Source organism: Flavobacterium sp. (assembly GCF_040379285.1).
Classification (GTDB): domain Bacteria; phylum Bacteroidota; class Bacteroidia; order Flavobacteriales; family Flavobacteriaceae; genus Flavobacterium.
The window spans coordinates 1-47,738 of the sequence record NZ_JBEILJ010000017.1; the positions used below are offsets into that span (position 1 = coordinate 1).

43 protein-coding genes, 1 tRNA gene and 1 pseudogene are annotated in these 47,738 nt (G+C 40.1%); 21 read left to right on the top strand and 24 right to left on the bottom strand.

The features are described from left to right. Positions 1-325: 325 nt before the first annotated feature. A pseudogene (locus ABWO12_RS05385) lies at positions 326-1,546 on the top strand (TCR/Tet family MFS transporter); the annotation flags it as partial. On the opposite strand, the gene ABWO12_RS05390 reads toward ABWO12_RS05385, so the two are convergent. Next, the gene (locus ABWO12_RS05390; RefSeq protein WP_353087752.1) at positions 1,543-1,980 is read right to left on the bottom strand and encodes a retropepsin-like aspartic protease; all 438 of its coding nucleotides are present in this window, start codon (positions 1,978-1,980) and stop codon (positions 1,543-1,545) included. The pseudogene ABWO12_RS05385 and the gene ABWO12_RS05390 sit on opposite strands and share 4 nt — an antisense overlap. A 77-nt stretch (positions 1,981-2,057) precedes the next feature. Here ABWO12_RS05390 and ABWO12_RS05395 point away from each other — a divergent pair, with 77 nt between their 5' ends. The 5 genes from ABWO12_RS05395 to ABWO12_RS05415 all read left to right on the top strand — a co-directional run bounded on the left by ABWO12_RS05395 (position 2,058) and on the right by ABWO12_RS05415 (position 6,290). Further along, on the top strand, positions 2,058-2,828 hold the full coding sequence (locus tag ABWO12_RS05395) for a TatD family hydrolase (protein ID WP_353087753.1): 771 nt from the start codon (positions 2,058-2,060) through the stop codon (positions 2,826-2,828). Between the two features lie 64 nt (positions 2,829-2,892). Beyond that, positions 2,893-4,035: a 1-acyl-sn-glycerol-3-phosphate acyltransferase gene (locus ABWO12_RS05400; RefSeq protein ID WP_353087754.1), complete on the top strand. Its 1,143-nt coding sequence runs from the start codon at positions 2,893-2,895 to the stop codon at positions 4,033-4,035. Beyond that, positions 4,019-5,047, top strand: coding sequence for an asparaginase (locus ABWO12_RS05405; RefSeq protein ID WP_353087755.1), 1,029 nt, complete (start codon positions 4,019-4,021; stop codon positions 5,045-5,047). The genes ABWO12_RS05400 and ABWO12_RS05405 overlap by 17 nt, the downstream gene beginning before the upstream one ends. 47 nt (positions 5,048-5,094) lie before the next feature. Continuing rightward, a tRNA-Ser gene (locus ABWO12_RS05410) sits at positions 5,095-5,181 on the top strand. A gap of 386 nt (positions 5,182-5,567) precedes the next feature. Beyond that, entirely contained in the window at positions 5,568-6,290 is a 723-nt protein-coding gene (locus ABWO12_RS05415; protein WP_353087756.1) for an outer membrane beta-barrel protein, read from the top strand. Here the strand turns inward: ABWO12_RS05415 and ABWO12_RS05420 are convergent. From ABWO12_RS05420 to ABWO12_RS05440, 5 genes are all read right to left on the bottom strand, one after another. Then, a complete protein-coding gene (locus tag ABWO12_RS05420) occupies positions 6,285-6,890 on the bottom strand; it encodes a threonine/serine exporter family protein (RefSeq protein ID WP_353087757.1) in 606 nt (201 codons plus the stop codon). The genes ABWO12_RS05415 and ABWO12_RS05420 overlap by 6 nt on opposite strands. Positions 6,891-6,916: 26 nt before the next feature. Further along, positions 6,917-8,383 carry an RNA polymerase factor sigma-54 gene (rpoN, locus tag ABWO12_RS05425; RefSeq protein ID WP_353087758.1) on the bottom strand — a complete coding sequence of 489 codons (1,467 nt, stop codon included), beginning with the start codon at positions 8,381-8,383 and terminating at the stop codon, positions 6,917-6,919. 44 nt (positions 8,384-8,427) lie between these two features. Continuing rightward, positions 8,428-8,802, bottom strand: coding sequence for a GxxExxY protein (locus tag ABWO12_RS05430; RefSeq protein WP_353087759.1), 375 nt, complete (start codon positions 8,800-8,802; stop codon positions 8,428-8,430). A 92-nt stretch (positions 8,803-8,894) separates the two neighbouring features. Beyond that, positions 8,895-10,328: an asparagine--tRNA ligase gene (asnS, locus tag ABWO12_RS05435; RefSeq protein WP_353087760.1), complete on the bottom strand. Its 1,434-nt coding sequence runs from the start codon at positions 10,326-10,328 to the stop codon at positions 8,895-8,897. Between the two features lie 36 nt (positions 10,329-10,364). Further along, entirely contained in the window at positions 10,365-12,785 is a 2,421-nt protein-coding gene (locus ABWO12_RS05440; protein ID WP_353087761.1) for an efflux RND transporter permease subunit, read from the bottom strand. A 187-nt stretch (positions 12,786-12,972) separates the two neighbouring features. On the opposite strand from ABWO12_RS05440, the gene ABWO12_RS05445 reads away from it, so the two are divergent. Beyond that, complete coding sequence (locus ABWO12_RS05445) at positions 12,973-15,246, top strand: cation:proton antiporter domain-containing protein (protein WP_353087762.1); 2,274 nt, start codon at positions 12,973-12,975, stop codon at positions 15,244-15,246. On the opposite strand, the gene ABWO12_RS05450 is transcribed toward ABWO12_RS05445, so the two are convergent. The 4 genes from ABWO12_RS05450 to ABWO12_RS05465 form a co-directional block, all read right to left on the bottom strand. Beyond that, positions 15,235-17,715 (bottom strand): DUF5686 family protein, encoded by a 2,481-nt coding sequence (locus tag ABWO12_RS05450; protein WP_353087763.1) that lies wholly within the window; start codon positions 17,713-17,715, stop codon positions 15,235-15,237. The two genes, ABWO12_RS05445 and ABWO12_RS05450, sit on opposite strands and share 12 nt — an antisense overlap. A gap of 95 nt (positions 17,716-17,810) precedes the next feature. After that, complete coding sequence (gene frr / locus ABWO12_RS05455) at positions 17,811-18,374, bottom strand: ribosome recycling factor (RefSeq protein ID WP_353087790.1); 564 nt, start codon at positions 18,372-18,374, stop codon at positions 17,811-17,813. 15 nt (positions 18,375-18,389) lie between these two features. Further along, positions 18,390-19,097 carry a UMP kinase gene (pyrH, locus tag ABWO12_RS05460; protein WP_073360840.1) on the bottom strand — a complete coding sequence of 236 codons (708 nt, stop codon included), beginning with the start codon at positions 19,095-19,097 and terminating at the stop codon, positions 18,390-18,392. Between the two features lie 77 nt (positions 19,098-19,174). Then, positions 19,175-19,957: a patatin-like phospholipase family protein gene (locus tag ABWO12_RS05465; protein WP_353087764.1), complete on the bottom strand. Its 783-nt coding sequence runs from the start codon at positions 19,955-19,957 to the stop codon at positions 19,175-19,177. A gap of 71 nt (positions 19,958-20,028) precedes the next feature. Between ABWO12_RS05465 and ABWO12_RS05470 the strand changes: the two genes are divergently transcribed. Next, positions 20,029-20,631 carry a thioredoxin family protein gene (locus ABWO12_RS05470; RefSeq protein WP_353087765.1) on the top strand — a complete coding sequence of 201 codons (603 nt, stop codon included), beginning with the start codon at positions 20,029-20,031 and terminating at the stop codon, positions 20,629-20,631. An 11-nt stretch (positions 20,632-20,642) separates the two neighbouring features. On the opposite strand, the gene truB is transcribed toward ABWO12_RS05470, so the two are convergent. Genes truB through ABWO12_RS05490 form a run of 4 tightly spaced genes read right to left on the bottom strand, consistent with a single transcriptional unit; the run spans position 20,643 to position 23,324 of the window. Continuing rightward, entirely contained in the window at positions 20,643-21,353 is a 711-nt protein-coding gene (gene truB, locus ABWO12_RS05475) for a tRNA pseudouridine(55) synthase TruB (RefSeq protein WP_353087766.1), read from the bottom strand. Then, entirely contained in the window at positions 21,350-22,162 is an 813-nt protein-coding gene (locus tag ABWO12_RS05480; protein ID WP_353087767.1) for an undecaprenyl-diphosphate phosphatase, read from the bottom strand. Before ABWO12_RS05480 ends, truB begins: the two co-directional genes overlap by 4 nt. 29 nt (positions 22,163-22,191) lie before the next feature. After that, complete coding sequence (locus tag ABWO12_RS05485; protein WP_353087768.1) at positions 22,192-22,434, bottom strand: DUF3098 domain-containing protein; 243 nt, start codon at positions 22,432-22,434, stop codon at positions 22,192-22,194. 14 nt (positions 22,435-22,448) lie between these two features. After that, positions 22,449-23,324: a cell division protein FtsX gene (locus ABWO12_RS05490; protein WP_353087769.1), complete on the bottom strand. Its 876-nt coding sequence runs from the start codon at positions 23,322-23,324 to the stop codon at positions 22,449-22,451. 171 nt (positions 23,325-23,495) lie between these two features. On the opposite strand from ABWO12_RS05490, the gene leuS reads away from it, so the two are divergent. The 6 genes from leuS to ABWO12_RS05520 all read left to right on the top strand — a co-directional run bounded on the left by leuS (position 23,496) and on the right by ABWO12_RS05520 (position 31,288). After that, positions 23,496-26,381 carry a leucine--tRNA ligase gene (gene leuS / locus ABWO12_RS05495; protein WP_353087770.1) on the top strand — a complete coding sequence of 962 codons (2,886 nt, stop codon included), beginning with the start codon at positions 23,496-23,498 and terminating at the stop codon, positions 26,379-26,381. A 10-nt stretch (positions 26,382-26,391) separates the two neighbouring features. Beyond that, positions 26,392-28,110 (top strand): AIPR family protein, encoded by a 1,719-nt coding sequence (locus ABWO12_RS05500; protein WP_353087771.1) that lies wholly within the window; start codon positions 26,392-26,394, stop codon positions 28,108-28,110. Positions 28,111-28,132: 22 nt separating this feature from the next. Continuing rightward, entirely contained in the window at positions 28,133-28,285 is a 153-nt protein-coding gene (locus ABWO12_RS05505) for a hypothetical protein (protein ID WP_353087772.1), read from the top strand. Positions 28,286-28,586: 301 nt separating this feature from the next. Further along, positions 28,587-29,750 carry an ATP-binding protein gene (locus ABWO12_RS05510; protein ID WP_353087773.1) on the top strand — a complete coding sequence of 388 codons (1,164 nt, stop codon included), beginning with the start codon at positions 28,587-28,589 and terminating at the stop codon, positions 29,748-29,750. Between the two features lie 109 nt (positions 29,751-29,859). Continuing rightward, on the top strand, positions 29,860-30,531 hold the full coding sequence (locus ABWO12_RS05515) for a hypothetical protein (RefSeq protein WP_353087774.1): 672 nt from the start codon (positions 29,860-29,862) through the stop codon (positions 30,529-30,531). A gap of 67 nt (positions 30,532-30,598) precedes the next feature. Beyond that, positions 30,599-31,288: a zinc metallopeptidase gene (locus tag ABWO12_RS05520; RefSeq protein WP_353087775.1), complete on the top strand. Its 690-nt coding sequence runs from the start codon at positions 30,599-30,601 to the stop codon at positions 31,286-31,288. Positions 31,289-31,403: 115 nt separating this feature from the next. On the opposite strand, the gene ABWO12_RS05525 is transcribed toward ABWO12_RS05520, so the two are convergent. The 5 genes from ABWO12_RS05525 to ABWO12_RS05545 all read right to left on the bottom strand — a co-directional run bounded on the left by ABWO12_RS05525 (position 31,404) and on the right by ABWO12_RS05545 (position 34,787). Continuing rightward, positions 31,404-31,688 carry a hypothetical protein gene (locus tag ABWO12_RS05525; protein WP_353087776.1) on the bottom strand — a complete coding sequence of 95 codons (285 nt, stop codon included), beginning with the start codon at positions 31,686-31,688 and terminating at the stop codon, positions 31,404-31,406. After that, positions 31,688-32,158: an Lrp/AsnC family transcriptional regulator gene (locus ABWO12_RS05530; protein ID WP_073360864.1), complete on the bottom strand. Its 471-nt coding sequence runs from the start codon at positions 32,156-32,158 to the stop codon at positions 31,688-31,690. The genes ABWO12_RS05525 and ABWO12_RS05530 overlap by 1 nt, the downstream gene beginning before the upstream one ends. An 83-nt stretch (positions 32,159-32,241) precedes the next feature. Further along, positions 32,242-33,618, bottom strand: a complete 1,377-nt coding sequence (locus tag ABWO12_RS05535) for a saccharopine dehydrogenase family protein (protein ID WP_353087777.1) — start codon at positions 33,616-33,618, stop codon at positions 32,242-32,244. A 79-nt stretch (positions 33,619-33,697) separates the two neighbouring features. Continuing rightward, positions 33,698-34,024, bottom strand: coding sequence for a hypothetical protein (locus ABWO12_RS05540; RefSeq protein WP_353087778.1), 327 nt, complete (start codon positions 34,022-34,024; stop codon positions 33,698-33,700). A 1-nt stretch (position 34,025) separates the two neighbouring features. Further along, positions 34,026-34,787, bottom strand: a complete 762-nt coding sequence (locus tag ABWO12_RS05545; RefSeq protein WP_353087779.1) for a DUF3108 domain-containing protein — start codon at positions 34,785-34,787, stop codon at positions 34,026-34,028. Between the two features lie 117 nt (positions 34,788-34,904). Here ABWO12_RS05545 and ABWO12_RS05550 point away from each other — a divergent pair, with 117 nt between their 5' ends. Beyond that, entirely contained in the window at positions 34,905-35,291 is a 387-nt protein-coding gene (locus ABWO12_RS05550; protein ID WP_353087780.1) for a DUF423 domain-containing protein, read from the top strand. Positions 35,292-35,373: 82 nt separating this feature from the next. Beyond that, positions 35,374-36,999, top strand: coding sequence for a phosphoenolpyruvate carboxykinase (ATP) (gene pckA, locus ABWO12_RS05555; protein ID WP_353087781.1), 1,626 nt, complete (start codon positions 35,374-35,376; stop codon positions 36,997-36,999). 127 nt (positions 37,000-37,126) lie between these two features. Here pckA and ABWO12_RS05560 read toward each other — a convergent pair whose 3' ends face one another. Both ABWO12_RS05560 and ABWO12_RS05565 read right to left on the bottom strand, forming a co-directional pair. Next, entirely contained in the window at positions 37,127-37,885 is a 759-nt protein-coding gene (locus ABWO12_RS05560; RefSeq protein ID WP_073360880.1) for a uroporphyrinogen-III synthase, read from the bottom strand. Positions 37,886-37,893: 8 nt separating this feature from the next. Continuing rightward, the gene (locus tag ABWO12_RS05565) at positions 37,894-38,559 is read right to left on the bottom strand and encodes a DUF4271 domain-containing protein (protein WP_353087782.1); all 666 of its coding nucleotides are present in this window, start codon (positions 38,557-38,559) and stop codon (positions 37,894-37,896) included. Between the two features lie 96 nt (positions 38,560-38,655). Here ABWO12_RS05565 and ABWO12_RS05570 point away from each other — a divergent pair, with 96 nt between their 5' ends. From ABWO12_RS05570 to ABWO12_RS05580, 3 genes are read left to right on the top strand one after another with little or no spacing between them, the layout of a single operon-like run. Next, positions 38,656-39,381 (top strand): polyprenol monophosphomannose synthase, encoded by a 726-nt coding sequence (locus tag ABWO12_RS05570; RefSeq protein WP_353087783.1) that lies wholly within the window; start codon positions 38,656-38,658, stop codon positions 39,379-39,381. A gap of 2 nt (positions 39,382-39,383) precedes the next feature. Beyond that, positions 39,384-40,718 (top strand): dihydroorotase, encoded by a 1,335-nt coding sequence (locus tag ABWO12_RS05575; RefSeq protein ID WP_353087784.1) that lies wholly within the window; start codon positions 39,384-39,386, stop codon positions 40,716-40,718. 12 nt (positions 40,719-40,730) lie between these two features. Continuing rightward, on the top strand, positions 40,731-41,108 hold the full coding sequence (locus ABWO12_RS05580; protein WP_353087785.1) for a DUF4296 domain-containing protein: 378 nt from the start codon (positions 40,731-40,733) through the stop codon (positions 41,106-41,108). On the opposite strand, the gene ABWO12_RS05585 is transcribed toward ABWO12_RS05580, so the two are convergent. Then, positions 41,109-42,119, bottom strand: coding sequence for an NAD-dependent epimerase/dehydratase family protein (locus ABWO12_RS05585; protein WP_353087786.1), 1,011 nt, complete (start codon positions 42,117-42,119; stop codon positions 41,109-41,111). A 311-nt stretch (positions 42,120-42,430) separates the two neighbouring features. On the opposite strand from ABWO12_RS05585, the gene tyrS reads away from it, so the two are divergent. Next, positions 42,431-43,729 (top strand): tyrosine--tRNA ligase, encoded by a 1,299-nt coding sequence (gene tyrS, locus ABWO12_RS05590; RefSeq protein WP_353087787.1) that lies wholly within the window; start codon positions 42,431-42,433, stop codon positions 43,727-43,729. A gap of 135 nt (positions 43,730-43,864) precedes the next feature. On the opposite strand, the gene ABWO12_RS05595 is transcribed toward tyrS, so the two are convergent. After that, entirely contained in the window at positions 43,865-45,139 is a 1,275-nt protein-coding gene (locus tag ABWO12_RS05595; RefSeq protein ID WP_502902914.1) for a nucleotide sugar dehydrogenase, read from the bottom strand. 38 nt (positions 45,140-45,177) lie between these two features. Beyond that, positions 45,178-46,536, bottom strand: coding sequence for an OmpA family protein (locus tag ABWO12_RS05600; protein ID WP_353087788.1), 1,359 nt, complete (start codon positions 46,534-46,536; stop codon positions 45,178-45,180). Positions 46,537-46,787: 251 nt separating this feature from the next. Here ABWO12_RS05600 and ABWO12_RS05605 point away from each other — a divergent pair. Next, positions 46,788-47,738 (top strand): carboxypeptidase-like regulatory domain-containing protein (locus tag ABWO12_RS05605; protein WP_353087789.1); only part of this gene is annotated, 951 nt, incomplete at its 3' end.

The following is a 47,738-nucleotide window of genomic DNA, read 5'->3' on the forward strand; positions in this document are numbered from 1 at the left end:
GAAAATCCAGTAGAGATTTTGATGAATAATAACCCTAAGAAGGCTTTAGAGCTATAGGGTTTCTACCGTCCTCGGATGAGGCGCCTCTATATGTAAAAATCCCAAACCCAAAAGGTTTGGGATTTTTTTTGGTGTTGATTCTTTGGGGAAAGCAACTTACAGGCAACGGCAATTTATCGCAGAGAATTTCTTTTCTTTGCAGCTACGTGAGCGATAGGAGCAAGTATCCTGCCGGACAAAAGGAAGGCTGATACTGCGGATAGCGCGACCCCGCCCCGTGGATTGATAAGAAAAAAATAGTCAATGGCGGGGACACGCCCAAACCAACAGAATGATGCAAAAAAGCAAGTCAGCAGCCATCGGATTCATTTTTATCACGATGCTTATCGATATTACGGGGTGGGGAATAATTATTCCGGTGATCCCGAAACTCATTCAAGAATTGATTCATGGCGATGTGAGTGAAGCTTCTAAAATTGGGGGTTGGCTAACGTTTGCCTATGCCATTACCCAGTTTGTGTGCGCGCCATTGGTAGGAAATTTAAGCGACAAATTTGGACGACGCCCGATTATTTTGCTCTCGCTTTTGGCGTTTTCGATGGATTACCTGTTGTTGGCTTTTGCGCCTACGATTACGTGGTTGTTTATTGGGCGCATCATTGCGGGTTTAACGGGTGCGAGTATTACCACGGCCTCGGCCTATATTGCCGATGTGAGTACGCCTGAGAATCGCGCGAAAAATTTTGGTATGATTGGGGCGGCTTTTGGATTGGGCTTTATCATCGGTCCCGTATTGGGCGGTTTGTTGGGTCAATATGGTGCGCGGGTGCCGTTTTATGCCGCAGCGGTGTTGTGTTTGTTGAACTTTTTATACGGCTTCTTTATATTGCCCGAATCGCTAGCGCCAGAGAACCGACGAAATTTTAGTTTGAAACGCGCGAATCCGATTGGCGCTTTTCTGAATTTACGCAAGTATCCCGTATTGATTCCGTTGGTGGTTTCCATTTTTCTATTGTATGTTGCCTCCCATGCGGTGCACAGCAATTGGAGCTTTTTTACCATGTATAAGTTTGGGTGGCAAGAGCGGATGATTGGAATTTCGTTGGGGGTTATCGGACTCTTAGTGGGTTTGGTGCAAGGCGGATTGATTCGCTGGATTAACCCTAAGCTTGGCAATGAGAAAAGTATTTATGTAGGCAACGCGTTGTATACGATTGGGATGTTTTTGTTTGCTTTTGCCACGGAAGGCTGGATGCTATTTGTCTTTTTGATTCCCTATTGTTTGGGCGGAATTTCAGGTCCGGCGATGCAGTCGGTGATTTCGGGAAAAGTACCTGCCAATGAACAAGGGGAAATTCAAGGCACCCTTTCGAGTTTGATGAGCGCTTCGGCTATTGTAGGGCCGCCGTTAATGACGTCTTTATTTTACTTTTTTACCCACGACCAAGCCCCGTTTCAATTTGCGGGAGCTCCTTTTGTGTTAGGAGGCGTTTTGATGTTGGTGAGTACCATTATCTCGTTTATGACTTTACGCAAAAAGGCTTAACGTAAGAACAATTGCTTCAGGTTGTAATCGATGAGGGCTTGACCTTCCAGCAATACATCGGCACCAATAATGCCATCAACGGGTTTGACCTTATAGTGTTGCAGGGCGGTGTTTACATGTGTTAAGTCCAAAACAATGAGCGGAAAATAACGGTTTTTCCATCGGCCAAGTTGCAGCACGTTGCGCACTGATTGTTCGGTATGAAGCCCTGTTGCTCCAGCCCCTGCGGCTTTGGTTGAGGAGTGTTGGGTTTGTATATGAAATTTTTCGACGCCTTCAAAACCCAGGCAACTGTTGCTGGCGCCGGTATCTAAAATGAACCGTCCACGAACGCCATTGATTTTTGCATGGAGGACCAAATGTTGCGTTTTGGTGACGCGAAAGGGAATGGATTTGTAGCCATGTTGGTGTAAAATGTCGGGAATTTGATTCATAGGTCAAAGGTAGGAATATCTCGGAATACTCGCTTAGGATTCGCTTTCCTTTGTACCTTTGCCGCAAAATTTTGGCCATGCTATTCACTGATACCCATACCCATTTGTATTCGGAAGAATTTGGAAACGACCGAGACGCCATGATGCATCGTGCCTTGGAGTCGGGAGTGCGTCGTTTGTTTGTGCCCTCTATCGATGCTTCCTATACCCAAAAAATGTGGGATTTACAGGCGCAATACCCCGACCATGTTTTTTTGATGATGGGCTTGCACCCTTGTTATGTTAAACCGGAAACGTATGAGCGGGAATTGGCGTGGGTGTTGCAACAGCTTGAAACCCAAAAGTACTGTGCGGTGGGGGAAATCGGTATTGACTTGTATTGGGATAAAACGACCTTGGCCATTCAACAGGAGGCTTTTCGGCAGCAAATTCGATGGGCGAAAGCGATGAAATTGCCCATAAACATTCATTGTCGCGAGGCTTTTGAGGAAGTGTTTGCGGTGTTAGAAAGCGAACGGTCTCCAGAATTATTTGGAATTTTTCATTGTTTCACAGGCGATTTTGAACAGGCCCAACGCGCGATTGGGTTGGGCATGAAGTTGGGCATTGGTGGTGTGGTGACGTTTAAAAATGGCAAGATCGATCAGTTTTTGAATCAAATAGACCTCGAACATCTTGTATTGGAAACCGATGCCCCGTATTTGGCTCCTGTGCCGTATCGAGGCAAACGGAATGAGAGTAGTTATACCGTGTTGGTGGCTCAAAAATTAGCCGAGATTTATGGCGTTACCCTAACAGAAATCGCAGAAATAACGACCAAAAACGCACAAAACGTGTTCGGAATATAACACTCATTTGACCGAAAAGTCATTATTTTTTTGTTCTTTTGTTATCCTAATCAAACAAAAACCCATGCAAAAGTTCGATGCCATTCGTCCGTTTTACGATGCGGAAGTCAATGCGGCGCTTCAGGCGGTGGCCAACCATCCGATGATGAAAGCGTTGATGAATTTTGCCTATCCGCACGTGGATGAAGAGGTTTGGAAAGCCCAATTGATGCGCACCCATTCCATTCGTGATTTCCAAATCAATTTTGCCTATCAAGCGGTTCAAAAAGTGTTGGAGAAAAGTTCAGACGGCTTGTCAACTTCTGGGTTTGAAGCATTGGAGCCCAATACTTCGTATTTGTTTATTTCCAATCACCGTGATATTATTTTGGACACCTCTATTTTAAACGTGTGCCTTTTTGATCACGGGTTGGTGATGACGGCATCCGCCATTGGGGATAATTTGGTCAAGAAAGATTTTTTAAAAACTTTGTCCAAGTTAAACCGAAATTTTATGGTACAACGTGGATTACCACCAAGAGAGTTGTTGGAAAGTTCCAAACTGATGTCCGAGTACATTGCACAATTGTTACTCCGCGAAAATCGTTCGGTGTGGATAGCCCAACGCGAAGGTCGCACCAAAGATGGCAATGATGCTACCCACAGTGGCGTATTGAAGATGTTGGCGATGGGGTCGGATGAGAAGAATGTCTTGGATTATTTTAAAAAGATAAAGATTGTTCCCGTTTCCATTTCTTACGAATACGATCCTACCGATGCGTTGAAGATGCCTCAATTGATGGCGGAAGCGCGTGAAGAGATTTATATCAAAGAAAAAAATGAAGATTTTATCACGTTATTGAGTGGCATCATTGGTCAAAAGAAGCGTATTCATTTGCATGTGGGAAAAATTTTAGACACCGAATTGGTTCAGATTCAAGCGGAAAACGACAATACCAACAAACAAATTCAAGCCTTGGCGCAAGTGATTGACGATTCCATTTTACAATCGTATAAGCTGTGGCCAACGAATTATATTGCTTACGATTTATTGCACCACACCAATACTTATGCCGCTGAGTATACCGAAGCTGAGAAATCGCTTTTTGAACGGCGTTTGGAAATGCGTATTGATGGCAACAATGAAGTAATGCGTGAAGGATTTTTGGCAATGTATGCCAATCCGGTAATCAATCAATTGAAATACCGTCATGCAAGTCAAGCCTAATATACTATTGGTCTACACGGGGGGCACCATTGGAATGATGAAAGATTTCAAAACCGGTGCCCTCAAAGCCTTCAATTTTGCCAAGTTGCTGCAAAAAATCCCCGAGATCAAGCAATTGGATTGCCATATCGATACGGTTTCATTTTCTCGTCCGATAGACTCCTCCAATATGAACCCCCAACGTTGGGAAGAAATTGCAACGCTTATTGAATCCCATTACGATGCTTACGATGGATTTGTCGTTTTACACGGCTCTGATACCATGTCGTATTCGGCTTCGGCCTTGAGTTTTATGCTCGAAAATTTAGCTAAGCCCGTGGTATTTACAGGGTCGCAGTTACCGATTGGCGACTTGCGTACCGATGCAAAGGAAAATTTAATTACTGCCATACAAATTGCTTCGTTACAGCAAAAGGGGAAGCCCGTAATTCAGGAGGTTTGTTTGTATTTTGAATACAAGTTATACCGTGGAAATCGCACGACCAAAATCAATGCCGAACATTTTAATGCTTTTACATCGCCCAATTATCCAGCTCTAGCGGAATCGGGAGTGCATTTGAATGTGAATACTGCTGCATTGTTACCGCCCAACAATAAAGGATTGGCTGTTCATAAAATGATGGATGTTCATGTAGTGGTTTTAAAAATGTTTCCAGGCATTACTGCGGAGGTTTTAGAAGCTGTTGTGGCCATCCCCAACTTGCATGGGCTGATTCTAGAAACCTACGGATCGGGGAATGCTCCTACTGAGGAGTGGTTTATTTCCATTTTAGAGAAAGCGATTCAACAAGGACTCCCGATTGTGAATGTGACGCAATGTTCGGGGGGAAGTGTAAACATGGGACAGTATGAAACAAGTACGCAGTTGAAGCAAATTGGGGTCATTTCAGGAAAAGATATAACCACCGAGGCAGCCGTTACTAAACTTATGTATTTACTAGGACAACAGGTAGCTCTCAAGGTCTTTAAGACCATATTTGAAACCCCTTTGCGGGGCGAAATGATTTCGTAAAACATTTTGATTATTGCGAAAAATACATCAAATTTGCAATCCAAATTAGAGAGGTGTCCGAGTGGTTGAAGGAGCAAGCCTGGAAAGTTTGTATGTGGGTAACTGCATCGAGGGTTCGAATCCCTTCCTCTCTGCAAGACATGGGCAGGCCGGTGGCCTGCCCTTTTTGTATCCAAAAAACCCCAAAAGCTCTGCTTTTGAAGGGTTTTTTGGATACAAAAAGGGGCACAGTGCGTAGCGCTGCCCTTGGGTTGTGCCGGAATCCACATTGGGGATCACGTGAGTAATCCCGTTTTTGAAGGGTTTTTGGATACAAAAAGGGCATAGTGCGTAGCGCTGCCCTTGGGTTGTTGAGTGGAAGGGATTCAATCTGTAAATTTAGTCTAAGTAGATTGGGTTTTTAATTGTATGCATTTCAATTTACATTAGTATAAAGTTATTTCACATCGTTTAATTACACACAATCCATCGTGGGCTTGCTAATTTTTTGTGTAGTTTTGTACATACTAATGGCAACGCCTTGAAAAAGTTTTGGACGTATTTATGTTGGGGGATTTTCGGATTCCTATTGCCCTTTTCGCTAGAAGCGCAAGAGGAGCAACCGCTTGAACCTGAAATCAAGGTGGTAGATTCGTTGTATCGCGAAGATCAGTTTTATTTTACCTTTACCTACAACACCGCTGGAAATTTGGACGGACTTTCCCAAAAAAAATTCTCCCCAGGAATCGGAATTGGGTTTTTACGGGATATGCCTATCAATAAAGCGCGAACCTATGCCGTTGCTTTGGGCTTAGGGTATAGCTTGGCCGTGTATAATCACAATTTGTACCAGTATCCAAACCCCACGGCAAATGGAACGGCCTATACTTATGAGCTGATTTCTGGGGATACTTTTTTTCAACGCAATCGCCTTACACAACATTTTATTGAAGTGCCTTTGGAATTTCGTTGGCGGGCTTCAACGTTGAGTAGTCACAAGTTTTGGCGTATTTATACCGGCTTTAAAGTGAGTTACCTCCTCGCCGACACGTATCGTTTTCAAAACGACTTACAATCGGTTACCTTTCGCAATAATCCAGACTTAAACAAACTTTTGTACGGCTGTTACTTAACTGCAGGGTGGAATACTTGGAATTTATACATTTACTATGGCCTAAATGCCTTGTATAAAAATGCGGAAGTCAATGGTGCGCCTATGAATTTGCGAAATTTGAATATCGGACTACAATTTTACATCCTATAACCACGCATACCAAAACACCACTTGTGGGATAATTCCACTGGCATATCCGACCATTAGCTCCAAACTGGTATGCGCTTTCATATACAAACGTGAGGATGCAATCAGTCCCGTGAGTAAAAATAGACTCGCAATCGTATACATGATATTGATTTGAAAATGGACACTGAGTCCGATCACAAAAAAAGTCAGCGCACTAATCGCGACCATGTGTATGCTTGCCTTGAATCGAATGTACAACAAGATAAATATAATAAAAGTACTTACAAATCCGCCCAAAAAGAAAAAGTAAAGTTCGGGGAAGCGCTCTATCGTAATGCTTTTGTGGATCAAAATATAGGTCAAAACCATTTGCATTACCAAAGGGATTTTTCGTTGCTGTACCTCCGACATCATAATAGAATCTACTTTCCCAAAGGTGCGCAATAGATAAAAGAACGATAGCGGTAAGAAAAAGGTAATAATGACTACCTGAAACAACAATAAAAAGTACTGCTCTTGCGAATAAAAACGTTCGCTAAAAGCAATATAAACTAGGCATCCCAAAAGCGGAATGAAAATGGGGTGGAAGAGGTAGGAAAAAAAAGGGAGAATTTTTTTCACAAGTTGTTTTTCATTAGGTAGTTACCCTAAATTTTTTTTCGCATACGGGCCACAGGAATATCCAATTGTTCCCGGTATTTGGCAATGGTACGACGGGCAATAGGGTAGCCTTTTTCTTTTAATATTTCAGCCAATTGATCATCGGGTAAGGGTTTGCTTTTGTCCTCATCTTCGATGACGGTTTTCAGAATTTTTTTGATTTCCAAAGTAGAAACATCTTCTCCTTGGTCGTTTTTCATGGCCTCTGAAAAGAATTCTTTGATCAATTTGGTTCCGTACGGTGTTTCTACATATTTGCTGTTGGCCACACGCGAAACGGTAGAAATATCCAAGCCCACCATATCGGCAATATCTTTCAAAATCATGGGTTTGATTTTCAATTCATCGCCTTCCAAAAAGTAATCGTATTGAAAATGCATGATCGCATTCATCGTAACAAATAAGGTTTCTTGCCGCTGTTTTATGGCATCAATAAACCATTTGGCCGAATCCAATTTTTGTTTGATGAACTGCACGGCGTCTTTTTGTGCCGCGGATTTATCTCGGGAATCCTTGTATGTTTGCAACATTTCTTGATAGTCGCGGGAAACATGAAGCGTGGGGGCATTTCGACCGTTTAAGGTCAATTCGAGTTCACCATCGACCACGCGAATCATAAAGTCGGGCACAATATTTTCAGTAACTCGGCTACCTGAAAAGCTTCCTCCTGGTTTGGGATTTAATTTCTCAATTTCGGAAATGACTTTTTTTAACTGATCCTGACTGATACTGTATTTTGTGAGTAACTTTTCGTAATGTTTTTTGGTGAATGCGTCAAACTGCTCGTCGATGATGCGTGTGGCCAAAGCAATTGATTCCGTAGGGGTTTTATGTTTCAACTGCAATAACAAACATTCTTGTAAATCACGCGCACCTACACCTGAGGGTTCCAACTCGTGAATGATAGATTTAAGGATTCGCTCTACTGTTTTTTCATCGGTGTAAATCCCTTGCGTAAAAGCCATATCGTCGACCATATCCTGAATACTTCGGCGAAGGTACCCATCGTCGTCAATCGAACCCACCACAAACTCGGCTACCTCCATTTCGGTATCATTTAAAATAAAGGTTTGCAATTGATTCAGTAAATCTTGGTGAAAACTAACCGCAGCCGCCAAGGGAGATTCGCGATCGTCATCGTCGTCACTGTAGTTATTGGCAGCCAATTTATAGTCGGGAATTTCATCGTCACTAAGGTATTCATCGATATTTATATCGTCGGCTTCAATCGACTCATTTCCGTCGTATTCATCGTAATCGTCTTGCGAATCAAACTCCTCTTTTTCATACAATTCCTCCTGATCCGTGCTCCCTTCTAGGGCCGGATTTTCTACTAACTCTTCTTTTAAACGTTGTTCAAAAGCTTGGGTCGGCAACTGAATCAGTTTCATCAACTGAATCTGCTGCGGGGACAGTTTTTGTGAGAGTTTAAATTGAAGGTTTTGTTTTAACATCTAATTTAGTTTTTGCCACAAAGTCACGAAGACAATAAGGTATTTTAATTTACAAATCGCTTAATTCCTTGTTTGATAATCGGCACATTAAAATTAATCAAAAAACCAATTTTTTTATTGGTTAATTTCAAATGACTGATGATTTGCGCATCCCAAACTGGGTTTGCAATTTCAACCGCTTTAACTTCAATTATAATCGAATCATTCACTAATAAATCTAAGCGTAAGCTTTCCGTAAATTCAATTCCTTTGTAATTGATAGAAACTTTTGTTTGTCTTTTTACATCATAACCACAGTTTTTCAATTCAAATTGAAGACATATTTCATATACTTTTTCTAATAGTCCTGGACCTAATTGTTTATGGATTTGATAGGCACAGTGAACTACATCTTTTGCGATTTTTTCTAAATCTTCCATGGCTAGTATTCATTTTCAAGGCGTTATACATTTTTCTGAATTTTTGTTGGTGTCTTTATGTCTTAGTGGCCAATATACTTCTGGCTTACGACTTAAAACTCGGCGTTTTGTGGAGTTCTTGGGAATGGAATCACGTCGCGGATGTTTGTCATCCCCGTTACAAACAAGACCAAACGCTCAAAGCCTAAGCCGAAGCCCGAGTGGATAGCGGTTCCGAATCGGCGGGTATCCAAATACCACCACAATTCTTCTTCGGGAATGCCCAACGCGTTCATTTTTTCTACCAAGACATCCAATCGTTCTTCCCGCTGTGATCCACCTACGATTTCACCAATACCTGGGAATAAAATGTCCATGGCACGCACCGTTTGTCCGTCTTCATTCAAACGCATGTAGAACGCTTTTATTTTGGCGGGATAATCAAACAAAATCACTGGCGATTTGAAGTGTTTTTCTACCAAAAAACGTTCGTGTTCACTTTGCAAATCGGATCCCCATTCTTCAATGATATATTGAAACTTCTTGTTTTTGTTGGGTTTCGAATTTTTCAAAATATCTATCGCCTCGGTATACGAAATTCGAATGAAATTATTTTCCAATACAAAGTTCAATTTCTCCAACAAAGCCATTTCACTGCGTTCTGCTTGGGGTTTGTTTTTCTCTTCATCGATCAAACGTTGCTCCAAGAATTTCAAGTCATCCGCACAGTTTTCCATCGTATATTTAATCACATAACGAATGAAATCTTCGGCCAAATCCATATTGTCGTTCAAATCGTTGAAGGCAACTTCGGGTTCGATCATCCAAAATTCTGCCAAGTGACGTGAGGTATTTGAATTCTCCGCACGGAACGTCGGACCAAAGGTATAGACCTGACCCAAAGCCATCGCATAGGTTTCCGCTTCTAATTGACCCGAAACGGTAAGGTTGGTTTCACGACCAAAGAAATCTTCTTTAAAATTCACTTTACCGTCTTCTGTTCGTGGTGTGCCATCAAAGGGTAAAGCCGATACTCGGAACATTTCACCCGCACCTTCGGCATCACTTCCCGTAATTATGGGAGCATTGAAGTAGAAAAATCCTTTTTCATTGAAATATTTGTGTACCGCATACGCCAATACCGAGCGCACACGCATTACGGCACTAAAGGTGTTGGTGCGTACGCGTAAGTGGGCATTTTCACGTAAAAACTCAAGGGAATGTTTTTTAGGTTGTATCGGATATTTCTCCGCATCCGAATCGCCTAAAACTTCCAATTTAGTAACTTGGATTTCGTATTTCTGTCCCGAGCCTTGGCTTTCTACTAATATACCTTGGATGTCCAAAGCTGCTGAGGTAGTAATGCGTTTCAAAGTAGCTTCAGGCGTATTTTCAAAATCAACCACACATTGAATATTGTGTATCGTCGAACCGTCGTTCAAAGCAATGAATTGTTTGTTGCGAAAGGTTCTCACCCAACCACGAGTGGCCACTTCTATGCCGCCTTTTTCACTTTCTAATAAGGCCTTAATCTTTGAATATTTCATGATTATTTCTTGATTTTCGAGTAGGACAAATATACTTTAATTCTTTTTTTCTTCGAGGGCATCCAATTCTTCATCGGTATGTTCCAAAATGTCAATGGTCGGTTCGATAAACTCTTGCTCGTTGGCCAAGGTTTTGTTCAACGATAACACCAAAGAGGGCAGCAGCACCAAATTGGACAACATTCCAAAACAAAGTGTAATGGCAACCAATCCACCGAGGGCTACGGTGCCTCCGAAACCTGAGAGCATGAAAACCGAAAACCCAAAAAACAGGACAATCGAGGTGTAAAACATACTGATTCCAGCATCATCAAAAGTTGCAAATACTGATTTTTTAATTTTCCAATCGTTACGTGACAGTTCCAATCGGTATTGTGCCAAAAAGCGTAAGGTGTCATCAACCGACATTCCGAAGGCTATACCAAACACCAACAACGTAGAAGGCTTCAACGGAATGCCCAAAAAGCCCATTAACCCTGCCGTCATCAATAAAGGAAGAAGATTCGGAATGATGGCTACCAACACCATTTTGAACGAACGGAACATTATCGCCACCAATCCTCCGGTGAGGAAAAAGGCAAATAATAAAGATGATAAAAGGTTGTCCAAAAGGTAGTTAGTTCCTTTTTGAAAGACTGAGGCGCGTCCTGTAATCACCACATTATAGCGCTCTTTGGGGAAAAGTTTGTCGGTTTTTTGACGAATCTGCTGTTCGATTCCAGGCATTTTTTCACCCGTTTCGTCCTTGATAAAGGTGGTTATGCGCGCAATCGATTTGTCGTCACTCAAGTAACTTTTAAAGAGATTTTCATTTTTCCCTTTGGCGGTATTTTTGATATAAGTGGCTATGAAAGGCTCCTCCTGTGCGGTGGGCAACTGAAAATAATCAGGATTTCCGTTGTAATAGGCTTGCTTAGCATATTTGGCTACACTGACAATTGAAAGCGGTTTGGACAAATCAGGGATGTCGGTGAGCGTTTTTTCCAACTCTTCCAAACGACGGAGATTGGAAGAACGCAAGGCACCGTTTTTCCGTTTGGTGTCTATCATAATTTCCAGCGGCATCACCCCGTCAAATTCTTTTTCAAAAAAACGAATATCCTCAAAGAAGGCTGTTTTCTTGGGCATGTCTTCGATGATACTTCCCGAAATTTTGATTTCATAAATCCCGATAATGCCAAAAATCAAAAGGATAATAGAAACCATGTAAACACTCAGTCGGTTGTACTTGACGGTATTGACGATCCACACAAAAAAACCGGTGAGGTATTCGCGTTCTAAGTGCCCCAAATGCCTCGGAATAGGCGCTGGGATGTAACTAAAGAAAATAGGAATCAGCAACAAACTCAGCACATACACCGCAATAATGTTGATCGTTGTAAGCACACCAAACTCTTGTAAGAGCACATTGTTGGTGGCAATAAACGTGGCAAAACCGACCGCCGTCGTAATATTGGTCATCAAAGTGGCGGTTCCCGTTTTGGTGATTACCCGTTGCAATGCCTTGGCTTTGTTGGCGTGTTTGTAATATTCTTGATGGTATTTGTTGATGAAAAAAATACAATTGGGAATCCCAATCACAATCATCAAGGTAGGTACCAGCGCTGTGAGCACCGTGATTTCGTACCCCATTGCCCCCATAATCCCAAAGGACCACATAACCCCAATAATCACTATGATCATAGAGATTAACGTTGCCCGAAATGAACGGAAGAAGAAGAAGAAAATCAATGACGTAATCAACAATGCCGCTCCAATGAACAGTCCAATTTCGTCGGTGATGGTTTTCGAATTGTACGAGCGAATGTAAGGCATTCCCGATACCCGAAGATCGACACCCGTGGCTTGTTCAAACTGATTAATTTTATCCGAAAAACGGCCGAGGATATAGTCTTTACGCGCTTTGGTGTTGACCAATTCCTTTTTCATATACACCACCGATCGCAGTGTACTTTTGTCTTTGCTGTACAATAATCCTTCGTAAAAAGGCAAACGCTGCGTCAATTCGGCACGGGCTTGTTTCAAGTACGCTTCGTCTTTTAGCTGGGCTTTATTCACAAAAGGGGCCAACTCAAATTGGGCCAAGGAATCATTTTTGCGAAGGACTTTAAGGTTCTCCAACGAAAGTACAAGTCCGATTTCGGGGTCTTTCGCCAAATTCGCCATCAAAGTCGTATAGGCTTCAAAAACCTTGGGCGTAAACAATTTAGGGTCTTTTGAACCGATGACAATTACATTTCCTTCTTCACCAAAAACCTTGAGAAATTGGTTATAGTCCAAATTAACCTGGTCGGTTGCTGGAATCAAGTTGGCCTCGGTATTGGAAAATCGAATGTATTTCCACTGCATAGCCAATCCGACCGTCAATAAGACAATCCCAAAAATAAATCCCAAACGGTTTCTCAGGATGATGCGAGCAATTATTTCCCAAAATCCAATGCCGAGTAATTTTTTCATAGCCGCAAAAAAGGTGTGCAAAGGTAGTGAAAAGCGTTGAAAACAAACGGAGAAGGACAGAATCTTTTCCTGTAAAAAAAGCGGTTCCTTTTTTTATTTTTTGAAAAAGAATCGCAACCTTAAGGAAAACAAACTTCAAGAAATTAACCTACTTTTGTTATCCAAGTGACACAACAAGTTTGCCCTTATGAAAAATCTTAAAAACGCATTGTTTTATTTAGGTGTAACAGGTGGATTTACCGCTCTAATGTTTTGGATTATTACCCAAGGGAAACAATTGGAAATTGGCCGAAGAATCATTTCCAATGCCTCTCAAGACACTTTTTTCAATCAGTTTTTGGATGCGATTATTCACAATCTAAAACACCCTCTGGCAATTTTATTGTTGCAAATCATCACCATCGTCATTGTCGCCCGTTTTTTTGGTTGGATTTTCCGAAAAATTGGACAGCCTACGGTAATTGGGGAAATCATCGCAGGAATTTTTCTTGGGCCCTCCGTTGTGGGGATGTATTTGCCCGAGTATTCAGCAATGCTCTTTCCTGTGGAATCTCTGGGAAATCTTCAGTTTTTGAGTCAAATTGGCTTGATCCTTTTCATGTTTGTTATCGGGATGGAACTCGATTTGAAAGTGTTGAAAAATAAGGCCAACGACGCCGTGGTGATTAGTCACGCCAGTATTGTGTTTCCGTTTGCGTTGGGGATCGGACTTTCCTATTTCATTTACCACCGGTTTGCGCCAGCGGGGGTGGAGTTTTTGGCGTTCAGTTTGTTTATGGGAATTGCCATGAGCATTACTGCTTTTCCGGTTTTAGCCCGTATCGTACAAGAACGCGGCATTCACAAAACCCGCCTCGGAACCATTGTGATTACTTGTGCTGCTGCCGATGATATCACGGCTTGGTGTTTGTTAGCCGCCGTAATTGCTATTGTCAAAGCGGGAACTTTTATGAGTTCGTTGTACGTGATTGGATGTGCCACACTCTATGTATTGATGATGCTATTTGTGGTGAAACCCTTTTTGAAAAAAGTCGGCGATTTGTATGCCAACCGCAATGAATTAAGCAAGCCAATTGTGGCAATTTTTCTGCTTACCCTCATCATTTCATCGTATTTGACCGAGGTGATTGGAATTCATGCGCTTTTTGGAGCTTTTATGACAGGAGCTATCATGCCCGATAGTACCAAATTTCGAAATATTTTTATTGAAAAAGTGGAGGATGTGGCTTTGATTTTACTCCTACCGCTCTTCTTTGTTTTTACGGGGTTACGAACGCAGATCGGACTCATAAGCGATCCGGAGTTGTTGAAAATAACGGGCTATATCATCTTGGTGGCCGTAGCCGGTAAGTTCGTCGGATCAGCTTTGGCGGCGCGATTTGTGGGCCAAAATTGGCGCGATAGTCTTACCATTGGTGCCCTGATGAACACGCGCGGGTTGATGGAATTGGTGGTGCTAAATATCGGTTTTGACTTGGGGGTTTTGTCGCCCGAAATCTTTACCATGATGGTGATTATGGCGTTGGTAACTACTTTTATGACAGGACCGGCCATCGATATTATCAATTTTATTTTTAAACGAAAAGCGGCTATTCTCCCTCAAGAAATTGTTTCCGAAGGGAAATTTAAAATCCTAATTTCTTTTGGGAATAATGAAAAAGGGAAATCCCTACTTCGTCTCGCGCACAGTTTTGTGAAAAAGCAAAATGACCATTCGCAAGTCACCGCCCTCCATTTATCCCTAAGTGATGAAATTCACTCCTATAACCTTGAAGAATACGAGCAAGAAACTTTCGCCCCCATTTTGGCCGAATCCAAAGCATTGAATCAAGAAGTTACACCCGTGCTCAAATCGACGGTGGACATCGAAACCGATATTGCCGAAATTGCCAACGAAGGGAATTTTGATTTGGTATTAATCGGACTTGGGAAATCCATTTTTGAAGGTTCATTGTTAGGGAAAGTGCTGGGATTTACCACTCGAATCATCAATCCCGATCGCTTGCTGGATAAGTTTACGGGAAAAGAAGGGTTGTTTGAAAATTCACCCTTTGATGACCGAACGCTTTTTATCATTTCCAAAAGTAAAAAGCCGTTAGGAATCTTGGTGGATAAAGACCTTTCAAACGTCGATGATGTATTTGTTCCCATTGTAACTCCCGAAGACGTTTTTCTTTTGGATTATACCCAAAAACTAATTTATAACAGCCAAGCCACAGTTACCTTTTTGGATGTCAACAATCATGTGAAGTCCAATTTTGTTTTAGAAAAAGCTATTGCAGCGCTGCAACAATCCTACGGTGCTGACAAAGTTACGGTCATCCGTGAAGACGAGATGAAAGCAGGATTAATGGCCAAACAAGATTTGATGATGGTGAGTTTGGAAAGTTGGAAACAGCTCGTCGATGCCCAGTCTTTGTGGTTGAGTACCGTGCCTTCGGTTTTGATTTTAAAACCCTAAATCGAGGTTGTAACTCACTTTCAACGAAAGGTTGTCTTCAAATTTAGCTAAACCATACGGGCCATACCGGGTAAAAAAGGTAATTCCAAAGCCTTTAAAGAGTTGGTTCACTTCGACACCACTTTCAAAATAACCTTCCTCCAACGTTTTGTAGGTAAATCCTAAATGGCGTTCTCGATTTTCCATGGTACCAAAAGCCATGCGGGTGACCACCGAAATTTCGGGTTTGATACGGTACGCAATTTTTACTTTGTTAAACGTGTGACGGGCTTGAAAACTAATGTATCGACTGGAGAAAAATTCATTGAAAAACATGGTTTCAAAACTGTTTTTCCCCGCAATAGTAATTCGTTTTAACAATGCATCGCGGTTGAGGTTATTGGGGGCAATACTGTACAAATGGGTTAGCGGCGCTTCGCCAAATACCAAACCACTCTGTATGATAAATCCGGTTTCTTGTCCAGATAAATACTTGATTTCGTGATTGATGCGAAAATCTATTTTTGAAAACTGAAAATCAGCACCCAACAATTGATCGAAGGCTTGGGTCAATTGCAGGGTAAATTTGGGATACCTTTTGTTGATTTCCAAACGCCCGGTTGACGTTTGCATATACGAGCTAAACGGATTCCATTGCACTGCCATTTGCAAGGTTGTTAAGGTGTACTCACTCAACAATCGATCGCCTTGTTGGTATTGGTATTCAAAACGGGGAGCGATAGCACTGCGGCTGATTCCGGCATAAAGATCGGTTTTTGGAATGTATTTGCTTTCCCAGTAGGCTGATGCAGTTTTGTGATTGTAAAAGGTGGAAATATTGATGGGACGCGGGTCGTAAATACGAAAACGTCGGCTTTCGGTGACAAATTGAATTTGACCGATTTCAGCCACATCATCGGTATACGATAGGGAGGCCCAGCTGTTGGTCTCGGCGTCCAATAACAGCGAAGGTGCGATATGGTATTTGAAAGCATCGTCTTTTAAACCGTGGGCGACATACGCTCCAATTTTATATTTTTCAGAAAAACGGGTGTTGGTAGTTCCCCCAAAACCAAGTCGGAAGCCTTCATAATTGTTGTATTTTAAAACACTACGAAGGTCCATATCAAATTTTCCCAAAGGCAAATATCCGTTAAAAATTTTACGCCCAAGAAAAATTTTATGCTCAATTTTTTCGGCGGCAGCCAAACTGTCAATATTGATATAGGTGGGCATTTTTCGTCGGTCAAGGGTGTCCCGTTGCATGATTCGCCAGTAGCCATCGGGTTTGCTCATGCTGGATTCGGGGACATCAATTCGAATCGCGGGTTGACGCGTTACCACATTTTGATTGATTTTTACATCAAACGGTTTGGATTCCAATTTCAAGTACATCCGATCGGAGGCATTTTGTTCCAATCCTTCAATGCTGGAATTGAACATGATCGTACCGCCAAACAATTTTAAATTCTCGGAGTTATTTCCCTTAACCACCAGCAATTTTCGTTTTTCTGGAAACCAAATGTTATGTTTTGGGAGCCAGTTGAAGGTATAGGTAGCATTGATATTGACCATGCCATACACCCGAAAAAAGGCTTTAGCAATCGCAAAATTTTCGGCGTCGATATACAACAATCCGCGTAACTTATTGGAATTTAATTTTTTGGGTTGAAAATAAATGCGGTAAACCGTTCGGCCTTGAATCGTGAGGGTGTCAACCATTTTAAAAACAAACATTTTACGCCCATAGGAAGATATCGGATTCTGAACGGTAACCTCCAAAATGTCCAAATACCGATCGTACAACGAATACGAAATCAAGTTCAACCCCAAGTACTCGTACAGCGGTTTTTTGAAGCCTGCCATACGCGAGGCAAGCACGGTTTCTTTTGTGCCGTAATTGTTGAACTGAATTAAATTAACTTTTTCGGTTTGGTACAAATGCTGTTTTTCGACCAATTTTTTGAACTTGTAGTTGGAAGAGTCCAAAACCATTTTGGGTTTACCAAACCAGCGGGGTTTGTAAATAGTATCAATTTTGGTAGAAATAGAATCGGGATTAGCCGTCACCAAAAGGGTTTCATAGTTTTTGTATTCGTAGGTTTGAAGAACCTTTTCCGGCTGATTTTTTGCGCGGTTTTCGATGACTTTTTTTAGGATGGCATTGGTTTCGTTGTCGGTATAAATTTCAGCCGATTTTTGCGATTGGTCGGAAATCATTTTAATCAAAATAAAGGGAGCACCCACGCTGAGGTAATGATTTTTGTCGTGGTAGCCTTTATAACTTACCTGAATCGGCTTGGTTTCTTCGTCAATGACCAATGAAAAACGACCTTCCCAATTGGTGTACACCGTTTGGTTTTGGTAGGATACCATCGCAAAAGCAATCGGGATGGTCGTATCGTAATCGATGACTTGTCCCTGCATTGTTTTTTGCGCACTCAGGATTTGGGTTAGCCAAAGCAACCCGAAAATCCAACTGTTTTTCATGGACGTTTGTTTAGTTTGATGGGTACAAAAGTAGGAATAAAAAAATCCGTTAACAGTAAGGATAACGGATTTTATAGTACGAACGTATCGGTTCGTTATACTTTCATAATTTCAGCTTCTTTCACCGCGAGATGTTCTTCAATTTTTTTGATAAAATTGTCGGTTAATTTTTGCACATCATCTTCTGCTTTTTTACACAAATCTTCCGAAACGCCGTCCTTTTCCAATTTCTTGATTTCAGTATTGGCATCTTTTCGGTGATTGCGAATCCCGATTTTTGCTTCTTCCGCTTCGTGTTTGGCTTGTTTTACCAAATCACGACGACGTTCTTCCGTAAGTGGTGGCACACTGATGATGATTACATCTCCATTGTTCATCGGATTAAAACCAAGGTTGGCACTCATGATGGCTTTTTCAATGGGCGTCAACATACTTTTTTCGTAAGGTTGAATCGTCAAGGTGCGCGCATCGGGTACATTGACATTGGAAACTTGGGAAAGCGGTGTCATCGACCCGTAATAATCCACAAATACACTACCCAACATTTGTGGGGAGGCCTTGCCGGCACGGATGTTTAAAAACGATTTTTCAAGGTGTGCTACCGAAGCATTCATCGCATCTTTTGCTTCTTCCAAAATCAATTCAATATCTTCCATAATTCAATATTAACAAAGTTAGATAGTTACAACAGTTCCTATGGTTTCGCCTTGGCAAATCTTCAATAAGTTGCCCGCTTTGTTCATGTCAAAAACTACAATCGGTAATTGGTTTTCTTGACTTAACGTAAAAGCCGTGGTATCCATTACATTGAGGCCTTTTTGAAGCACTTCTTCGAAGGAAATAAAATCAAATTTTACGGCATTTTTATCTTTTTCGGGATCGGCGGTGTATACGCCATCGACTCTAGTTCCTTTGAGAATGACATCTGCACCTACCTCCACACCGCGAAGAACGGCTGCCGTATCGGTGGTGAAATAGGGGTTTCCAGTACCCGCACCAAAAATCACAATGCGCCCTTTTTCTAAGTGACGCACAGCTCGACGTTTGATATAAGGTTCGGCAATCGATTCAATTTTCAAGGCCGTTTGCAAACGGGTTTGCATGCCTTTATCTTCCAAAGCGCCTTGCAATGCCATTCCGTTAATTACCGTAGCCAACATGCCCATATAATCGCCTTGTACACGGTCCATACCGTTGCTAGCCCCTGCCACTCCTCTGAAAATATTACCGCCACCAATCACAATAGCAATCTGTACGCCTTGGTCATGGACTTGTTTAATTTCGTCGGCATATTCGGCCAAACGTTTCGGGTCAATGCCGTATTGACGGTCACCCATCAACGCCTCACCGCTTAATTTCAAGAGAATTCGGTTATATTTCATAGGAAGGTTTTGCTTTTTTCTTTTTTGCAATGCAAATATAGCGATATTCTAATGTTGTAAAAGTGCCCTGAAAAAAATTATCCCAAGACCTCCTGATATCGTTTTTGGGCTTCATCGTACCCAATTTGGAAAATTTCCTCCATTTTATGTTTATTGGTTTCAAAGGTGCTATAATTGCACAGCGCTTCCGGTTCGATAATCAAATCGCAATTGCTAAATTTTTGCAAATGGGTGTGCGCATAGAGCAAATCAAAGGCCCTGCTGGTAACCGCTTTAATCGATCGCAATTGGTCGGCTTGAATTTTTTCAATCGGACTCACATAAATGCCAATAATATAATCACAAGCGTCGGCAATCAAGTCGGCAGGAAAATGATTTAAAATGCCGCCATCACTGTAAATATTTCCTTCAATAACATGCGGTGAAATAACCCCTGGAAATGCCGATGAGGCCAAAATAGCATCGCTGATGGGGACATCTGCCTCAAAAACGCATAGCTTTCCTTGCACCATATCGGTAGCGGTAATATACATTGGCAATGGGAAATCGCCAATGGTTGCTTTCCCAAATATTTGATCAAAATATTTTTTGAACGAATCTGAGTCGATTAGCCCCGGTTTTTTTATGGTAAAATGAGTCCAATGAAAAAAGTAAATCGATTGAAAAAACTCCAAGATTTCAACGGGACTTTTCCCCCAAGCATACAAGGAACCTACAATCGAACCCGCACTGGTACCTGAAATAATTGCGGGCTTTAGACCCTGTTTTTCCAAAAAATGAAGGGCTCCTGCATGGGCCAAACCTTTGGTGCCACCACCAGACAAAACATATCCAATACGTTGGGAAGTTAGGGTTTTCATAGGCGTGTAATTTAGGTTATTAACCAAATATACGAAATGCATTACCTTTGCCCAAACAAGTCACTAAACCCATGAATACAATTATTCAAGACAGTTTACAAAATAGTTACTCCTATGCCGCGTATCGCAACTTAATGCAAGCCTATGCTCAAGAAGGGAAAACAACGGGGGAGCAAACGGAAGCCTATGTTCATTACACCCATTTGAACGAAGCGCGTATGCACCGTTTGGATAAAACGATCACTTTAACGCCCGAGGTCAGTCATTTCTTTGACCATTTGCAAAACGAGTTACTCTGGATTGTTTTGGCGGAAACGTGGTGTGGCGATGCGGCTCAAGTACTTCCTGTTTTGGACAAAATGGCGTCTCATACTCCAAAAATTGAGATGCATGTGGTGCTTCGCGATGAACATCCTGCCTTAATGGATTTATTTTTAACCAACGGAACCCGTTCTATTCCCAAATTAATTATTGTAGATAAAGTTTCTGGTGAAGTCATTGGTGATTTTGGACCCCGACCTCAAGGAGCCAAAGAACTGATTGTAGCCTATAAAGCAGCACACGGCGTAGTCGACGATGAAGCCAAAGCAGCACTGCAAAAATGGTATCTGCAAGACAAAGGGGTTAGTATTCAAAACGAGGTGGTAGCTTTATTGCAACCCGTTAAAGTATAAGACAAAGGAGTTCATTCGGACTCCTTTTTTGATAGTAGTACAACAAAGTCCTCGGGGGTGAGAGCTTCTTCAACCGAATAATCGCCAATTTTAGTGCGGCGTAAGACCGTTAAATGCCCACCTGATTGCATTGCTTTTCCGAAATCATAAGCCAAAGAACGAATGTACGTCCCTTTGCTGCAAGTAACCCGAAAATCAATTTCGGGTAAGGTGATTCGGGTTATTTCAAATTCGTATATAGTGGTTTTTCGCGCTTCAATTTCAACTTCTTCACCTGCTCGTGCATGTTCATACAACCGTTTGCCGTCTTTTTTTATCGCCGAAAAAACAGGCGGTTTTTGCATGATTTCGCCTTCAAAGGTTTGAGCTGTTGCTCGAATCAAATCTTCTGTAATATGATCAATGGGAAAAGTAGCATCGATTTCGGTCTCTAAATCATAAGAAGGTGTGGTTGCACCTACCGTAATTGTTCCCGTGTATTCTTTGGTTTGATCTTGAATTTCTGGAATTTTTTTAGTGAATTTCCCGGTACAAATGATGAGCAAACCCGTTGCTAAAGGATCCAATGTTCCCGCATGTCCAATTTTAAAGGTTTTTGAAAATTGATAACGTCGTTTTAAGGCATACTTCAGTTTGTTGACCGCTTGAAAAGAACTCCACGTGAGCGGTTTATCAATCAGTAGTACTTGTCCATCTTTAAATGTTTCAGCCGTCCAACTCATGGTTTTACCAACGTAAAGTATAATAATAATGCGGTTCCAGCGATGATTCGGTAGTAGCCCCAGGGTTTGAAGCCATATTTTTTGATGATGCCGATGAAGAATTTAATCGCAAGAATCGCTACTACAAAAGCAACGGCATTTCCGATTAAAAACAATTTGAGATGTTCGCTATTTTGCGTCAGCAATTCATAGCCTTTCAGCCCCGTATTCTCGTAAGTTTTTAAAAAAATCGAATAGGTTGTCACGGCTAGCATCGTTGGAACAGCCAAGAAAAAAGAAAACTCAGCCGCCGCCGCTCTTGTGAGTCCTTGTTGCATTCCGCCAATGATAGAAGCGGCCGACCGACTCGTGCCTGGCATCATCGCCAAACACTGCCAGAGGCCAATAAAAAATCCTTTTTTATAAGTGATTTCTTCCTCAGAAGTAACCGTTGGATTTTGAAAACGGGTGTCTACAAAAAGCAAAACAATTCCACCAACAATCAAAACAATAGCAATGGGAATAGGATCGCCCAATACCGCTTCAATTTTATCGTCAAATAATTTTCCCAACACCAAGGCTGGAATTACAGCGACAGCCAATTTGAGGTAAAAACCGATTCTTTTGAAATCAAAAAACTTCCGCCAATACAACACAACTACGGCCAAGATGGCGCCAAATTGAATGGCTACTTGAAAGAGTTTTACAAAATCATCGTTTTGAATGCCAAAAAAAGCACTCGTAAAAATCATGTGGGCCGTAGAAGAAACCGGTAAATATTCGGTCAATCCTTCTACAATAGCAATGAGAAGCGCTTGAAGTAAGTCCATGGTGTATTGTTAAGTCTCCCCTAAGAAGTTTATTCGAATTTTCCTTTACGAAAAATGGAATAAATCACAATTCCAAAACCGGCGAGCACTATCGTTGGGGCCAAACGAATACGGCGAAAACTCATAATATCGGCATTCCATTCGGCAGGATTGTCGTTGCTGCTGCCCGACATAAGGATAAATCCCAACGCGATAACAGCTAAACCGATGATTAAAAAGGTGTAGTTTTCTTTTTTAAAAAGGAAATCCGGTTTGTTTTCAGGTGCACTCATAAGGCCGTAAGGAATTAATATAAATCGTCTGTTCGTAAATTTAAGAAACGTTGGGTTGCAAAATAAGTGCTAATCCATGTAATTAACACTCCCATGCCCAAAACGCCAACCAAAACTATAATGGTGAGCTCCAACTGATTGAAAATATCCAATCCTGGGAAGTTATTAGCAATATATAATAAGAGGGAAATTAACGCAATAATAGCCAAAACCCCACCGATGAATCCCAACAACATGCTGCGAAGGATAAACGGCTTACGGATAAACGACTTGGTTGCTCCCACCATTTGCATGGTTTTGATGATAAAACGATTGGCATGAATAGACAGCCGCATCGAACTGTTGATCAATAACACGGAAATGACCATGAACACGCCCGAAACGATTAAAACCCAGAAACTGATGTTTTTGACGTTATCATTCACCAAAGTAACCAACTGCTTATCATAGACCACATCGGCTACAAATGGATTTTTACGAAGTGTTCGCTCCATAGTCGTAAACCCTGGGTGGGTCACATATTCGGCTTTCAAGTGAATGTCGTAGGAATTTTGCAACGGATTCATCCCCAAAAACTGCATAAAGTCCTCCCCAACCACTTCTTTATGGGCTTTGGCGGCCGCTTCTTTGGAAACGAATTTGAAATCTTTGGCGTATTTTCCCGATTGAATCGTCTTTTCAAATGCTTTGAATACGGTGTCGTTGGCTTCGTTTTTGAAGAAAACGGTCATCACAATATCTTCCTTGAAATTATCGGATAATCGCTTGGAGTTCAGGATAAAAAGTCCCAAAGCGCCCAATAGAAACAACACCAAAAAAACACTCAAAACGACCGAAAAGTAAGAAGAAATTAATCTGCGTTTCTGATATTGATCAAACGATGAGGCCATAGCTTTTGTTTTATGCCGTAAAAATAAAAAAGAAAATCATTTTACTCCTTTAATAACGCTCAAAGTTTTCTCTTCTTGTGTGAAAGGTGTAAATTTGCCTCTAATTTTTACTAATGCCTGAACATCCAACCCTTGTTACGGATTCATGCAACAACCTTTTTTCGTTTACCGATGAAATATTTTCACGAACAAATAGAAGCCAAATGGCAAAAATATTGGGCCGATAACCACACGTTTGCTGCCTCCAATTCTTCCGAAAAACCCAAATACTATGTGTTGGATATGTTTCCGTATCCTTCCGGTGCCGGATTGCATGTGGGTCACCCGCTGGGGTATATCGCCTCTGATATAGTGGCGCGCTACAAACGCCACCAAGGATTCAATGTGTTGCATCCGCAAGGGTACGATTCGTTTGGATTGCCTGCCGAGCAATATGCGATTCAAACAGGACAACATCCGGAGAAAACTACCCGTGAAAATATTGCGCGCTACCGTGAACAATTGGATAAAATTGGATTCTCCTTCGATTGGGACCGCGAAGTGCGCACCTCCAATCCAGAGTATTACAAATGGACCCAATGGATTTTCATTCAGTTGTTTGAATCCTATTATTGTTACAAGGCGAATCAAGCGTTGCCTATCGCCAATTTGGTGGCAATTTTTGAAAAAGAAGGAAATGCAACAGTGAATGTCGCCTGTGATGACGATGTGCCTGGTTTTTCAGCAACCGAATGGAACGGATTTTCTGAGGATGAAAAAGCACGCTTGTTGTTGAAATACCGTCTCACCTATTTGGCAGAAACCGAAGTGAACTGGTGTCCGGCTCTAGGAACCGTTTTGGCGAATGACGAAATTGTGAATGGCGTTTCAGAACGGGGTGGCCATCCGGTGATTCGCAAAAAAATGACCCAATGGTCGATGCGTATTTCGGCTTACGCTGAGCGCTTGTTGCAAGGCTTGGAAACCATTGATTGGACCGAGTCGTTAAAAGAATCCCAACGCAATTGGATTGGAAAATCGGTGGGCGCCTCAGTTTCATTCCGACTTATACCGACAACCGAAAACCAACAACCGGCAACTATCGATGTATTTACAACACGTCCCGATACCATTTTCGGCGTTACGTTTATGACTTTGGCACCCGAACATGAATTGGTGGCACAAATTACAACGCCCGAACAAAAAGCAGCGGTAGAAGCCTATATCGAAGCTACTGCGAAACGTTCCGAGCGCGAACGTATGGCCGATGTGAAAACCATTTCAGGCGTGTTTACGGGAGCGTATGCCGAACATCCGTTTACCAAAGAACCCATTCCGGTTTGGATTGGCGATTATGTGTTGGCAGGGTATGGAACGGGAGCTGTAATGGCGGTTCCGTGTGGCGACGAACGCGATTATGCGTTTGCCAATTATTTTAAAGGAACGGTGGGCATGCCCGAAATTAAAAACATATTCAGCCCCCTAACCCCCGAAGGGGGAATAGATGCTTCTGACGAGTGTATCGCCACGGAAGCCTTTTCAAAAAAAGAAGGATTTCAATTTAAAAATTCTGATTTCCTAAACGGATTGGATTACAAAGCGGGTACCCAAAAAGCTATTGAGGAATTAGAAAAAATCGGAGCGGGTAAAGCCAAAGTGAATTACCGTTTGCGCGATGCCGTATTTTCGCGTCAGCGCTATTGGGGCGAACCTTTCCCAGTATATTATGTGAATGGCTTGCCGCAAATGATTGACGCCCAACATTTACCCATCGTATTGCCCGAAGTGGAGAAATATTTACCCACCGAAGACGGTCAGCCGCCTTTAGGAAATGCGAGCGTTTGGGCTTGGGATACTATGCAGTGTGCAGTGGTTAGTAATCAGTTCATAGATCACGTAACTGTTTTTCCGTTGGAATTGAACACCATGCCGGGTTGGGCAGGTTCGTCTTGGTACTGGATGCGCTATATGGATGCGAAAAACGAATCCGAGTTTGCTTCTGAAAACGCGTTGCAGTATTGGCAAAATGTTGATTTGTACATTGGCGGTAGCGAACATGCCACTGGTCACTTGTTGTATGCCCGTTTTTGGAACAAATTCTTGAAAGACCGCGGTTTCGCTCCTACAGAAGAGCCGTTCAAAAAGTTGATCAACCAAGGGATGATTTTGGGGATGAGTGCGTTTGTGTATCGTTCTGAAGATTCAAAAAAATTATATTCTAAAGGATTAATTTCAGGACTAAATGTTCACCCTATTCACGTCGATTTGTCAGTAATCAATGATATTACGAACGAATTGGATATTGAAAAATTTAAAGCGCACCCGTTATATTCCGATTATGTGAATGCCGAATTTATCTTAGAAGATGGCAAATACATCGTAGGTCGCGAAGTGGAAAAAATGTCCAAGTCCAAATACAATGTGGTCAACCCCGACGACATTTGCAACGAATACGGCGCCGATACCTTGCGTTTGTATGAAATGTTCTTGGGGCCGCTGGAACAAGCCAAACCTTGGAATACGGCCGGAATTACGGGAGTGTACGGGTTTTTGAAAAAATTATGGCGTTTGTATTTTGACGATAATGGTTTGGTTGTAGTAAATGACGAACCCACCGCGGATATGTACAAAACCTTACATAAAACGATCAAGAAAGTAACGGAAGATATCGAGAACTTCTCCTTCAATACGTCAGTGTCGCAGTTTATGATTTGTGTAAACGAATTAGCGCAACAAAAATGCCGTCACCGTGCGATTCTCGAGCCTTTAGCGGTGTTGATTTCGCCTTATGCACCTCATATTGCCGAAGAACTTTGGAGTCAATTGGGGCATAAGGGTTCGATAGCCACGGTCGCTTTCCCACAATTTGAAGCCAAATATTTGGTGGAAAGTGAGAAAGAATATCCGGTTTCTTTCAATGGAAAAATGCGTTTTACGATCAAGTTACCGTTGGATTTATCCGTAGCCGAAATCGAAGCGATCGTCATGGCTGATGAAAGAACACAAAATCAATTACAAGGACGAATACCAAACAAAGTAATCATCGTTCCAGGTAAAATTATTAATTTAGTGGGGTAAAATACAAATTATGAAAGATTTATTTATTCAGGGTTATTTAGAAAGAATTTCTAAACAATTTAATATCAATGTTGATGATGCTTTTGAAATATTTTCTATTGCCGTAGTTTTGGATAAATCTTTTGATGAAGTGTATAATGAAATTATAATTTTAAATCCAGAAAGCAATAAAAGCTCGAGTCAAGATGGAGGTATTGATGGTGTATATTTTGAAGAAAATGGATTACAATGTACAATGTATGTTTTTCAATGTAAAAACTCTAAAAAACTTGAACAAGGAAAATTAGATAAATTCAAAGATAATTTTGAAGAATTATTTATTAAAGGTAAGGTTTTGCCAAACTCAAAAGATCTTTCCTCTAAAATAGATGAATATAAAGATCTTACGAGAAAAGGATATATTATAAAACATCAATTATACTTTTTGTACAACGGTAGTAGAATTGACAGTCAAACTTCAAACGAACAATTAACTAATTTTTATCATCAAGAAAATGTTTTTGAAATAATTGATTCAGAAATACTATATGATAAAGTTGTAAGAATAATTGAATCAAGTAGTAGAAGAAAAGATATTGATTTTACTTTTAATCCAGAAAATTCTAATGTTGTAAAAGGTGATAATCAAGCTTTATATTCCTATGTAATTAATAATGTAAAAGCTTTAAATTTTAGAATTCAAGCAACTGAATTATGTGAGTTAATATTTAAAGAAGAAAGTATTAACGGAAGTTTAGATACTCTTTACTCTGAAAATATAAGAGGATTTTTAGGCTTTAAACCTAAAGCAAATCAAAAAATGCTAGGTACTTTAAATGATCCTAATCAAAAATATTACTTTCCTTTTTTAAACAATGGATTAACTTTAATATGTGAAAAACTTAATATTCCTGCAAATACTCAAGTTAGTAAATATATTGTTCAAGTGAAAAATCCATTAATCGTAAATGGTTTACAAACATCAAGAGTCATTTATGATTTTTATAAAAAAGATTCTGAAAAATTAAAAGATGTATTTGTTAACATAAGAATCTATGAGTCATCGGAAAAAGATTTAGTTGATTTAATTACTGATGCTACAAATACTCAAACGCCTATAAATTTTAAAGATAAAATTTCAAATGAGGATTTTAACTCTATAACAAAGGAACTTTTTAGAAATAATGATATTAATTATTTAGTTAAAAGAGGAGAAATTTTTAATCAAAGTAATATTTGGTTAAATAAATCAGTACCAAATGAGATAGTTTTAAAATTTTGGTATGCAACTTATAATGGAAAGCCTGAAATAGCAAAAAACAGTATTTCAACCGTTTTAGAAGATATATATGATGCAAGTAAAATAACGCATCATCCACTACATCAATTATTTAACGGAAATAAAGATTCTGTAATCTATATTCAATTATTACAATCATACTATATTTATGATTTTATTCAGATTAAAAAGAAATTGAATTTAAATAACCCAAAATATTCAGAATATGTTCATTTGCCTCATGCAGATGAATTAATAGCTTATGGAATATATAATGAAATTAAAAGCAAAGCAATTACTAAAGATTTTGAAACAGAATATGAATTAGTAAATAATAGAATTTTAGAAATCTTAAATGCCGAAAGAGAAAAATATAACGCACAAGGAAAGCCTTTTTCAATTGCAAGTTATTTTAAAAAGCCTTTATGTAGAATTGAATATAATGAAAAAATAAATCTTTTAGAAGACTAATGAACTATTTATTTAATTAAAAATGCGTTTTACGATCAAATTACCGTTGGATTTATCGGTTGCCGAAATCGAAGCAATCGTCATGGCTGATGAACGTACACAACAGCAATTGCAAGGGCGTACGCCAAATAAAGTGATTATTGTCCCCGGGAAAATTATCAACTTGGTGGGGTAATCAATGTGCCGATGAGCCAATGAGTCGATGAGTCAATGTGGCAACCTGCCTGCAGTTGCGTAATTGGGCAACCGGATTGCCTTACAAAAGGCTTGTCGTTGTTAAGGGGTTAATTCGCTACTGTTTTGATTCAAATTTTTACTTTCGATTTTTTTGTTCTGACAATATCAAGGTGTTAACGATGAACATATAAGCGCCATTAAATATTGTGCATTTTCAAAATACATAATAATGCATTTTCAAAGCAAAACTGTTTTATTTTCAAAATAGATTGTACATTTGCTACTCAAATTGGTGGATAATGAGTGTAATTAGAAATAGCAAAAGCGCAATAGATACCTTTCTTACAAAATATCCAATCGTAGCGGTAACAGGGCCGAGACAATCAGGAAAAACTACTTTTTTAAGAGGACAGTTCCCTTCATATCAATATGTAAATTTAGAGAACATAGACGTTCGAAAGTTTGCTCTTGAGGACCCGAATGGTTTTTTAAAGCTATACAATCGATATGTTATATTCGATGAGGTTCAGCGTGTTCCTGAGTTATTTTCCTATTTACAAACAAAAGTAGATGAGGATAAGCTAATGGGTCAGTATATTTTATCGGGTTCGCAAAATTTTCACTTACTGCAAAACATCACACAAAGCCTTGCAGGTCGTGTAGCGCTTTTCAAGTTATTGCCATTTGATTTGCAAGAAATGAGTTCGGCCAATTGGCTTAGTGAGGATTATTCAGTCAACTTGCAAAGGGGGTTTTATCCCGCTTTGTATGATCGTGATATTCCGAGTAAATCTTTTTTTTCCAATTATGTGCAAACCTACGTAGAACGCGATTTGTCGGAAGTGGTTCGGGTGAAAGATTTAAAACAATTCAGAAATTTTATCACTTTGTGCGCGGCACGGGTTGGACAATTACTTAATTTGAATTCCCTTGCCAATGAATGCGGGATATCGCAACCTACCGCAAAGTCATGGATTTCAGTACTAGAAAGCAGTTATATAGTGTATCAATTGCAACCCTTTCATGCTAATTTGAATAAACGGGTAACTAAAAGTTCAAAGCTCTATTTCTATGATACGGGTTTGTTGTGTTTTTTGCTTCGCATTAATGAGGCTTCTCAAGTAAAAACAAGCCCATTTAAAGGTAGTTTGTTTGAAAATTATGTGATTAATGAATTTTTAAAACATAATTATCATCACCATTTACTGAACGATTTTTGGTTCTGGCGGGATGCTGTGGGACATGAAGTAGATTTAATTTGGCAAAACTCAGAGGCTTTACATTTGGTTGAAATCAAGGCAACTGAGACCATTATGAATGATATGTTTAAAGGACTTAGCTATTTTGAGGCGAAACAATCAGCACCAATTGCTAGTAAAACAGTTATTCATACGGGACTTTTCACTCAAGAGCGTTCTTTGGGAACGGCAAAAAGCTGGAAGACTTTTGTGGATCAGGTATAATTGCGATAGGAGTCGGAGTTGACGCGGCTTCACAGATTTTTTTTAAACAAAACGTTAAATTCAAAATCAGGTTGGGAATTGTCGCTTAATTTTATAAAAAATCAATCATATGAAAAAAATTTTACTCGTTTTAGGGATGGTAGTTTCCCTATTTGCAAACGCGCAGGAAGTAGCTAAAGATTCTATCAAAAAGAAACCCGATATGGACTTTTACATTGGTGTTTCGTTTAATGCAAATCAGTCGTTGAATTTGAATCAAAAATTAAGAGCTGGGAATTTACCCGAGATGCGCGATGTAGCGCCAGAGCTGACGTTTGGTTTGAATATTTTGGGTGAAAAGTACTCAGGAGATATTGAGTTTGGGACGTCCTTTTTGGAAAACAAAAAAGGGAACAATACCCTCAAATACTTAGGTTTTAATACGCGTGCCCGTTTTCACTACAATTTGATTCACAAACCCAAAGTTACTTTTGCAGGGGGATTGTCTTTGGCCTATCAAACCAACCGCTACGACATTTACAACAATAACAACAGCACCGATTTAAATGTATTGGATCCCGCACTCAACAGTGGTCATGTCAATTTGGACAATAGTATGTTGTATGCCGGCCCCAATGTTATGTTGTACTTGTTTAAAAAATCCTCGTTCAAAATCCGAATCAATGCCGGCTACGAGTTGGCCTTAACCCGAGGAAAATACCGCTCTGAATACGGTAGCATTTCCAACAACATTCAAGAAAACGGAAACAACCGCTTCGTGTTTGGAATTGCCTTTCTGTAATGCCACTTTGTCAGCGTTTCAATTTTGGTCTTGAATTTGAGGTGAATAGATTAAAATTTAAGAAAAAATGGGATCAGGTTATATGATTTTGGCCCTCCTTATCATGGGAGCCAGTTGGTTGGTCAGTAGTCGTTTGAAAAGTAAGTTTGAACACTACTCCAAATTGCATTTAAACAACGGTATGAGCGGACGAGAAATCGCCGAACAAATGTTGCACGATCACGGTATTTACGATGTAAAAGTGATTTCTACGCCCGGGATGTTGACCGATCACTACAATCCCGTCGATAAAACGGTGAATTTAAGTGAAGGCGTGTACCATCAACGAAATGCTGCCGCAGCCGCCGTAGCCGCCCACGAATGTGGCCATGCGGTGCAACACGCAATCGGCTACAAATGGCTCACGATGCGTTCACAACTCGTGCCTGTAGTGTCTTTTGCCTCCAATATTGTGCAATGGATATTACTCGCAGGGATTTTGTTGATTAAAGCATTCCCCTCTTTGTTGTTAGTGGGTATTGTGTTGTTTGCTGCCACAACGCTTTTCTCCATCATTACCTTGCCTGTTGAATACGATGCTAGTCACCGTGCCTTGGCTTGGTTGCGTGACAAACGCATAGTCAATCAAGCGGAGTATGCTGGATCGGAAGATGCTTTGAAATGGGCAGCACGTACGTATTTGGTAGCGGCTATTGGATCGATTGCCACGTTATTGTATTACGTGTCTATTTTTATGGGGAGTCGGGAGCGTGAATAATGAGTCAACCTGCCTGCCGTTAGGTAGGTGTGCCAATGAGTCAATTAGCCGATATGGCGATGTGTCAATTTGAAATAAGCGAATGAAATCCGTGGGGTCAAAGCTTCACGGATTTTTATTTTTTACCTGTGGAAAACAAAAACAAAAGAATAAACAAAGCAACCCATGCAACGCCGTGAATCAACAAGCATTTAGCATAATTTTTTTTACCAAAAAATTGCCGAATAAGATGATTCATAAAATAAACCAAGCTAATAGGGATAAACAAATACATCAACGCGATGCCCATATTGGGATTTTCCGCATCGCCCGGGAAAAGTTCGTAGCAAATCCCTGCCGCTAAAAAGTAGAGGATGTAAAAACCTAAAGCAATATTTTCTTTGGAGAATTTGTTGCGCATCAGAGTTGAATTTGTCGTTCGATTTGTTGTTCCAAGGAGATAAACGTTTCCGTACGTGAAACCCCTTCAATAGGTTGGATTTTTTTATTGAGCAATTGCATCAAATGTTCGTTGTCTTTGCAAATGATTTTTACCAAAATACTCCAATTTCCTGTAGTATAGTGGCATTCCAACACTTCTGGAATTTTCCGCAGTTCCCGCACCGCTTCGGAGTTGCTCGAGGCTTTGTCCAAATAAATGCCCACGAAGGCCATGGTACGGTATCCCAAAACTTTGGTATTGAGTATGAATTTGGAACCCGAAATTACCTGCGCTTCTTCCAATTTTTTTAATCGTTGGTGAATCGCTGCCCCCGAAATTCCTATGCTGTTTGCAATTTGCAGTATCGGTTTACGCGCATCTTCCATCAAATGGCGTAAAATCTCTTTGTCGATGCCGTCAATTTCAATTTGTAACTGATTTGCCTTCATTGTAAAAAAATATACAGCAAAAATAGAAATTACAATTTTATATTTATCACGAAAACACCTTAAAGCTTATGTTTTAACATTTGTTATGATGTGCCTATAATTTTATCGGGATTGTAGCCAATGTACGGCAACTTAGTTTCTTTAAACACGACGCCATACTCCTCCAATTCGGCCAAAATCGGTTCATAGACTTCTTTTCGAATCGGTAGTTGTACGCCAGGAGTGGTTATTTTTCCATTTAAAATATGCAAAGTCGCCATAGCCACCGGTAAGCCTACTGTTTTGGCCATTGCGGTATAGGTTTGATCGTCACCGATACAGACCATCTTGGAATCAATTTGTTCTTCTTTCCCATTCAAACGGTAGCCAAATTTATGATACATCACAATCATGTCTTTATCATGGGGGGCTAACGTCCATTTTTGGGTAAGAATGTGCTCTAGAATCTGAGCCGGGGTAGCGTTTTTGAGTCCAATTTTTTTATCTCCATTAAATAAATCCAGTTCAATGAGTTTTTCCCAAATCACATCATCTTGCTCGATGCCCAATTGCAAACGCATTTTGATCTCTACCGAATCCGTAGGATGATAGGGGAGGAAGGAATTTATATAATCGCGGTAACTCATGTGTTCGGAGTTTTCCATCACATAGGTGTCATCCGTCATTCCGAGTTGCACAAACATATTCCAAGCGCGCGAATACCCCACTCGTCGGATGGTGCCGCGGTATAGCGTGAGTACATCATCCAAACCATAGACACTGCGGTATTTCAAAGAATCCCGATTGGCATAGGCTTCAAATTTGCCATAGCCTTCGACGTGTAAAAACTCCGTGCGTCGGAACAAACGATGGTAGGGAATGTACTTGTATTTTCCTTCTTGAATAAATTTTGCGGCTCCACCTTGGCCTGCCAAGACCACATTGCGAGGCGCCCAAGTGAATTTATAATTCCACAAATTCGTATCGGATTCAGGAGCCACCAGTCCGCCACAAAACGATTCAAACAGCAACATTTCACCGCCTTGTTCACGTATGACATCAATAACTTGCATCGCACTCATATGGTCAATCCCGGGATCTAAACCAATTTCATTCATAAAAACCAAATGATGTGCTTTGGCCTCTTCGTCCAACGCTTGCATCGCCTCCGATATATACGAAGCTGTTACCATGTGTTTTTTAAAATGAATACAGTCTTTGGCGACTTCTATATGCATATGAGCGGGCAACATCGAAATCACAATGTCTGCTTTGGCTACTTCCGATTGACGCTGTGCTGTATTTTGAATATCCAATTGGATGGCAGTTGCATTGGGATGGTTTCGGGTTTTGCGTTGCGCTAATTCTAAGGATAAATCGCCTATAGTGAGATGAAGTTGTTGCGATTGGGATTTCTCCAATAAATAGTTGATTAAAGACGAGGCAGAGCGCCCAGCTCCGATGATGAGTACGTTTCTCATGACGTTGGTTTGTTGTGCGACAAATGTATAAAAAGCCACACGGTTAAAACAAAAAAGTCTGCGTAAATCCAGACTTCAATTATTCAAGCTCGTTTTCTAAGTCTTCCAACTCTTTTCGGGCTTCTTGTTTGGCTTCCACTTTCTGTTGTTCAAACGCCGCATCTTTTTCAACGGTTTCCTCGATTAAAAAGGTTTTCCCCAACACGCCCAAAGCACAAATGTAGGTCACAATAAACAACCGTTTTGGCCATTTTCGTTCTGAGGGTGCCGATTTCCAAAAGGCCAAACTGATGCACAAAAGCGCGGGAAGGATAGCGACAAAGGCCAACGTATCTAGCGGCAAAATCGATAAGAGTAAACTCAATACCGTAAATACATAAGCCAATACCATGAAGACTTTTCTCATATTAAAGACCCGTTGCTGAAGTTAGTTTTAATTCGCCTGTGCCCACGGGAATACTAAATTTCATTAAAGCGGGAACTTTATGCGCATCGGCAGTTAACCAAATGAGGTTTTTATCTTTTCCGCGAAGGGCATTGGTTTTGGCGCCAATAGATAATTTGTAGCACGGTTTTGTGCCTAAATTTCCAGCGGCTATAGATTCCGTTCCCATAAACTTCAATGTAACAGGAATCTCTTTTTCATCAAAAACAATGGTAAACGATTTGGTTTGTCCCGATTTCATTTTTGAAAAATCAACCGTACGTAATTTGTACAACAGCGTAATAGCATCGACGGTATTTGCGCCTATACTAAAGGTGCGCGTAGTTTCAGGACGCTTGCGTTTTTGAACGGTACTTGTAACCTGATTTCCTTTGAATACGTATTTTTCTTTTTTGGTATATCCACCTTCATCAATACTGCGTTTGTACAAATTGGGTTTTAGACTACCAGGAGTTACATACGTTTCATAAAGATCACGTATTTTAAAGAATTTGTCCCATTTACTAAAGGTAGACAACTCACAGCTCAAATGTAAGTATTGATTTTTGGACGTATTCACGTTTTCGGTACTCATCGTCACTTGTGCGATATGCGTCATGAGTCCGCTCATATTGTACGAACCGGCATAGACCAATTTTTCACCCGCATCAATTCCATTTCCCTCATCCGCTTTAAAGGATACAAGGAACAATAAAAATAAGGGCAACAATATTATTTTTTTCATAATTAAAAATTGTTTGCAAATATAAAACTTCTTACACCGTTTTGCGTGAAAGAAAAGTCAAAATCCAATTGGTAATCGGAGAGATAACCGGTATTTTTGTAAAATATTGTTAGCGATATGGATAAAAAAATACTTTCTGCTGCGGGGTTTTTCGGAATGACGGGCATCCTATTAGGGGCTTTTGGTGCCCATGGTTTAAAAGCGGTACTTTCTGATGAGGCATTGGTGACCTTTGAAACGGGGGTAAAATACCAAATGTATCATGCTTTGTTTTTGCTTTTTGTGGGTTTGAATTCCCATTTGACTTCAACGATGCGAACCCTTTTGTTCCGATTAATTGTCTTTGGAATTATTTTGTTCTCGGGTTCTATTTATTTACTGGCTACTAAGAGTTTAACCGGTTTGGAGTTAAAGATTTTAGGTCCAATCACACCGGTTGGAGGACTTTGTTTTGCGGTGGCTTGGGGTGTGCTTATGTTTTCCTTTTTAAAGAAAAAAGCATAAAATTTCACTCAACTATAACGTTGTAATAATTAATTTTTACCTTTGTCGTCTAATTAAAGTTAACACAACAAACGCATTATCTATGGATAACTACACCCCAACTACGAAATCGATTTCGTTGGAAAGATATGGGATTACAAATGTTCAAGAAATTGTCTATAATCCTAGCTATGAACAATTGTATAACGAAGAATTAAGTTCGGAGCTTTCTGGGTACGAGCGCGGTCAAGTATCGGAGTTAGGGGCGGTTAATGTGATGACGGGAGAATTTACAGGACGCTCCCCAAAAGATAAGTATATTGTAAAGGATGCCGTCACCGAAAATACGATTTGGTGGAATTCAGATAAAGCGGCCAACGATAACAAACCGATTTCTCCAGCAACTTGGGATGCTCTGAAAGAAACTACCGTAAAACAATTGTCAGGGAAACGATTGTTTGTTGTCGATGCGTTTTGTGGTGCCAACGAAAATACCCGTTTGAAAGTTCGCTTCATTATGGAGGTGGCTTGGCAAGCGCATTTTGTCAAAAATATGTTCATTCGTCCTACGGAAAAGGAGCTCGATCAGTTTGGTGAACCTGATTTTGTGGTGATGAACGGTTCCAAGACCTCATTTAAAGATTATGCCTCTCATGGGTTGAACTCAGAGGTTTATATTGCTTTTAATCTTACCGAGAAAATGCAACTCATTGGAGGTACTTGGTATGGAGGTGAAATGAAAAAAGGCATGTTTGCCATGATGAATTATTACCTGCCTTTGCAGGGAATGGCATCGATGCATTGTTCGGCCAACAAAGGAGCTGACGGCGATGTAGCTGTATTCTTTGGGTTATCGGGCACAGGAAAAACGACCTTGTCCACCGACCCGAAGCGGGAATTAATTGGTGATGACGAGCACGGCTGGGACGACGAAGGAGTCTTCAACTTTGAAGGCGGTTGTTATGCCAAAACGATCGACTTAAGTAAAGAAAACGAACCCGATATTTTTGGTGCTATCAAGCGTGATGCACTTCTTGAAAATGTCACGTTAGATGCTCAAGGCGTTATTGATTTTAAAGACGGTTCGGTTACCCAAAACACCCGAGTATCGTATCCAATTTACCATATTCATAATATCGTTAAGCCAGTATCCAAAGCGGGTCACGCTACAAAGGTTATCTTTTTAACCGCCGATGCCTTTGGGGTCATGCCGCCGGTTTCCAAGTTAACACCCGAACAGACGAAGTACTATTTCTTGTCGGGATTTACAGCAAAATTAGCCGGTACAGAGCGCGGTGTAACCCAGCCTGAACCCACTTTCTCGGCTTGTTTTGGTAAAGCATTCCTAACCCTTCATCCTACCAAATATGGGGAAGAGTTGGTCAAAAAAATGGATGCGCACAAAGCCACTGCGTATATGGTTAATACGGGTTGGAACGGTTCAGGGAAACGAATTTCTATCAAAGATACCCGTGCTATAATTGACGCGATCTTAGATGGTTCGATTGAAAATACACCTACTAAAATGATTCCGATTTTCAATTTTGAAGTGCCAACTGCGCTTCATGATGTTAACGCTGCCATTTTAGATCCGCGCGATACGTATACAGATGCTCAAGATTGGGAAACGAAAGCTGAGGATTTAGCCGGCCGATTCATCAAAAACTTTGTGCAATACACCGATAATGAAGAGGGCACGCGATTAGTAATGGCGGGACCACAATTGTAAATAAAAACAAACAAACTAAACTAACCGACGAAAAAGTCCAACAGTAACGTGTTGGGCTTTTTTTATGGGCAAAAAAAATCCCAAACACAAGTGCGTTTGGGATGGTAGGGTATATAATTTAATGGGATTATTTTCCTTTATTGACTTCAGCGACATATTTTTCAAGCGCCATAGTCATGGAAGGAGTGTCGGGAGTTGGCGCCAGAATATCGATACGTAACCCGTGTTCCAAAGCCTCTTTTTGCGTTGTGCTTCCGAAAACCGCAATACGAGTGTTGTTTTGCTTGAAATCAGGGAAATTTTTGAATAGCGATTTAATCCCTGTAGGACTGAAAAACGCTAAGATATCATAGTAAACATCGGCCAAATCCGATAAATCACTCATCACGGTTTTGTAAAACGTTCCCGCTGTCCAATCAATTTTCAAATTGTTGAGCGTTTGAGGGATATCGGCATTCAATTGATCGGATGAAGGCAATAAAAACTTTTCGTCTTTATATTTTTTGAATAGCGAAGACATATCAGCAAAGTCTTTTTGACCCACATAGATTTTACGTTTGCGATACACCACGTACTTCTGTAAGTAATACGCAATGGCTTCCGATTGGCAAAAATAACGTAAGTCTTCAGGGACTTTATACCGCATTTCTTCAGCCACGCGGAAAAAATGATCCACGGCATTTTTGCTGGTTAAAATGATAGCGGTAAACTGACTGAGATCAATTTTCTGAGCTCGGACATCTTTTGCACTCACACCTTCAACATGAATAAAAGAGCGAAAATCAACTTTCACTTTATGCTTTTGCATCAAATCGTGATAAGGTGAATTCTCAACTTTTGGTTCGGGTTGGGATACCAAAATGGTTCTCACTTTTAGACTAGACATCGTTTGCTCTAATTTTTGGTAATCAAATAATATATGAAATAATAGGGCGCTATTTCAAGTGCGCAAAGATACAAAATAAAATAAAACAACTTTCCTGTTATAATATTTTGATGATTCTTTAAAGAAAACAGATAAGTTAATATATTTATAACGAGAATAGTGATAATTATTATAGAAATTAGCGCATTTGTTGTGAAATCTCCATAAAACAAAATCATCGATATAGGGAAAAGTAGCAGTCCGATATAGGTTCTGAAGTTAACTTTCTGTAAATTAAATTCGTCAATAAGTTCTTCTACATTAAAAGTAACCGCGATAACTTTTTCGATCAAAAACTTGGAAAGGATGAAAACAAACAATCCCGTAAACACGCGAATGAATAAAAGCCAGTCTGTTTTATCGCCCCATCCATTGTGCGCCAAAACGATTTGAATAAAAAAGGAGAGGGAAATTAAATTGACTACAAACAACAATATATTAAATCCACTCCACAAATGCGAGCTTTCGCGGTATATTTTGGTGTATTTGTCCGATACCAAAAGGCGAATATAGTCATTGAACCGACTTTCAAAAGCTGTTCGTGCAATGACAACCAAGCCCAGCGCAACCACAAAAATGAGGGTTGCCCAATCGTAGGGTGAGACTATACGGGGTTGAAATTCGCAGGCTATCATGGGTTACAAAAGTAATGATTTTTTTACCCTTTTGTATTATGAAATTATTAGCGTTATGGGATTTAATTTTGACTATTTTTGCAAAAATATCACTTCATGGAGCAACGTATTATCATCATTCCCACCTATAATGAAATCGAGAATATTGAAGCCATTATTCGTGCGGTTTTTGCGCTCTCCATGCCTTTTCACGTACTGATTGTAGACGACAATTCTCCCGACGGAACTGCGGAAAAAGTTCGGGAATTACAACGTGAATTTTCAACACAATTGTTTTTGGAAGTTCGTACCAAAAAAGCAGGTTTAGGTACGGCCTATGTTCACGGTTTTCAATGGGCATTACATCATCAGTATGCGTTTATTTTTGAAATGGATGCCGACTTTTCACACAATCCAGAGGATTTACCTCGTTTGTGGGAGGCTTGTGCTGTTGACGGAGCCGATATCGCGGTGGGATCACGGTATGTTACGGGTGTGAATGTCGTCAATTGGCCCTTAAGTCGCGTGCTTCTTTCCTATTTTGCTTCGGTCTACGTGCGTTTAATTACAGGGATGAAAATCATGGACACCACGGCCGGATATGTATGTTATCGGCGTAAGGTGCTTGAAACTATTCCCCTTCATGCGATCAAGTTTGTAGGGTATGCGTTTCAAATTGAAATGAAGTATCGTGCATGGGCCAAACGATTTGTCATCAAGGAAGTCCCCGTAATTTTCACCGATCGCACCAAAGGGCAATCCAAAATGAGTGGATCAATTATAAAAGAAGCCGTTTTTGGGGTCTTGTCTTTACGCATAAAAAAACTATTTAACCAGTTGTAAACATGGAATCAACGCTCATAAAAAACGCAACACTAGTCAATGAAGGGCAAATTACCGTAGCTGATGTGCTTATTGAAGGGGAACGTATTGTAAAAATTGGAACCCAATTATCAGCAGGAAATGCTCGTGTAATCGATGCTGAGGGACACTATTTGTTGCCGGGAATTATTGACGACCAAGTGCATTTTCGCGACCCGGGTCTTACCCACAAAGGCGATATTGAATCTGAGAGTCGGGCGGCTATTGCGGGCGGTATTACATCCTACATTGATCAGCCCAATACAGTTCCGCATGCGGTCACCCAAGAATTGTTGGCTCAAAAATACCAAAATGCCTTGGGCCGTTCGTATGCCAATTATTCCTTTATGATGGGCGGTACCAATGATAATTTAGCCGAAATTTTAAAAACAAATCCGCGGGATGTCGCAGGGTTGAAACTCTTTTTGGGCTCCTCCACAGGCGATATGTTGGTGGATAGTTCGGCAGCTATTGAAGCGATCTTTGAAGCAACCCCACTGTTGATCGCTGTGCATTGTGAAGATGAAACCACCGTGAAAACCAATTTAGCACATTACAAAGAACAGTTTGGCGAAGATATCCCCGTTCACTATCATCCTTTGATTCGTACCGAGGAAGCCTGTTATCTTTCCTCCTCCAAAACAGTAGCTTTAGCCAAAAAAACAGGGGCTCGTTTGCATGTATTTCATATTTCTACGGCGAAAGAGCTCGGCTTGTTCGACAATACCTTGCCTTTGGAAGAGAAAAAAATTACGGCCGAAGTTTGTATCCATCACCTCTGGTTTTCTGATGCTGATTACGCTACTCGTGGGAGTTTAATCAAGTGGAATCCTGCGGTGAAAACGGCAGCCGACCGCGAAGCGTTGTGGGAAGCTTTGAATGACGGACGTATTGATGTGGTTGCCACCGACCATGCCCCACATACCTTAGAAGAGAAAAGTCAGGTTTACACCAAAGCACCATCGGGAGGTCCCTTAGTACAACACGCTTTGATTGCGATGTTGGAAGCGGTACAGGAAGGGAAAATTTCCTTGAAAAAAGTAGTTGAAAAAATGGCGCATAATCCAGCGGTATTGTTCAAAATAGAAGACCGCGGCTTTATCCGAGAAGGCTATTACGCCGATTTAGTACTGGTAAATCCAAAAGCTTCTTGGACGGTTACCAAAGAAAATGTACTGTACAAATGCGGTTGGTCTCCGATGGAAGGCACGACTTTTCACCACCAAGTTACCCATACCTTTGTGAACGGAACATTGGCTTATGAAAAGGGGACAGTGCACCCAATTCCGGCAGGGAAACGTTTGTTGTTTAACCGCTAATCCTGTAGTTTCATGAAAAAAGGGATTTTTCTTCTCGCGTTGTCTATACTGTTTTTTTCTTGTAAGGAAGATGTTTTACCGCCGCCCAAAAATAAAGTGGATCGGGAAACCATGATTAATATATTGTATGATTTGGCGGTTTTGGAAGCTGCTCGCTCACAATCTTTTTCCACACAGGTTAATTATCCTACCGCAGTCGCCTTTGTCAAAGAAAAATACAAAATTGACAGTCTAACGTTAGCCGAGAATACCAAGTATTACGCATCGGATTTGAAGGATTACAAAAAAATGTACGAGGAAGTTCGAAAGCGATTGGATCAAAATCGAAATATGGGTTCGTCACCACCACCGCCCTCTTCAACGCCTGATGTGGGAGGTGTGGTTAAATAATTATCGAAACGCCTGGATGATTTGGTCGATGTATGCGTCAGTTGGTTGGAAGGTATAATTGAATGTGTGTGTAATTTTCTCGTTCGATATCTGTTTTACACTGCACAACGAAGCCGCGCTTTGACGCGATAATTTTCTGGGTCGGCCAGTTAGTAAAGAAAGAAGTTTATCCAAGCGCCACCCCAAGGCAAGCATCCAAGGTTGCGCCTCAAAACCAGGGCGTTTTACCCCAAGTTTGTCGGCGATTGTAAATTGAATGTCTTTAAAACTCCGATTTTCTGCCACCAAAGCAAACCGTTCCCCGTGGATGGGTGCTTCCATTATTTTTTTCATCAAAATCACCACATCGAGAACACTGATATACGCACTGTAGCCTTGGGTGTAAAACGGCAATCCTTTTTTAATAGAAGTAAATAAACTGCCACTCCCTTTGCGCGCATCCCAATTGGAAGGATATGGACCCAAAATGATTCCCGGATTGACAATGACCACCTGCAATCCCTCTTGTTGTCCGCGCCATACTTCCATTTCGGCGCCATATTTTGTAAGGGCATAATCGCTATGAAGCACCTCAGGATTCCATTCGGTTAATTCATCGATAACTGTTTGATTTTGCAACGGATCACCCAACGCGGCAATCGAACTAACATGACAAAGTTTTTGAATGTTCTTATCGATGCATAAATTGACAATATTGGCGGTGCCTTCGATGTTTATTTTCCGAAGCGCCGTTTCATCGTTGGGATTGAACGAAATTTGAGCCGCACAATGATAGACGTGCGTTACCTTTTCAAAAGCGATTTCCAAGGAAGGAATGTCAGTGATGTCACCCACCACCCAGTCAATGCGATCAAACAAAGACTCTTTTTGGTACCAAGCAAATAGACTTCGCGTTTTTTCGATTTGTTTGGCTTCGCGAAAAATGGCCCGTACAGAGGATTCACCCTCTTGTATCAAATACAACAAAAGATGAGCGCCCACTAATCCGGTACCTCCAGTGACCAAAATCATAGGTGTAAAAGTACATCAAATTCCTCACAAAAGGTTATGAGTTATCAGGCTTCTTAAGAAAATAAACACAAAATAAAGTAGATGAGAACAGCAAACAAGGCATAAACAGCAAATACTTTTAGAAATAATTTTTTCATGGCATTAAAATAGCGTTTGAACTTAATTTCAAAGATATAGTTCCATTTTAGAATTTTGGGAGGCAAAAAGTGTCGTTTTTGTTAAAATTTTTAGCTTTTTTTTGAAGTATCCCCGACATAGGTGGGCACGAAAAAAAGATTATTTTCTCCTATCTTTGCGCAAATTTTTTACCCATGAATAATTTAGTAGCCGAATTACAATGGCGGGGATTGGTGCACGATATGATGCCTGGCACCGAAGAACAATTGATGAAAGAGCCTACATCGGTGTATATTGGATTTGACCCTACCAGTGATTCTTTACACATTGGAAGTTTAGTCCCCATCATTTTATTAGTTCATTTGAAAAATTTTGGCCATCGACCCATTGCTTTGGTTGGGGGTGCGACAGGAATGATTGGTGATCCTTCGGGAAAATCGGACGAACGTAACCTATTGGATGAAGCTACTTTGCAAAAAAATGTAGACGGGATCAAAGGGGTGTTGTCACGTTTTTTGGACTTTAATGCGGAAGGGTCAACGGCTCCCGTTTTGGTCAACAATTACGATTGGATGAAGGACTTTTCGTTTATCGCTTTTGCCCGTGATGTGGGGAAACGAATTACGGTAAACTATATGATGGCTAAAGATTCGGTGAAAAAAAGACTGAGTGGTGAAGCGGGCGCTGGAATGAGTTTTACCGAGTTTACCTATCAGTTAATTCAAGGGTATGATTTTTATTATTTGCACAAGCATTATCATTGTTTGTTGCAAATGGGTGGCTCTGATCAGTGGGGAAATATCACTACGGGGACTGAATTGGTGCGTCGTATGAATGATGAGCATGCCAAAGCCTATGCAATGACCTGTCCTTTAATTACCAAAGCCGACGGTTCAAAATTTGGTAAAAGCGAAGGGGGCAATGTATGGTTGACTGCAGATAAAACATCGGTGTATAAATTTTACCAGTTTTGGTTGAATACGACCGACGTAGATGCGGAAAAATACATCAAAATATTTACATTCTTAGATCAAGAAACGGTGGCTGCCTTAATTGAAGAGCACCAACAAGCGCCTCATCTTCGGGTGTTGCAAAAACGATTGGCCGAAGAAGTCACTGTATTTGTACATGGCCGTGAGGAATACGACAAAGCGGTATTTGCATCGGCAGCCTTTTTTAGTCCCTCGATGGAAGAACTAAAGCAGCTTGATCAACAAACCTTTTTGGAGGTGTTTGAAGGGATTCCCGTAGCCAATTTACCAGCATCAACGCTAGCAGACAACGGCTTGGATATGGTAGGTGCTTTAGCCGCAAAAACCAATTTTTTAAGCTCCAATAGTGAAGCGGTGCGCGAATTAAAGCAGAATGCCATTTCGTTAAACAAAGTCAAAGTGAATCAGGAGTATAAAATCACTTCCCAAGATTTAATTCATGGTAAATATGTATTACTTCAAAAAGGGAAAAAGAATTATTACTTGATTACTATCGAATAAATGCGAAGGTCCGAAAGGGCCTTTTTTTATTTATTGAACTCAAAAGGCTACATTTTAACATTCATACCTTTTTTATACTTTATCTATACCTTTGAGTAGGCTTTGAATCGCCTTCAATTTAACCTTTTTATCGAGTTATAATTTTCCATCAACTTCGCAGGATAGATAACTTTTAACATCATATACTACGGATTTCTTCTTTAAGTAGAGATTAGGGTCAAAAGTTTTGAATTCATCATGCTTTACGGCTAGAACTGCGACCTGATACTTTTGATTTTTTGGAATTTGCTTCAAGAGATTAATGTTGAGCGTCTTTTTAACTTCAATTTTATCGGCAATGGGGTCGAATACATCTACAATAAATCCAAATTCAATCAATGATTTATACAGATCAATCACTTTCGTATTTCGAATATCATTACAGTTTTCTTTGAATGTTATTCCCAAAAGCAAGACTCTTGCATTTTTAACCTTTATCTTTTTTTCTAGAACAATTTTCACCACTTCGTAGGCAATGTACGAACTCATGCTATCATTCATCCGTCGACCTGAGAGAATAATTTCGGGATGATATCCGAGTTCTTGTGCTTTATGGGCTAAGTAATACGGATCAACGCCTATACAATGTCCGCCCACCATTCCGGGTCTAAAATTGATAAAGTTCCATTTTGTCGATGCAGCATCAAGGACTTCATTGGTATCAATAGCCAAGAGATTAAATATTTTAGCTAGTTCGTTCACAAAGGCGATATTGATGTCTCTTTGCGCATTTTCAATGACTTTGGAAGCTTCGGCCACTTTAATGCTTGATACAGGGAACGTCCCCGCTGAAATTATTGATTTGTATAAATTGTCAATTTTTAGCGCTGTTTCTGGTGTTGAACCAGAAGTAATCTTAACAATATTTTCAAGAGTATTTACTTTGTCACCGGGATTTATTCGTTCTGGGGAATACCCTACGAAAAAGTCTTTATTGTAATGAAGAGTACTGTTTTTTTCAATTACAGGAACACAAATTTCTTCTGTAGCACCAGGATAAACAGTAGATTCAAAAATTACAATAGCTCCTTTATCTACTACTTTACCCACAGTTTCACTCGCTTTTACAAGTGGCGTAAAATCAGGGTTATTAAATTTATCAACGGGAGTTGGAACAGTTACGATGTAAATGTCTGCTTTTCGAATATCATCGATTTTACTCGTGAAGAAAATTCCTTGTGATGCATCTAAACTTTGTTTTGCTACGTATTTTAAATCATTTGCTGTAACTTCGTTCGTTTTATCGTTGAACTGACCTAATTCAGCTATTCTTTTTTTATTAATATCAAATCCAATGACATTATATTTTTGAGCAAAAAGAACACCCAAAGGTAGGCCTACGTAACCTAAACCAATAACTACAATTTTCATTTTATCGATGCGATTAAAAGTCTTCTAAATGTTTAGGACTAATTAATTTTAAAAATTACTCTTCGTACTAGTTTTCGGGCTTCAGAAGCATTGACGTCAACAGTTTGATCCATGCCTCCAGAAATTGCGTTTATACGATTTGATTCAACACCCGATTTTTCTAATATATCTTTTACATTGTTGGCACGAGCTAAAGCAAGTCGTTTGTTATATTCTTTGTCGCCTTTTGCGTCTGCATAACCAACAATAGTAATATTTGCAGAGGGGTTTTGTTTCAAATAATTTAAGACAAAATAGATGCCATCATAGGATACAGCATTTGGAGTTGCACTGTCAATATCAAATAATATCGAGATATATCCTTGATCAATTGATCGTTTAAAGAACTCAGCTGATTCTGAATCATTATTTTTTGCGATCGTTTTGGATTGTTCTACACTTCCATATTTAGTTTCTAAATAGCGTTCCAATTCGTCCGGTACACCGTTTTTATTTACATCAATCATTACTCCTCTAGTATCAACGGCTACACCAGCGACTGAATTATTTTCAATATCAAGATAATCAGGAACACCATCTTTATCTGCATCATTCATTTTTATTTCCAAGTCTTCAACACGTTTTTGCAACGCATTATTCTTTGCTTCTAAGTCAACTATTTCTTTGTTATCGGACTTCCATTTTAATTGTTTTCCAAACGAGTAGGAGAAACCAAGTGACACATTAATCATATGTCCATATAAATTCTGATCGGGATTTGAATACACACCATCCCAGGTGTAATGTTGTCTAAAGTTATGAATTGTAACTAAGTCCAAATGAATAAAACCTTGGTTGGTGATGCGATACATAGGCATCAATCCTAAGACAACACCACCATTGAGTTCGCGTCTCCCTGAAATAGGGTTTTTATCGGATGTAACTTCTTGAAATGTTGATAATACAATACCTGAATGAAGCATAAATTTAAAACGTGAATCTTCACTATTAAATTTTAGGAAAGAATTTAAGTCTATCATAGCTTCAATTCCTAAACGAAACTGAGCGATTTCAAAGGGTTTGCTTTTATTTTCCTTTTCTCGAAAGCGATCAAAAGCAAAGGTGCCTCGGATACCGATAGTTCTATTTAAGGTATATGTTGCTCCAATAGTGTAGGAGTTTATGTCAAGGACACCGAATTTCTTCTTATTATTCGTTGAAAAGTAATTTTCAGAATAAGGCGTAATTCCTTTACTCTCGCCGACTGAAAATTCAAATCTCCATCGATAATTATTTAGTTTTGAAATAGTGGAGTCAATTTCTTTTCCATTTATACTGTCTAACATCGCTGCATTTTCTTGAGCGGATGCCCATTGAAAAATTAAGGACAAGAAGAAGAATTTGAAGGTAGTTTTCATGAATTTAAAATGAATTTAGCGACAAATATAATAGTTAAACCTTACGGATATAAATGAAACAAATTACATAATATATAAGAAACGTTTTGTTAACAAAAAAAGCAACTTTTAGAGATTTTTACTTGTTTTATGTTTTGTAAGTAAAACAAAATCAATTAGATATGTTTATTTTAACACTTCAAAAAATGTTAATTTTCAGTTAACTTTTATTTTTTCTTATTGTTCTTATTTTGGGCAATTAAAATTTCAATATGAGAACAATTTTAGCTTTTTTGTTTGCCTCTATTTGTTCAATGGCCGTTGCTCAAAATGGCTCGCTCAAAGGAACCCTAATCGATGCAAAGAACGCAACGACTTTAGTTGGAGTTAATGTAATAATAAAAGGAGCCAATAAAAGCACCATTTCAGATGGTGAAGGAAAATTTGTCATTACTGGAATAGTGCCCGGAGTGTATGAAGTAGAATTTTCAATGATTGGTTATTTGCCCAAGCAAGTAAGTGAAGTAGTTATTACTGCCAATGAGGTGACAAATTTAGATGTTACATTAGAGGAGCAAAAGAATACACTTGAAGAAGTAGTCATTACCAAAACAAGAGCCAAAGCAGAATCCGTAAAATCCCTTTTGACACAACAAAAGAATAATGCTAGTGTGTCGGATGGTATTTCGGCCGAAACGATAAAAAAGACTCCCGATAGAACCACATCAGATGTACTAAAACGAATTAGTGGTGCTAGTGTACAAGATAATAAGTTTGTAGTGATTCGCGGACTAAATGACCGTTATAACGTAGCTTTTTTGAATGGAGCACCTTTACCCAGTTCAGAATCGGATCGAAAAGCGTTTTCGTTTGATATTTTCCCTTCCAATTTGTTGGATAATTTAGTTATTACAAAAACTGCTACCCCCGATTTACCTTCCGATTTTGCGGGAGGGGTTGTACAAATAAATACGAAGTCAGTTCCAGATCGTAATTTTCAGACGCTTTCAATCGGTAGTGGTTTTAATACCATTACTACTTTTCAAGAACAACGAACCTATGAAGGGAGTGGTACAGATTGGTTAGGTTATGACAATGGAGTGAGAGCATTTCCATCTACCTTGCCTAGTACCGAGGTTTTTAATGTACTTACTTTTCAAGAGAAGGCTGAATTAGCCAAGACTTTCGAGTACGATTGGGGTATACAATCGCAAAAATTTGCA

Coding starts and splice junctions, on each gene's coding strand:
- ABWO12_RS05510 (WP_353087773.1), top strand. CDS start 28,587: ATGAGTGTAATTAGAAATAGCAAAAGCGCAATAGATACCTTTCTTACA.
- ABWO12_RS05490 (WP_353087769.1), bottom strand. CDS start 23,324: ATGGCCTCATCGTTTGATCAATATCAGAAACGCAGATTAATTTCTTCT.
- tyrS (WP_353087787.1), top strand. CDS start 42,431: ATGAATAATTTAGTAGCCGAATTACAATGGCGGGGATTGGTGCACGAT.
- ABWO12_RS05445 (WP_353087762.1), top strand. CDS start 12,973: ATGAAAAATCTTAAAAACGCATTGTTTTATTTAGGTGTAACAGGTGGA.
- pckA (WP_353087781.1), top strand. CDS start 35,374: ATGGATAACTACACCCCAACTACGAAATCGATTTCGTTGGAAAGATAT.
- ABWO12_RS05560 (WP_073360880.1), bottom strand. CDS start 37,885: ATGTCTAGTCTAAAAGTGAGAACCATTTTGGTATCCCAACCCGAACCA.
- ABWO12_RS05515 (WP_353087774.1), top strand. CDS start 29,860: ATGAAAAAAATTTTACTCGTTTTAGGGATGGTAGTTTCCCTATTTGCA.
- pyrH (WP_073360840.1), bottom strand. CDS start 19,097: ATGAAATATAACCGAATTCTCTTGAAATTAAGCGGTGAGGCGTTGATG.
- leuS (WP_353087770.1), top strand. CDS start 23,496: ATGAAATATTTTCACGAACAAATAGAAGCCAAATGGCAAAAATATTGG.
- asnS (WP_353087760.1), bottom strand. CDS start 10,328: ATGAAATATTCAAAGATTAAGGCCTTATTAGAAAGTGAAAAAGGCGGC.
- ABWO12_RS05520 (WP_353087775.1), top strand. CDS start 30,599: ATGGGATCAGGTTATATGATTTTGGCCCTCCTTATCATGGGAGCCAGT.
- ABWO12_RS05465 (WP_353087764.1), bottom strand. CDS start 19,957: ATGAAAACCCTAACTTCCCAACGTATTGGATATGTTTTGTCTGGTGGT.
- ABWO12_RS05570 (WP_353087783.1), top strand. CDS start 38,656: ATGGAGCAACGTATTATCATCATTCCCACCTATAATGAAATCGAGAAT.
- ABWO12_RS05470 (WP_353087765.1), top strand. CDS start 20,029: ATGAATACAATTATTCAAGACAGTTTACAAAATAGTTACTCCTATGCC.
- ABWO12_RS05530 (WP_073360864.1), bottom strand. CDS start 32,158: ATGAAGGCAAATCAGTTACAAATTGAAATTGACGGCATCGACAAAGAG.
- ABWO12_RS05600 (WP_353087788.1), bottom strand. CDS start 46,536: ATGAAAACTACCTTCAAATTCTTCTTCTTGTCCTTAATTTTTCAATGG.
- ABWO12_RS05400 (WP_353087754.1), top strand. CDS start 2,893: ATGCAAAAGTTCGATGCCATTCGTCCGTTTTACGATGCGGAAGTCAAT.
- ABWO12_RS05500 (WP_353087771.1), top strand. CDS start 26,392: ATGAAAGATTTATTTATTCAGGGTTATTTAGAAAGAATTTCTAAACAA.
- ABWO12_RS05525 (WP_353087776.1), bottom strand. CDS start 31,688: ATGCGCAACAAATTCTCCAAAGAAAATATTGCTTTAGGTTTTTACATC.
- ABWO12_RS05550 (WP_353087780.1), top strand. CDS start 34,905: ATGGATAAAAAAATACTTTCTGCTGCGGGGTTTTTCGGAATGACGGGC.
- truB (WP_353087766.1), bottom strand. CDS start 21,353: ATGAGTTGGACGGCTGAAACATTTAAAGATGGACAAGTACTACTGATT.
- ABWO12_RS05395 (WP_353087753.1), top strand. CDS start 2,058: ATGCTATTCACTGATACCCATACCCATTTGTATTCGGAAGAATTTGGA.
- ABWO12_RS05505 (WP_353087772.1), top strand. CDS start 28,133: ATGCGTTTTACGATCAAATTACCGTTGGATTTATCGGTTGCCGAAATC.
- ABWO12_RS05480 (WP_353087767.1), bottom strand. CDS start 22,162: ATGGACTTACTTCAAGCGCTTCTCATTGCTATTGTAGAAGGATTGACC.
- ABWO12_RS05545 (WP_353087779.1), bottom strand. CDS start 34,787: ATGAAAAAAATAATATTGTTGCCCTTATTTTTATTGTTCCTTGTATCC.
- ABWO12_RS05540 (WP_353087778.1), bottom strand. CDS start 34,024: ATGAGAAAAGTCTTCATGGTATTGGCTTATGTATTTACGGTATTGAGT.
- rpoN (WP_353087758.1), bottom strand. CDS start 8,383: ATGTTAAAACAAAACCTTCAATTTAAACTCTCACAAAAACTGTCCCCG.
- ABWO12_RS05565 (WP_353087782.1), bottom strand. CDS start 38,559: ATGATAGCCTGCGAATTTCAACCCCGTATAGTCTCACCCTACGATTGG.
- ABWO12_RS05390 (WP_353087752.1), bottom strand. CDS start 1,980: ATGAATCAAATTCCCGACATTTTACACCAACATGGCTACAAATCCATT.
- ABWO12_RS05575 (WP_353087784.1), top strand. CDS start 39,384: ATGGAATCAACGCTCATAAAAAACGCAACACTAGTCAATGAAGGGCAA.
- ABWO12_RS05440 (WP_353087761.1), bottom strand. CDS start 12,785: ATGAAAAAATTACTCGGCATTGGATTTTGGGAAATAATTGCTCGCATC.
- ABWO12_RS05405 (WP_353087755.1), top strand. CDS start 4,019: ATGCAAGTCAAGCCTAATATACTATTGGTCTACACGGGGGGCACCATT.
- ABWO12_RS05430 (WP_353087759.1), bottom strand. CDS start 8,802: ATGGAAGATTTAGAAAAAATCGCAAAAGATGTAGTTCACTGTGCCTAT.
- ABWO12_RS05485 (WP_353087768.1), bottom strand. CDS start 22,434: ATGAGTGCACCTGAAAACAAACCGGATTTCCTTTTTAAAAAAGAAAAC.
- ABWO12_RS05585 (WP_353087786.1), bottom strand. CDS start 42,119: ATGATTTTGGTCACTGGAGGTACCGGATTAGTGGGCGCTCATCTTTTG.
- ABWO12_RS05595 (WP_502902914.1), bottom strand. CDS start 45,139: ATGAAAATTGTAGTTATTGGTTTAGGTTACGTAGGCCTACCTTTGGGT.
- ABWO12_RS05535 (WP_353087777.1), bottom strand. CDS start 33,618: ATGAGAAACGTACTCATCATCGGAGCTGGGCGCTCTGCCTCGTCTTTA.
- ABWO12_RS05450 (WP_353087763.1), bottom strand. CDS start 17,715: ATGAAAAACAGTTGGATTTTCGGGTTGCTTTGGCTAACCCAAATCCTG.
- ABWO12_RS05580 (WP_353087785.1), top strand. CDS start 40,731: ATGAAAAAAGGGATTTTTCTTCTCGCGTTGTCTATACTGTTTTTTTCT.